This is a genomic window from Streptomyces sp. DSM 42067, assembly GCF_055792885.1.
Genome location: NZ_CM147706.1, coordinates 56,112 through 110,315 on the forward strand (window position 1 = coordinate 56,112; position 54,204 = coordinate 110,315).

Annotated in this window: 54 protein-coding genes and 8 pseudogenes (2 of these 62 running past the window's edge); 33 read left to right on the plus strand and 29 right to left on the minus strand. The window is 69.2% G+C overall.

The annotated features are described in order from the left end of the window. Positions 1-1,036, plus strand: the final stretch of a protein-coding gene (locus tag ACSMXV_RS00315; protein ID WP_473175680.1) for an RHS repeat-associated core domain-containing protein. The gene continues 5,354 nt to the left of window position 1, outside the view; only the last 1,036 of its 6,390 coding nucleotides appear in the window; the start codon falls outside the window, past its left edge; it ends in the stop codon at positions 1,034-1,036. A gap of 176 nt (positions 1,037-1,212) precedes the next feature. Here ACSMXV_RS00315 and ACSMXV_RS00320 read toward each other — a convergent pair whose 3' ends face one another. Continuing rightward, positions 1,213-1,902 (minus strand): hypothetical protein, encoded by a 690-nt coding sequence (locus tag ACSMXV_RS00320; protein WP_473175681.1) that lies wholly within the window; start codon positions 1,900-1,902, stop codon positions 1,213-1,215. A gap of 1,142 nt (positions 1,903-3,044) precedes the next feature. Continuing rightward, entirely contained in the window at positions 3,045-3,170 is a 126-nt protein-coding gene (locus ACSMXV_RS00325; protein WP_473179248.1) for a hypothetical protein, read from the minus strand. Between the two features lie 70 nt (positions 3,171-3,240). Between ACSMXV_RS00325 and ACSMXV_RS00330 the strand changes: the two genes are divergently transcribed. Beyond that, complete coding sequence (locus ACSMXV_RS00330) at positions 3,241-4,155, plus strand: IS982 family transposase (RefSeq protein WP_473175682.1); 915 nt, start codon at positions 3,241-3,243, stop codon at positions 4,153-4,155. Positions 4,156-4,172: 17 nt separating this feature from the next. Here ACSMXV_RS00330 and ACSMXV_RS00335 read toward each other — a convergent pair whose 3' ends face one another. From ACSMXV_RS00335 to ACSMXV_RS00345, 3 genes are all read right to left on the minus strand, one after another. Continuing rightward, positions 4,173-4,568 carry a VOC family protein gene (locus ACSMXV_RS00335; RefSeq protein WP_473175683.1) on the minus strand — a complete coding sequence of 132 codons (396 nt, stop codon included), beginning with the start codon at positions 4,566-4,568 and terminating at the stop codon, positions 4,173-4,175. A 659-nt stretch (positions 4,569-5,227) separates the two neighbouring features. Continuing rightward, complete coding sequence (locus ACSMXV_RS00340) at positions 5,228-5,386, minus strand: hypothetical protein (RefSeq protein WP_473175684.1); 159 nt, start codon at positions 5,384-5,386, stop codon at positions 5,228-5,230. 217 nt (positions 5,387-5,603) lie between these two features. Beyond that, positions 5,604-6,206, minus strand: coding sequence for a TetR/AcrR family transcriptional regulator (locus ACSMXV_RS00345; protein ID WP_473175685.1), 603 nt, complete (start codon positions 6,204-6,206; stop codon positions 5,604-5,606). A 72-nt stretch (positions 6,207-6,278) separates the two neighbouring features. Between ACSMXV_RS00345 and ACSMXV_RS00350 the strand changes: the two genes are divergently transcribed. Both ACSMXV_RS00350 and ACSMXV_RS00355 read left to right on the plus strand, forming a co-directional pair. Continuing rightward, the gene (locus ACSMXV_RS00350) at positions 6,279-7,106 is read left to right on the plus strand and encodes a class I SAM-dependent methyltransferase (RefSeq protein WP_473175686.1); all 828 of its coding nucleotides are present in this window, start codon (positions 6,279-6,281) and stop codon (positions 7,104-7,106) included. A 260-nt stretch (positions 7,107-7,366) separates the two neighbouring features. Next, on the plus strand, positions 7,367-8,194 hold the full coding sequence (locus ACSMXV_RS00355; protein WP_473175687.1) for an HARBI1 family protein: 828 nt from the start codon (positions 7,367-7,369) through the stop codon (positions 8,192-8,194). Between the two features lie 100 nt (positions 8,195-8,294). On the opposite strand, the gene ACSMXV_RS00360 is transcribed toward ACSMXV_RS00355, so the two are convergent. Then, positions 8,295-8,423, minus strand: a complete 129-nt coding sequence (locus tag ACSMXV_RS00360; RefSeq protein ID WP_257548903.1) for a hypothetical protein — start codon at positions 8,421-8,423, stop codon at positions 8,295-8,297. 5 nt (positions 8,424-8,428) lie between these two features. Between ACSMXV_RS00360 and ACSMXV_RS00365 the strand changes: the two genes are divergently transcribed. The 3 genes and pseudogenes from ACSMXV_RS00365 to ACSMXV_RS00375 form a co-directional block, all read left to right on the plus strand. Beyond that, positions 8,429-9,013, plus strand: coding sequence for a DinB family protein (locus ACSMXV_RS00365; RefSeq protein ID WP_473175688.1), 585 nt, complete (start codon positions 8,429-8,431; stop codon positions 9,011-9,013). Between the two features lie 33 nt (positions 9,014-9,046). Next, the gene (locus ACSMXV_RS00370; RefSeq protein ID WP_473175689.1) at positions 9,047-9,418 is read left to right on the plus strand and encodes a transposase; all 372 of its coding nucleotides are present in this window, start codon (positions 9,047-9,049) and stop codon (positions 9,416-9,418) included. A 47-nt stretch (positions 9,419-9,465) separates the two neighbouring features. Next, positions 9,466-9,957 (plus strand): annotated as a pseudogene (locus ACSMXV_RS00375) (transposase); the annotation flags it as partial. Here ACSMXV_RS00375 and ACSMXV_RS00380 read toward each other — a convergent pair. Beyond that, positions 9,844-10,842 (minus strand): transporter substrate-binding domain-containing protein, encoded by a 999-nt coding sequence (locus ACSMXV_RS00380; RefSeq protein ID WP_473175690.1) that lies wholly within the window; start codon positions 10,840-10,842, stop codon positions 9,844-9,846. The pseudogene ACSMXV_RS00375 and the gene ACSMXV_RS00380 sit on opposite strands and share 114 nt — an antisense overlap. A 22-nt stretch (positions 10,843-10,864) precedes the next feature. Here ACSMXV_RS00380 and ACSMXV_RS00385 point away from each other — a divergent pair, with 22 nt between their 5' ends. Together ACSMXV_RS00385 and ACSMXV_RS00390 are read left to right on the plus strand one after the other, a co-directional pair. Then, positions 10,865-11,155, plus strand: a complete 291-nt coding sequence (locus ACSMXV_RS00385; RefSeq protein ID WP_473175691.1) for a hypothetical protein — start codon at positions 10,865-10,867, stop codon at positions 11,153-11,155. A gap of 723 nt (positions 11,156-11,878) precedes the next feature. Then, positions 11,879-12,157: a hypothetical protein gene (locus tag ACSMXV_RS00390; RefSeq protein ID WP_473175692.1), complete on the plus strand. Its 279-nt coding sequence runs from the start codon at positions 11,879-11,881 to the stop codon at positions 12,155-12,157. 235 nt (positions 12,158-12,392) lie between these two features. Here ACSMXV_RS00390 and ACSMXV_RS00395 read toward each other — a convergent pair whose 3' ends face one another. Then, positions 12,393-13,325: a hypothetical protein gene (locus tag ACSMXV_RS00395; RefSeq protein WP_473175693.1), complete on the minus strand. Its 933-nt coding sequence runs from the start codon at positions 13,323-13,325 to the stop codon at positions 12,393-12,395. A 57-nt stretch (positions 13,326-13,382) separates the two neighbouring features. On the opposite strand from ACSMXV_RS00395, the gene ACSMXV_RS00400 reads away from it, so the two are divergent. Further along, positions 13,383-13,634 carry an ATP-dependent DNA ligase gene (locus tag ACSMXV_RS00400; protein ID WP_473175694.1) on the plus strand — a complete coding sequence of 84 codons (252 nt, stop codon included), beginning with the start codon at positions 13,383-13,385 and terminating at the stop codon, positions 13,632-13,634. A 489-nt stretch (positions 13,635-14,123) separates the two neighbouring features. Here the strand turns inward: ACSMXV_RS00400 and ACSMXV_RS00405 are convergent, their stop codons facing one another. From ACSMXV_RS00405 to ACSMXV_RS00420, 4 genes and pseudogenes are all read right to left on the minus strand, one after another. Continuing rightward, on the minus strand, positions 14,124-14,957 hold the full coding sequence (locus tag ACSMXV_RS00405) for a PIG-L family deacetylase (RefSeq protein WP_473175695.1): 834 nt from the start codon (positions 14,955-14,957) through the stop codon (positions 14,124-14,126). Positions 14,958-15,044: 87 nt separating this feature from the next. Then, positions 15,045-15,416, minus strand: a pseudogene (locus ACSMXV_RS00410) (NUDIX hydrolase); the annotation flags it as partial. 67 nt (positions 15,417-15,483) lie between these two features. After that, positions 15,484-15,927, minus strand: a complete 444-nt coding sequence (locus tag ACSMXV_RS00415) for a hypothetical protein (protein WP_473175696.1) — start codon at positions 15,925-15,927, stop codon at positions 15,484-15,486. Then, positions 15,924-16,229, minus strand: coding sequence for a hypothetical protein (locus tag ACSMXV_RS00420; RefSeq protein WP_473175697.1), 306 nt, complete (start codon positions 16,227-16,229; stop codon positions 15,924-15,926). The genes ACSMXV_RS00415 and ACSMXV_RS00420 overlap by 4 nt, the downstream gene beginning before the upstream one ends. Positions 16,230-16,694: 465 nt before the next feature. Here ACSMXV_RS00420 and ACSMXV_RS00425 point away from each other — a divergent pair, with 465 nt between their 5' ends. Beyond that, positions 16,695-17,444, plus strand: a complete 750-nt coding sequence (locus ACSMXV_RS00425) for an SDR family oxidoreductase (RefSeq protein ID WP_473175698.1) — start codon at positions 16,695-16,697, stop codon at positions 17,442-17,444. A gap of 511 nt (positions 17,445-17,955) precedes the next feature. After that, entirely contained in the window at positions 17,956-18,795 is an 840-nt protein-coding gene (locus ACSMXV_RS00430) for a helix-turn-helix transcriptional regulator (RefSeq protein ID WP_473175699.1), read from the plus strand. 154 nt (positions 18,796-18,949) lie between these two features. On the opposite strand, the gene ACSMXV_RS00435 is transcribed toward ACSMXV_RS00430, so the two are convergent. Further along, a complete protein-coding gene (locus ACSMXV_RS00435; protein WP_473175700.1) occupies positions 18,950-19,615 on the minus strand; it encodes a recombinase family protein in 666 nt (221 codons plus the stop codon). On the opposite strand from ACSMXV_RS00435, the gene ACSMXV_RS00440 reads away from it, so the two are divergent. The 5 genes from ACSMXV_RS00440 to ACSMXV_RS00460 all read left to right on the plus strand — a co-directional run bounded on the left by ACSMXV_RS00440 (position 19,614) and on the right by ACSMXV_RS00460 (position 22,339). Further along, positions 19,614-20,207 (plus strand): TetR/AcrR family transcriptional regulator, encoded by a 594-nt coding sequence (locus tag ACSMXV_RS00440; protein ID WP_473175701.1) that lies wholly within the window; start codon positions 19,614-19,616, stop codon positions 20,205-20,207. The two genes, ACSMXV_RS00435 and ACSMXV_RS00440, sit on opposite strands and share 2 nt — an antisense overlap. Positions 20,208-20,313: 106 nt before the next feature. Then, positions 20,314-21,048, plus strand: a complete 735-nt coding sequence (locus ACSMXV_RS00445; protein ID WP_473175702.1) for an NADPH-dependent F420 reductase — start codon at positions 20,314-20,316, stop codon at positions 21,046-21,048. 19 nt (positions 21,049-21,067) lie between these two features. Then, on the plus strand, positions 21,068-21,622 hold the full coding sequence (locus tag ACSMXV_RS00450; protein WP_473175703.1) for a nitroreductase family protein: 555 nt from the start codon (positions 21,068-21,070) through the stop codon (positions 21,620-21,622). 95 nt (positions 21,623-21,717) lie between these two features. Next, a complete protein-coding gene (locus ACSMXV_RS00455) occupies positions 21,718-22,053 on the plus strand; it encodes a hypothetical protein (RefSeq protein WP_473175704.1) in 336 nt (111 codons plus the stop codon). A 124-nt stretch (positions 22,054-22,177) separates the two neighbouring features. Continuing rightward, the gene (locus ACSMXV_RS00460; protein WP_473175705.1) at positions 22,178-22,339 is read left to right on the plus strand and encodes a hypothetical protein; all 162 of its coding nucleotides are present in this window, start codon (positions 22,178-22,180) and stop codon (positions 22,337-22,339) included. Positions 22,340-22,568: 229 nt separating this feature from the next. Here ACSMXV_RS00460 and ACSMXV_RS00465 read toward each other — a convergent pair whose 3' ends face one another. Next, positions 22,569-22,694: a hypothetical protein gene (locus ACSMXV_RS00465; protein ID WP_473175706.1), complete on the minus strand. Its 126-nt coding sequence runs from the start codon at positions 22,692-22,694 to the stop codon at positions 22,569-22,571. Between the two features lie 437 nt (positions 22,695-23,131). On the opposite strand from ACSMXV_RS00465, the gene ACSMXV_RS00470 reads away from it, so the two are divergent. After that, complete coding sequence (locus ACSMXV_RS00470) at positions 23,132-23,728, plus strand: site-specific integrase (RefSeq protein ID WP_473175707.1); 597 nt, start codon at positions 23,132-23,134, stop codon at positions 23,726-23,728. 104 nt (positions 23,729-23,832) lie between these two features. Here the strand turns inward: ACSMXV_RS00470 and ACSMXV_RS00475 are convergent, their stop codons facing one another. The 4 genes from ACSMXV_RS00475 to ACSMXV_RS00490 form a co-directional block, all read right to left on the minus strand. Beyond that, a complete protein-coding gene (locus tag ACSMXV_RS00475; protein ID WP_473175708.1) occupies positions 23,833-24,210 on the minus strand; it encodes a fic family toxin-antitoxin system, toxin component in 378 nt (125 codons plus the stop codon). Further along, positions 24,210-24,449 carry a hypothetical protein gene (locus ACSMXV_RS00480; protein ID WP_473175709.1) on the minus strand — a complete coding sequence of 80 codons (240 nt, stop codon included), beginning with the start codon at positions 24,447-24,449 and terminating at the stop codon, positions 24,210-24,212. The genes ACSMXV_RS00475 and ACSMXV_RS00480 overlap by 1 nt, the downstream gene beginning before the upstream one ends. A 522-nt stretch (positions 24,450-24,971) precedes the next feature. Beyond that, complete coding sequence (locus ACSMXV_RS00485) at positions 24,972-25,328, minus strand: hypothetical protein (protein WP_473175710.1); 357 nt, start codon at positions 25,326-25,328, stop codon at positions 24,972-24,974. Between the two features lie 487 nt (positions 25,329-25,815). After that, positions 25,816-29,085 (minus strand): CHAT domain-containing protein, encoded by a 3,270-nt coding sequence (locus tag ACSMXV_RS00490; protein WP_473175711.1) that lies wholly within the window; start codon positions 29,083-29,085, stop codon positions 25,816-25,818. A gap of 114 nt (positions 29,086-29,199) precedes the next feature. On the opposite strand from ACSMXV_RS00490, the gene ACSMXV_RS00495 reads away from it, so the two are divergent. Beyond that, the gene (locus ACSMXV_RS00495) at positions 29,200-29,601 is read left to right on the plus strand and encodes a hypothetical protein (protein ID WP_473175712.1); all 402 of its coding nucleotides are present in this window, start codon (positions 29,200-29,202) and stop codon (positions 29,599-29,601) included. Then, entirely contained in the window at positions 29,577-30,521 is a 945-nt protein-coding gene (locus ACSMXV_RS00500; protein WP_473175713.1) for a hypothetical protein, read from the plus strand. The genes ACSMXV_RS00495 and ACSMXV_RS00500 overlap by 25 nt, the downstream gene beginning before the upstream one ends. On the opposite strand, the gene ACSMXV_RS00505 is transcribed toward ACSMXV_RS00500, so the two are convergent. Then, positions 30,502-30,945, minus strand: a complete 444-nt coding sequence (locus ACSMXV_RS00505) for a hypothetical protein (RefSeq protein WP_473175714.1) — start codon at positions 30,943-30,945, stop codon at positions 30,502-30,504. The genes ACSMXV_RS00500 and ACSMXV_RS00505 overlap by 20 nt on opposite strands. Positions 30,946-31,386: 441 nt before the next feature. Between ACSMXV_RS00505 and ACSMXV_RS00510 the strand changes: the two are divergent. Further along, positions 31,387-31,611: pseudogene (locus ACSMXV_RS00510) on the plus strand (site-specific integrase); the annotation flags it as partial. Between the two features lie 232 nt (positions 31,612-31,843). Here the strand turns inward: ACSMXV_RS00510 and ACSMXV_RS00515 are convergent. Continuing rightward, positions 31,844-32,437 (minus strand): hypothetical protein, encoded by a 594-nt coding sequence (locus tag ACSMXV_RS00515; RefSeq protein ID WP_473175715.1) that lies wholly within the window; start codon positions 32,435-32,437, stop codon positions 31,844-31,846. A 299-nt stretch (positions 32,438-32,736) separates the two neighbouring features. Between ACSMXV_RS00515 and ACSMXV_RS00520 the strand changes: the two are divergent. From ACSMXV_RS00520 to ACSMXV_RS00535, 4 genes and pseudogenes are all read left to right on the plus strand, one after another. Beyond that, positions 32,737-33,387, plus strand: a pseudogene (locus ACSMXV_RS00520) (ABC transporter ATP-binding protein); the annotation flags it as partial. A gap of 71 nt (positions 33,388-33,458) precedes the next feature. Continuing rightward, positions 33,459-34,259 (plus strand): ABC transporter permease, encoded by an 801-nt coding sequence (locus ACSMXV_RS00525; RefSeq protein WP_473175716.1) that lies wholly within the window; start codon positions 33,459-33,461, stop codon positions 34,257-34,259. Next, entirely contained in the window at positions 34,252-34,626 is a 375-nt protein-coding gene (locus tag ACSMXV_RS00530) for a hypothetical protein (RefSeq protein ID WP_473179249.1), read from the plus strand. Before ACSMXV_RS00525 ends, ACSMXV_RS00530 begins: the two co-directional genes overlap by 8 nt. After that, positions 34,524-35,111, plus strand: a pseudogene (locus tag ACSMXV_RS00535) (sensor domain-containing protein); the annotation flags it as partial. The gene ACSMXV_RS00530 and the pseudogene ACSMXV_RS00535, both read left to right, overlap by 103 nt. Positions 35,112-35,437: 326 nt before the next feature. On the opposite strand, the gene ACSMXV_RS00540 reads toward ACSMXV_RS00535, so the two are convergent. Then, the gene (locus ACSMXV_RS00540; RefSeq protein WP_473175717.1) at positions 35,438-35,641 is read right to left on the minus strand and encodes a cold-shock protein; all 204 of its coding nucleotides are present in this window, start codon (positions 35,639-35,641) and stop codon (positions 35,438-35,440) included. Between the two features lie 412 nt (positions 35,642-36,053). Between ACSMXV_RS00540 and ACSMXV_RS00545 the strand changes: the two genes are divergently transcribed. Further along, the gene (locus tag ACSMXV_RS00545; protein WP_473175718.1) at positions 36,054-36,797 is read left to right on the plus strand and encodes an SOS response-associated peptidase; all 744 of its coding nucleotides are present in this window, start codon (positions 36,054-36,056) and stop codon (positions 36,795-36,797) included. Between the two features lie 42 nt (positions 36,798-36,839). Here the strand turns inward: ACSMXV_RS00545 and ACSMXV_RS00550 are convergent. Together ACSMXV_RS00550 and ACSMXV_RS00555 are read right to left on the minus strand one after the other, a co-directional pair. Next, positions 36,840-36,986 (minus strand): annotated as a pseudogene (locus tag ACSMXV_RS00550) (Hint domain-containing homing endonuclease); the annotation flags it as partial. 245 nt (positions 36,987-37,231) lie between these two features. Beyond that, entirely contained in the window at positions 37,232-38,368 is a 1,137-nt protein-coding gene (locus ACSMXV_RS00555) for an LUD domain-containing protein (RefSeq protein ID WP_473175719.1), read from the minus strand. A gap of 152 nt (positions 38,369-38,520) precedes the next feature. Here ACSMXV_RS00555 and sigJ point away from each other — a divergent pair, with 152 nt between their 5' ends. The 5 genes from sigJ (at position 38,521) to ACSMXV_RS00580 (ending at position 44,929) form a co-directional block, all read left to right on the plus strand. Then, the gene (sigJ, locus tag ACSMXV_RS00560; RefSeq protein WP_473175720.1) at positions 38,521-39,465 is read left to right on the plus strand and encodes an RNA polymerase sigma factor SigJ; all 945 of its coding nucleotides are present in this window, start codon (positions 38,521-38,523) and stop codon (positions 39,463-39,465) included. 544 nt (positions 39,466-40,009) lie between these two features. Continuing rightward, positions 40,010-40,465 (plus strand): SAM-dependent methyltransferase, encoded by a 456-nt coding sequence (locus ACSMXV_RS00565; protein WP_473179199.1) that lies wholly within the window; start codon positions 40,010-40,012, stop codon positions 40,463-40,465. 16 nt (positions 40,466-40,481) lie between these two features. After that, on the plus strand, positions 40,482-41,300 hold the full coding sequence (locus ACSMXV_RS00570; RefSeq protein WP_473175721.1) for an SDR family oxidoreductase: 819 nt from the start codon (positions 40,482-40,484) through the stop codon (positions 41,298-41,300). Positions 41,301-41,315: 15 nt separating this feature from the next. After that, a complete protein-coding gene (locus ACSMXV_RS00575; protein WP_473175722.1) occupies positions 41,316-41,990 on the plus strand; it encodes a carboxymuconolactone decarboxylase family protein in 675 nt (224 codons plus the stop codon). A 209-nt stretch (positions 41,991-42,199) separates the two neighbouring features. Further along, positions 42,200-44,929: a helix-turn-helix transcriptional regulator gene (locus ACSMXV_RS00580; RefSeq protein ID WP_473175723.1), complete on the plus strand. Its 2,730-nt coding sequence runs from the start codon at positions 42,200-42,202 to the stop codon at positions 44,927-44,929. A gap of 233 nt (positions 44,930-45,162) precedes the next feature. Here ACSMXV_RS00580 and ACSMXV_RS00585 read toward each other — a convergent pair. The 5 genes and pseudogenes from ACSMXV_RS00585 to ACSMXV_RS00605 all read right to left on the minus strand — a co-directional run bounded on the left by ACSMXV_RS00585 (position 45,163) and on the right by ACSMXV_RS00605 (position 52,011). Beyond that, positions 45,163-46,795 (minus strand): annotated as a pseudogene (locus ACSMXV_RS00585) (IS200/IS605 family accessory protein TnpB-related protein). 222 nt (positions 46,796-47,017) lie between these two features. Then, positions 47,018-47,131, minus strand: a pseudogene (locus tag ACSMXV_RS00590) (TetR/AcrR family transcriptional regulator); the annotation flags it as partial. Between the two features lie 256 nt (positions 47,132-47,387). Beyond that, positions 47,388-48,686 carry a DUF3533 domain-containing protein gene (locus tag ACSMXV_RS00595; protein WP_473175724.1) on the minus strand — a complete coding sequence of 433 codons (1,299 nt, stop codon included), beginning with the start codon at positions 48,684-48,686 and terminating at the stop codon, positions 47,388-47,390. Positions 48,687-49,696: 1,010 nt separating this feature from the next. Then, complete coding sequence (locus tag ACSMXV_RS00600) at positions 49,697-51,172, minus strand: coniferyl aldehyde dehydrogenase (RefSeq protein ID WP_473179200.1); 1,476 nt, start codon at positions 51,170-51,172, stop codon at positions 49,697-49,699. A gap of 50 nt (positions 51,173-51,222) precedes the next feature. Beyond that, entirely contained in the window at positions 51,223-52,011 is a 789-nt protein-coding gene (locus ACSMXV_RS00605) for an SDR family NAD(P)-dependent oxidoreductase (protein WP_473175725.1), read from the minus strand. 72 nt (positions 52,012-52,083) lie between these two features. On the opposite strand from ACSMXV_RS00605, the gene ACSMXV_RS00610 reads away from it, so the two are divergent. Further along, on the plus strand, positions 52,084-52,674 hold the full coding sequence (locus ACSMXV_RS00610; RefSeq protein WP_473175726.1) for a TetR/AcrR family transcriptional regulator: 591 nt from the start codon (positions 52,084-52,086) through the stop codon (positions 52,672-52,674). A gap of 20 nt (positions 52,675-52,694) precedes the next feature. Then, a complete protein-coding gene (locus tag ACSMXV_RS00615) occupies positions 52,695-53,498 on the plus strand; it encodes a maleylpyruvate isomerase family mycothiol-dependent enzyme (protein ID WP_473175727.1) in 804 nt (267 codons plus the stop codon). A gap of 49 nt (positions 53,499-53,547) precedes the next feature. On the opposite strand, the gene ACSMXV_RS00620 is transcribed toward ACSMXV_RS00615, so the two are convergent. After that, positions 53,548-54,204: the 3' portion of a Tn3 family transposase gene (locus tag ACSMXV_RS00620; protein ID WP_473175728.1), read on the minus strand. Its footprint extends 228 nt past the window's final position; 657 of the gene's 885 nt are visible here — the last part of the coding sequence; its start codon lies beyond the right edge, outside the window; the stop codon is at positions 53,548-53,550.

The following is a 54,204-nucleotide window of genomic DNA, read 5'->3' on the forward strand; positions in this document are numbered from 1 at the left end:
CACCCTCACCTGGCTGCTGTTCGACCAGAAGGGAAGCATGCAGCTGGCGGTGTCCAGCACCGGTACGCCGACCCGCCTCCGCTATCTCCCGTTCGGCGCCTCCCGGGGCACGGCGACGGACATCAGCGGAACCGACCGCGGCTTCCTCGGCAAGGCCACCGACAAGGACGCGGGCCTGTCCGTCCTCGGCGCCCGCATGTACGACGCGAAGCTCGGCCGGTTCCTGTCGCCCGACCCGGTGAAGACGCCGTACCAGCCGCAGAACCTCAGCCTCTACAGCTACGCCAACAACAACCCCGTCTACTTCAGCGACCCGAGCGGGCTCGGCGTCCCCGAGTGCATGGAAGGAATCATCACCGGCTGCAGCAACGGCGTACCGGACGAGGACTCGGTGTACCACCCGGAACGCGAGCCGGGTTACTCGTCCGGCTCGTCCGGGGGCGACGAGTTCCCGACCGACCTTCCGGTGGTCGACCTGCCGGAGGGCGGCCCCCTGCCTCCCGCCGCGGGCAGCGACGTGGAGCTGATGATCACGTTCCTGGTGGGCTCGGCCGGCTGGGTCGACTACAACACGGCGGCCGCGTACGAGGCGGCCGGCAACAAGGAGTACACCCGGACGTACAAGTACACGGTGAGTGATGCCGTGGCGATGACGGAACAGTTCGCCGACAGCCACTCCTTCAGCGCCTCGCTGAAGGTGGGCGCCAAGGGCAAGACGGGAATCCCGCTGGTCGCGGAGGGCGAGCTGAGCACCGAGGTCACGGTCGGCTACAACGGCACCTTCGCCTGGACCAACATCGACACGGACACCAAGACGAAGACGGCCGAGACCAGCGTCAGCTTCACCGTCAAGAAAGGCGAAGCCTCCGGCCTGTCACCCTCCGGCGTCATCACCAAGTACAAGACGGCCTATATGCACAAGGACGGAAGCTTCTCCTATAAGACGTGGAGCACCTTCGACGTCACGGTGTGGAAGCCCGTCACCTACACCAAGATGCCGCAGACCACCGTCCCGTTCACGGGGAACATCCTGTAACCGGGGAGACCGCCTGACATACGGGGCCGGTGCCTGACACACAGAGGCCGGAGCGAGCCACGAAATCGGCTTGCTCCGGCCCCTGTGCGGTGTGCGGTGTGTGCCGTGCGCGGTGTGCCGTATGGCGTGCGCGTCGCTAGGCCGCTAGGCCGCTAGGCCGCTAGGCCGCTAGGCCGCTAGGCGCAGACTCGCCAATCGGAGGGCCCTGCCGGGACCTCGTCGGCCTTGGTGCCGAGCCGCAGGGTCTCCGTGCGTCGGCCGTCGGCGCGCACGACCTGGGCCCGCAGGATGCCCGCGGTGCGTGCGTCGAGCTCCACCCCGTAGATCGTGCGGGTCGCGTCACCGGCCTCGATGACGCGCGCCCGTCTCACCACAAGGGGCTTGTCACCACAGGAGAGGGACCGGACGGTCTCCCTGTCGGCCACGAGGATGAGGCCGTAGTCACTCCGGGCGCTGTACACATCCCCTTCGTAGAGCCGGTCCAGCGTCGGCGTGGCGCTGATGGCCCGGATGGGCTCGGTCGTACACGAGGACATCGTGGTCCCCCCGCCATAAGAGAAGACGCAGTGGCGCTTGTCGGGCGTCGTCCAGAAGAACACGGTGCCCTTGGCGCCCGCGCTCACCAGGCTCAAGCCCTCACGGTCGGGAGCGTCGTCACCGGTGGCGATTTCGCCCAGGACACGCTGACGGTGCTCCTCCACCTGGGCCTGCAGCGACTCCCGCGACGCCTGCGCCGGCGAGTTGGTGCTGCCGTGCGGCGCGGAGGCGGCCTTGCTGTCGCGTGGCTCGGCGGAGGGCGGGCTGTCGGCTGACCCGGCGGCGGGCGCGCCTCCGGCGCACGAAGCGAGCGCGACCGAAGCGATCACGGCCACAGCCGCCACAGAGATCCCCGACCAAGGACGTCGTCCTGTCACACCAACCCCCCGCCATGCCCCGTAAGTCCAGGTCAGCATACGGTCGCGGCCCCAGGTCGGGGAGGGGTACGCAGCGGGGCGGCACCCGGCAAGCGATGCACGGGTGCCGCCGTTGTCGTGACTGCCGCGAAGACCGAGAAGCCCTACCGGTAGATGACAAACGGCCCGCTTGACCCTCTGACCTGTTTCGCAGCGTTATGCAGGGCCTTGTGCCCTGAGTTGCCCTCGGGTCCCCGTGGCCCGCCAGGCTCCCACCGGTCTCCGCTCTGGAGACGCGGCGGCCCCGAACCGGTGACTCCAACACCGGCCGGGGCCTTGATCCGAAACTCACCCAGCGATCAAGGGAGCACGGACCCAAGGCAACTTCTCCCTCTCCATCGGATCACCCCGCGTCGGAGGGCGAGCGGCGTGGATCGGCGCCCCTGGCCAGTCAGCCTGACAGGGGCCGGCCGTGCCGCAAGCCGAGAACATCGTCTTGTCCCGCGTCCCTCTGCCCGTTGCCGCGTAGCCCGGCACCGGCGCAGATGAGCCCCCCGCTCCGTACGGACCGGGGGCCTCTGTCCTGAAGGTCTACTGCTGCGGGAAGCCGGCCTGGCGCAAGCGCGTCCCCCAGATCCCCGACTTGCCGGGCGCGATGATGCCGTTGGGGTCGAGCGTGTCCAATTCTGCGCGAGCAGGTCGAGGGCAGCACAGGGCGCTGACGCTCGCCGCCGGGGGCGACAATTGATGTTGCGCGGGAAGCGTGGCGCTTGCATCATCCCTGGATGGACGACACACCAAACACATTCCCAACTGCTCTGCCCGCGTTGCGCGTTGCGGCGCGCGAGACAGGCTTCACCATGTCCTGTGAGGAGCGAACCGGCAGCTTGCTGGCCGTACTCGCGGCTGCCCGGCCGGGTGGCCGCATTCTCGAACTCGGCACCGGCGCACGGATGGGGGCAATCAGCCTCAAGCCGCCCCCTCCTCTGCTTGCTGGAGGGGCCATGTGGCCCGGGCGAGGGTAATTGTCAAGCCATTTCGGCTTTTTCCGCGCTGGGCGCTTCACCCGCGTCGGCTGCCGCCTCCGATGGCTACGTCAGTGGTGCGGGCGACTTCTACGACGACTTCATCTCGGTCATGAAGCGGGTGGAGCCGCAGATCACGACGATACGCGGGAGGCTCAACAGCTTCTTCGCGTCGGCGAGCTTCTCCTCGGGGGTGAGTAGTTGCGGGTATGACACTGATTCCTCCTGGTGGTGTGGTCCAAGGGGTGCCTGCGGAGACGAGAACGAGGGTGTCCAAGATCGTTTTGTGACGAACGACGTGGACACCCTCGCGACAGCACTCTATGCGACGACCGACGACATCCTGAAGGAGCATCCCGAGCTGGCGCCGTGGCGCCCGCCGGTCGGCATTACGCCCCGCCTGAGCGATGCCGAACTGGTCACCCTCCCCACGATGCAGGCCATACTCGGCTTCACCTCCGAGGCCAAATGGCTCCGCCATGCCCGTGCCCACCTGCGCCACCTCTTCCCCTACCTGCCCCAGCAGCCCGGCTACAACAAGCGGCTGCGCAAGGCCGCCGGTCTGATGCGAAGCGTCAACCGGATCCTGGCCGCCACCACCTCGGTGTGGAGCGACGACGTATGGGTCCTGGACTCCACCCCGGTGGAATGCGGCCGCTCCCGCGAGACCGTCAAACGCTCCGAGTTGGCCGGATGGTCCGAGTACGGCTACTGCGCCAGCCACAGCCGCTTCTTTTGGGGCCTGCGCCTGCACCTGGTCTGCACCCTTCAGGGCCTGCCCATCACCTTCGCCCTGACCGGAGCGAAAGCCGACGAGCGCGAGACGCTGCTGGACCTGCTCGACGCCGAACCGGAACTCCTCGCCACCCGGCCGGGACAGACCTTGATCGGCGACAAGAACTACTTCGGCCGCGACTTCGAGCACCAGCTGGCCGAGCACGGCATCCGGCTGCTGCGGCCAACCCGCAAGGGCGAACCGGAGCGGCCCGGAGCCGAGGTGTTCAAACCACTGAGGCAAGTCATCGAGTCGGTCAACGAGACCTTCAAGGGCCAGCTCAACCTCGAACAGCACCACGGCCGCACACCCGCCGGCGTCGTCGCCCGCATCATGCAGCGCATCCTCACGCTGACCACCGCCATCTGGCACAACGACCAGAGCGGACAGCCCGTCCTGCGCTCACTGACCGCCTACGACCACTAACCCTTGGGAGTGATCATCTAGTTGGACGGTGCCAGGGTACGCAGGACGTCGAACTCGTTGCCCTCGGGGTCGGCCATGACCACCCAGCTCCGGCCAGGGCCCTGACCCACGTCCACCTTGGTGGCGCCAAGGGCAAGCAGCCTGGCCACCTCGTCGTCGGTACTGCCGTCGATCGGGCTGACGTCCAGGTGGAGCCGGTTCTTCACGGTCTTGCCCTCGGGCACCCGGATAAAGACCAGGGTGGGCGGCATCTGGCGGGCCCGGACCTCCTCGACGATCGGCTCCCAGGAGCCGATCTCGACCTTGCCCTCGCTCCGGTCGATCACCTTGAAGCCCAGGACCGCGCACCAGAAGGCCGCGAGCCGCTCCGGATCGTGGCAGTCGACAACCAACTCGGTGAACCTACTGGTCATTACTCCCCCAGACAGTGCGGACGGGGGCTCAGCCTATGGGGCCGCGCCACCCCTCCGGTCCGGAATCGCTACGACCACCAACCCTTGGAATCGATCATCTAGCGAAAAAGTTCAGCTCACCCCGGCCAACCTGGTGTTGTCTTCCCATAAGACGGTGCCTGGGGGCCAGGCCGAGGTAGCGCCGGACGAGGCTCGCTCGGCACGAGGGAGTCCCGGCCCGCCGCCAGTTCCGGCATGTACTTGTATACGCGTCCTTTCTCATGAACAATCACCGGCTCGCCGACCACCGTCTGCAGCTCAAACCCATAGACAAATGCTGCTGACGAAAGTGAACGAAGCCATCTTGGTGGTGCTCGTTCGGATCGAGGCGATCGTCAACGCGCGCAACGAGGCACGCCGCGGGCGCCAGGAGGAGCCACTGAGCCGCATTTGGGTCGTCCGCAGGTGGGATACCACCCACCTGCCTGAAGCACTCGTCGGGCGGCTGCCAGTTCGGGTCATTCGCTGGCGGCACACACGGACCAGGCGGCGGATTCCCGCTGCCGGTGTCCTTGCCGATCTGGTGACGGCGGCTGGCGCGATGCGCTCGCCGCGCAGCCGCGACAGGGCACCCTGCCGCATTCTGCTCGCTACCGCGTCTCACAGTTCGGGGCGGCCGGTCAGCACCGTGTCCGCTGTGTCCGCTGCGGGGGGCTGGCGTATTCATCTCCGAGTTCTCCGAGGTTGTTCTCGAGCAGCTCGTCCCAGTGGCCGGAGGAGATTGCCTTGTCGATGGCTTCGCACACCTGCTGATGCAGCTCGGAGTCGTTCTTAGCCATACCGATTCCGTAGGACTCAGTGAGCCTTTCCCAGTAGATGGTGGGCGGGTTGTGGTCTGACCTTCAGGCGGACCGGTCGTGCTCGGTGTGCAGGGGGGCGGTCGAGCCCGCAACCAGGGCCGTCGAACCGGAGCGCGTCTGTCCGTGCGCGTGGCGCAGACTTGAAAGACGACGCCTTGGTGCGCCCGGAGGTGTGGCGGCCCTGCGTGCTCGACCGTCAGCGTGGCCGCCGTTGCACAACATCGGCGAGCACCGTTGTCACGAGCTTGTTGACGGTTGCCGTGGTCGGCGGGCCGGGATCGCGGTCTGCGAACAGGAGATGCCCGCCACCGACCAGGGAGAGGGTGAGTGAGTCGATGTCGGCGTCGGCCGCGATGCGGCCCAGTTCACGCTCGTCGGCCAGATAAGCGGAGATCGCGGTCGTGGCCTGGGCGAGGATCGCGATGCCGCCTCCGGGCCTGGCTTGCCGCATCCGTGCGCGCAGCTCGTCCCGGAAGGTGATGAGCGGGATGATCGCCACCGGAACCGGTCCGAACAGGGTGGTCAGCGCGGTGGCGAGGTTGTCGGCCACCGTGCCGGTGCCGGCGGACTCGCGCAGCGCACTCGCCTCCGTCTCGAGCTGCGCGGCCCGGTCGAGCACGAGGTCGGTGAGGAAGGCGTCGAAGTCGCTGAAGTGCCGGTGCAGGACGCCTTTGGCGCAGCCCGCCTCGTCCGTGACGGCCCGGCTGGTCAGCCCGTTCGGCCCGTCCCGCAGCAGCACGCGTTCGGCAGCGTCGAACAGCTGCTGCCGCGCGTCGCGAAGGTGCACCCCAGTCGGCACTCAAAGATCCTCTCGTGCGTCAGCCTGCTGGCATCCGTTGCCAGGTGGGCATGCGCCCACTAAGGTGGGCACATGCCCACCTTACCGCGAGAGCAACCAGAATCGTCCCCAGCGGAGCTGCACAAGGCCCGGCGGATGGCCGAGTCGTTCGGTACGGACGCGCAACGCTACGACCAGGCCCGACCCGGCTACCCCGACGCATTGGTGACGGGGATCGTCGCCGGGAGCCATGGGCCAGAGGTGCTCGACGTGGGCTGCGGTACCGGCATCGCAGCCCGCCAGTTCCAGGCCGCCGGCTGCGCCGTGCTCGGCGTCGAGCCGGATGAGCGGATGGCCAAGTTCGCGCGAGCCCACGGCCTACAGGTCGAGGTGGCGACGTTCGAAGCCTGGCAGCCGGCCGGCCGGACGTTCGACGCGGTGATCGCGGCCCAGTCCTGGCACTGGGTGGATCCGGTCGCCGGCGCAGTCAAGGCCGCCCGGGTGCTGCGTCCGGACGGGCGTCTGGCGATCTTCGGGCACGTGTACGAGCCGCCCGCCGAGGTGGCCGAACCGTTCGCCGCCGCCTACCGGCGGGTGGTGCCAGACTCGCCGTTCAGCAATCAGCCGGCCCGACGTCCGCTGGACATGTACCAAGCGGGGTACGCCAAGTTCGCTGACGCGATCCGTCAGACCGAACGCTTCAACGACCCCGAACAGTGGCGATTCGACTGGGAACGGCCCTACACGCGCGACCAATGGCTGGAGCTGCTCCCCACCACCGGCGGCCTCACCCAACTACCCCCCGACAAGACAGCCGACATCCTTGACGCGGTCGGGGCCGCCATCGACTCGATAGGCGGTCGCTTCACGATGCTCTACACCACCCTGGCGACGACCGCCGTGCGCGCCGGTACCTCCTGACTCATCTGAAATGGACGTAGCTCGGCGAGGATCTCGACTCGACCGCACGGGCTCAGAACGTGTCTGTGAGCTCGGTGTCGGTGCTGGTCAGGGGCCTGTGATTTAAGTGATCGACGTACTGAGCTGTTCCAGGTGAACGTCGGCCACTGTCCGTGAGTGCGAGGTGGGTCGCGCGGTCCGTGGTATCCCCAAGTCCGGTCAGTGTAAGGCCCCTGGTAGGAACGATCTTGCGACAGAAAGATCCGACCGAGGGGCCTCACGTGCCGACCAGTGTCACGTACACCGCCGTGCTCGATGTGAAGCGGTCCACCGCCGAGCACCTGGCCCGGCTGCTGGGCGAACACCGGATTGAGGCCGGGACCCGCAAGGGGCGACGTGCGCTGGGCTGCTTCAAACAGGCGGTGCTCATTCTGCGCTGGTTCCTCGACGGCACCCGTCTGGCCCAACTCGCCCGCCACAACGGGGTGTCGGTCTCCACCGCCTACCGCTACCTGCACGAGGGACTCACCGTGCTGGCGGCCGGGGCGCCGGACCTCGCCACCGCGCTAGAGCGCGCGAAGGCAGCCGGGCTGACGTACCTGAACCTCGACGGCACCGTCATCCGCACCGACCGCGTCGCCGCCCCCGGCCCCAACGGCGCCGACCTCTGGTGGTCCGGAAAACACCGGCACCACGGCGGGAACGTACAGGTCATCGCCACCCCGGACGGCTGGCCGATCTGGGTCTCACCGGTCCGCCCGGGCCGCGAGCACGACACCACCTGCGCCCGCCGCCACGGCCTGATCGACGCGCTCAACCGCATAGCCGCCGAGCTGGATATGCCAACCCTGGTCGACCTCGGCTACGAGAACGCCGGTGACGGTTTTCGCCACCCGCACAAGAAGCCGGCCGGAGGCACGCTGGCCGACGCCCAGCAGACCTACAACAAGGTCATCCGCGGCATCCACGGCGCGTGCGAGCGTGCCAACTCCCCACTCAAGACCACCTTCAAGGCCCTGCGCCGGGTCAGCCTCGATCCCAGCCGCATCACACAGATCGCCGCCGCAGCCCTCGTCCTGCTTCAGCTCGAGTACGACCGCACCATCTGAACGATCACACACCGTCATGAACCATTACCGGGACAGTTCATTGCTCATGACGTCGTCGATGATCACCAGTTCGTTCGGGTACTTGGCCTTAGAGGTTGTCTCACGTGGCAAGTTTCGCGAGCTTCTTGTAGCAGGTCAGGGCGGCGGCCATGGCCAGGCCTCGGCTCTGCCAGTCGTTGCGGACCACGTACGGGATCTTGAGACCACGAGCAGCCCATGGCAGGCTCATGCCGCATGATCGATGAATTCGCGAAAGACAACCTGCACGAGAGACTGCGGCGGGACCGCAAGGCGCTGCTCTGGAAACTCGACGGCTTGTCCGAATACGACGCCCGCCGACCTTTGACAGCGACCGGGACCAACCTCCTCGGCCTGGTCAAACACGTGGCCACCGTCGAGGCCAGGTACTTCGGCGAGGTCTTCGACCGCCCTTCCCCGGAACCGCTGCCCCGGTGGCAGGACTACGACGGCAACGATCTGTGGGCGACCGAGGACGAGACCCGCGATCAGATCATCGGGTTCTACCGGCGCACGTGGGAACACTCGGACGCGACGATCAACGAGCTTCCCCTCGACGCCCCCGGCCACGTGCCGTGGTGGCCGGAGCCTTATCCCAACACGAACCTGTTCGCCATCATGGTCCATGTCCTCGGCGAGTCCATCCGGCATACCGGGCACGCCGATATCCTGCGCGAGGGCCTCGACGGCCGGACCGGGGTGCGCGCCGAAAACGAGAAGCAGATCGACGAGGAAGCCCGTGCAGCCTACTGCGCGAAGATCGAGCAGGCCGCCAGGTCGGCCGCACCAATCAAGGCTTAGAGGTTGTCTCACGTGACTTGATGTTCGTGCGGCATGCTGCCGGTCGTGGGTGCTGATCTATCGAAGCGTCTGGTTCCTGATGAACTCTGGGAGCTGGCCGCCCCGTTGCTGCCGTCGTTCGCGGCTCGTCCGCAACGTGGTGGGACCGCTCCGTGTGACGAGCGGGCCGTGTTCACGGCAGTGGTGTACGCGCTGACCAGCGGCTGTGCCTGGCGGCATCTGCCGCCGACGTTCGGCACGTCGCCCGCCACCGCGCATCGCCGCTTCACGGTATGGACCGAGGCTGGCCTGTGGCGTCGGCTGCACCGGGCGGTGCTGGACGAACTCGGGGGCCGGGGCGAGGTGGACTGGACCTCGGCGATCGTCGACGCGGCCTCCGTTCGCGCCAAAAGGGGGGATCGCTGACCGGGCCGAACCCGGTCGATCGCGGCAAGAAGGGCAGCAAGCTGCACGTGCTGTCCGATGCCCAGGGCATCCCGCTCGCCGTCGCCGTGTCCGGCGCGAACATGCACGACAGCCTCGCCCTCAAGCCGCTCATCCGCGGCATACCCGCCGTCCGGTCCCGCCGGGGACCACGGCGGCGCCGACCCGTCAAACTCCGCGCGGACAAGGCGTACTTCTCCGCCGAACACCTGGCCTGGCTGCGCGAGCGCGGGCTCGTCGCGCATCGCGCGGCCCGGCATCGGGTCCGGCGAACGCCTCGGTCGGCACCGCTGGAAGATCGAACGGTCGATCGCCTGGCTCTTCGGCTACCGCCGCCTCACCGTCCGATACGAACGAAAGGGCTCGCACTTCCTCGCCTTCCTCGGCCTGGCCGCCGCCCTGACCTGCTACAAGAAGCTCGCGAAACTTGCCACGTGAGACGCCCTCTTAAACCCGGCACGGATCACCCCATCGGTACTCACCACTTCGTAGAGCGGGTTCGTCTTCTTCCGCAGCCCCGGGATGCAGTCGTCGTAGTCCGTTACCGGCGTGACGTCGAACTGCTTCTCGCCCGACTCGGTTTTCAGTCTCTTCAGCTTCGTGTGGGATGTCGAGCCCGCGGCGGTGCAGGCGTCCGTGTGCGGGGGCAGGTCCACGTACGAAGACACCTTCGCGGTGTCGAGGTGTCCCGCCTCCTGGTCGTGGACCCATACCTCCTCCTCGGTGTCGGCCTTGCGCATGAGCAGGCGCTGCCCGGTAAGGAGATACGGGCCCGCGAAGGCGACATTCTTCTCCCGCTCCGCGTCGATGCTGTAAGACCCCACGAACAGGTCCACTTCTGCGTTATTGATCGCGTCTTCGCGGGAATTGGTCCCCACCCGCTCGAACTTGATCTTGTCCTCCGGGAAACCAAGGTGGCCGGCGATCTCTTTGGCCAGATCCACATCGAACCCGGACCATTTCCCGTCCTTTTCCTCGCTCAGTCCGGGCTGGCCCGCCTTGGTCCCGATGATGAGCGTTTCCCCCTCGTCCGCCTTCTGCAACACGGGCGAATCGGATCGTGACGGCTGCTGCTGGTCCCAGGCGAACCATCCCCCGGCGGCCAGCAGGCTCAGGCACAGCGTCCCCACCAGCACCGTCCGTCGGCCTGGGCGGCGGCGTCGGCCGTGCGGCACGCCGGCTGCGCCTGGTGCCGCCGAGCCGGCGCTCCGGGTGTTCGCGCGGTCGCCCTCCGGGGAGGCGAGGGCGGGGCCGTCGGGCGCGTTGTCCGCGGACCCGGCGCGGACGGATCCGCTGCTGGTGGGGGCGTTGTCCGTGCTGTCCGCGGACGGGTCGGGGACAACGTGGCCGGGGATGGTCCGCGGCCGCTGGGCTTCGGGCGGGGCGGGGATGCCGAGCCGGTTCACGGATGGCGCTCAGGCGGGCGCTGTGGGCGTCGAGTTGGGCGTCAGCGGTTTCCAGGACGTGGTCGTACTCCCACAGCTGTGGCAGCGTCACCGCACCGGTCTCCTCGTCCACAGGATCGGCGGGAGTGTCTCCGGTCCGCTGTTCGTAGGCGTGGCGGTCTTCTTCGGCGCGCTGGAAGGCCTGGATGCCTACGTCGTCGGCTTCCTGCTGTTCCCGGCGGGCGCGGGCCAGCAGGTCTTCGAAATCGGCGATCCGCTGCCGGGCCTCGGGCAGTTGCTGGTCACGCTCGGCCAGGTGCTGTTGGAGCGCTAGGCGTTGCTGGGTGGCCGTCGAGTCCGATTCCTCCAGGCATATGCGGGCCTGGTCGCGTCCGGTCTCCAGGGTCCTGCAGCGCTGCCGTAGATCGGCCACCATGCCCACGAAGCTGTAGATGAGCTGGGTGAGGCCCTGCAGCGTCTGCTGTGCCTGGACCTGGCCCTGACGGGCGTCGTCCAGACGGATCTGGAGTTCGTGCGCGGTGCCGTCGGACAGCTGCCGGGCCTGGGCCGCCCGGCGCGCTGCATCGGCCTGTTCGGCGGCCTTTTTCGCGGCCTGCCATAGTTCGCGTCCACGCACCCGCTGCAACTGCTGGTTCTGCGGGCCGGGGACCAGAGCGGTGACGACTCCTCCAGCAGCCGCAGGGGAATCAGTTTGCGGCCTTTCAGAAACTCGCTCCACTGGTTGCGGCCGAAGGGGAAGCGGTCCGCCAGCTGCCGCACCGTCAGCCCGGCGGTGCGATGCCGCAGCCACTGCGCCAGTGCACCGGCCTCGGGAGTAGTCCCTTCCACCGGGCCGGGCCGGCACCCTGCCGCTGCGAGGGCCGCTCTTCCTCGTCGTACACCAATACCGCCTTCTTCCCCCTGCTTGAAGTCTGTCCGGGGTTTGTCCCGAGATTCACCGCCGTGACGTGCGCCAACGCCGACGGACAGGACGGACATCAGATCACCAACTCACTCTGGTCTTCCACCCGTTTGATGTGTCTGGAAGGCAATTGCGATGCGAAAGTCCTCCCACGACCGCAACAGGCCCCTCGCCCGCCGCAGGCTCGCCGTATCCGTGGGCGCCCTGACCGGCGTCGCGGTGCTCATCCCTCTGGGACTGCCCTCCGTCTGGATCGACCTGGCCGCACTCGCCCTGGCCGCCGCGACCTTGCTGCAGGCCGACCACCACCGCACCCCCACAGCCCGTCGCAGGCTCCGTAGGAAGAACCGCACCGGAAACCAGCGCCTGCGCCAGCGTCGCCGCAACGGCCGCGACCGGCGTGGCACGGAGTGACCGCGCACAGCAGGGCGTACATCCGACCGCACTGCTGTGCTTCGCGGACGCTGGCCGGATACGTGATGTCGTCACCCGCGAGAGCCATGACGCACTGGCACGTCCCTGCCATGTGCTGTCGCAGTCTCGAGCTGCTCAGGCTTGTGCGGACAACAGTTTCCCGCCGTGGTGGGACGGTTCGAGGGCCTGGGCCAGCCGGCGTGCCGCGGCCGCGCGTTCGGTGGCCTCCAGCAGGTCACACCCGCCGACCCGCAGTCTCCAAGCGCTCGAGGCGGGCCTGCGCCCTCTGGGCGGCGCGGCGCGCATGCCGTGCGGCCGGGGCGGTCTGCGTGGCCCGATGTCGTGCGTTGTCGAGCTCGGTTCTCACCTGGCGTCGCAGTTCCACCGTGGCGTGGAGTTGGTGGGCCAGTTTGGTCGCGCGCTCTTCGAGTTCATGAAGTGCTGCTTCGGCCCGCTCGACGTCGGCTTGCGCCTTGTGGTGTTCCGCCTCGCGCGACCGGGCTCGCTCTTCTGCCGCCTCCGCCTCGTACTGGACCTGGGCAATCTTTCTATGCCGGTCGTCCTCCAGGCGCGTCTCGCGGGCGGTCTTGGGGCTGGGGACGTGTGGATGGTCCGGTCCCGGTCGTGTCTTGGATCGTCGTGCCCTGTGTGCTGTGGGGGCTGGGCGGGCGGGTGCGTCATCGGCGACGGCGGCCGCGGTGAATCCGACAGGAGGGACGAGAGCTGTGACGAGCCGACCAGAGGCCCATTTCTGTGCCGCCGCCGGATCTGCGAGTACCGCGTGCAGGGTCTGCTCGACCTTGCGCTGCGCGGCCTCGCCGATGGGATGTCCGGCCTCAGCAGCCAGCCGGCGGGCCTGCCGTGAGAGTGTGCCCACGAGGCTGTGCTGCTGCCGGCTCAGGCGCTTCAGCCGCTCGCGGGCAAGATCCTTGTGGGCCTGGCGCAGAGCCTCGCCGAGGCGGAGCAGCCGCGCGACCAGGACAGGCTCGGAGCGCACCACAAGGTTGCTGGCCCAAGCCGACAGCGTCGGCCGGCGCAGCGCAGCGATCTCGGCGGCGAGCCGCGCCTTCCCCGCCATGCGGGCCTCGGACACCCGCACCGCACGGGCCTTAACGAACTGTGTCGGATGCAGCCCGTACAGTTCGTCGGCGATGCTCTCCAGATCCACAGCTCACCGCCGCCTTTCCTTCCAAGTCTTCAGCTTTTGCCCAGGTACGTTACTTATATGATTCTCGTTCCCCCGGTGACGCCGATGCTGGCCCGGGCGGTGCAGGAGCTACCGGGGCCCGGCGCGCCGCCGGTCGGGACGGTGTCGGAGCCGAAGTGGGATGGCTTCCGGCTTCTGGTGTTCGCCGGCACCGACGGCCAGATGTTTCTCCGGTCGCGCAACGGCCGCGACCTCACCACGGCAGTCCCAGAGATCACGCAGGCCGCCGCGGCGGCTGGGCGAGGACGCCGTCATCGTGGTGTCATGTGACCTGCACGGGTGTCTCAGGTGCTCGGTGTCTCAGGTGACTTGTCCTCGACTGGGACATGGCCCGCGTTGTCCCGTCCGCCTCCACCTCAAGCATCGCGGTCCGCTCGGCTCCGCATGCGCTTGGCCAGCCGGCGGAGACCCCGCCCCATGCCTGGCAGGGTGCCGCACCCGGGACGAGGTCACCCGGGCCCGCATCCGCTTCGACGACCTGCACGCGGAGCGGTCGTACGACCGGGTGGCCGCCTACGGCATTGCCCAGGTACGGCAGGGGGTTCGCGGCCATGGGGATCTGCGCGGCGGCCGCGGATGAGGAACTGCTCACGTGGCTTGCTCCTGGAGGGTCTCGCGGTTGGTGTCGGAGACCGCCCTGGTGACCTGCTGTTTCTTCCGTTGTCTCACGGCGTGTCGGACATCGGAGCCTCCGGGTGTGTGACCCGCTCGATCGCGCCGTGCGGTCGATGCGCTTTCCCGGCCGGTCGGACGGGCGGATCAGCGCAGTCCGGCGAAGAGATCGTTCTCGGGTATGGCCGCGCCGGTGGCGTCCTGGACACGTAGGAAGGTCTCCATGCCCATCAACTCGCCGAACCTCTCCTTGCCCATCTTGAGGAAGAAGATGTTCTCGCCCTGACTGGCGTGCGCGGCCAACGCGTCGAACTTCTGACCGCTGAACGCGGTGGTGTCCACCCACGTGGTGATCTCATCGTCGGGGAGGCCGATCTCCGCCATCGCGGCGGCCTCGGCAGGATCCGGCTCCGGCATGTCCTCATGAAACTCGCGCATGATCTCGCCGAACCGCTGCATCATCGAGCGGGGCATCGTGGTCCAGTACACCTTCGGTGCCAGCGCGGTCATCTCCAGCGCCGCCATCGTGATGCGGTGGGCCTGGATGTGGTCGGGGTGGCCGTAGAAGCCGTTCTCGTCGTAGGTGACGACCACATCAGGTCGGTAGTGACGCATGAGTTCCGCGAGTCGGGCCGCGCCTTCCTGCACGGGGGTCTGCCAGAAGGATCCGGGGGCGTCGTTGCTCGGCCAGCCCGTCATCCCGGAGTCGGCATAGTCCAGCATCTCGAGATCGCTGACCTTCAGGACGTCACAGCTCGCCTCAAGTTCTTGACGGCGCATCAAGGCGACCGCCGCCGGATCGTGCCTGGGATCGCCCGGCTTGACACCCCCCGGTCCGTCACCGCAACCGCCGTCGGTACACGTCACCAGAACCGTGCGAATGCCCTCCGCCGCGTACCGCGCGAGGACCCCTCCGGTTCCGGTGGCCTCGTCGTCGGGGTGGGCGTGTACTGCCATGAGCGTCAAGGGCCGGTCAGTCATGAAACAGTCCTCCTGCAGAATTACGTCGTGGTCCGAGTGCGCGCCGCTGCTGACGATCTCCCGGCGGTCCATCATCCCTCGGATCTACGAGAGCGGGATCCACTCGATGCGGTCCGACTCGTTCGCTCCCGTCGGCGGCCCCGTATAGGTGGCACCGTCGGCGCGGAAGACGTGGTGCTCGGCGTCGGTGATGCCGTTCGCCGGCTGAGCGTAGACCAGGGGCTTGATGGCCTCCACACGCCAGCCGGTCTCCTCCTCCACCTCGCGGGCGGCCGCCTGCTCCGGCGTTTCGTCCTCTTCGATGAGACCCATGGGCAGTTCCCAGCCCCATGTGTCGGTGATGAAGCGGTGGCGCCACATCATCAGCACCCGCTTCTGATCGTCGACCACGGCGGCCACCGCCAGGTGTCGCATGCGTACGACATGGTGTTCCCAGCGGCGCCTGTCGGGCTGCTGGACGCGTCGAGGCACTCCTGACGGACAGCCAGGATAAGAAGGAAAGCCAAAATCGACGGGCCGCCGGCCCCTACGGCGACGTCGGGCGGCATGCCCAGAGGTCCCAGGTGAGCACCCCGGACGAGCCTGTGCCCGCCACGCCCACGTGGCCGAGCGCGGCGGCGGGGACACTGAAACTCCACTCCCCTATACCGGTGCGGCTGCTGACGGACTGGGAGATCAAAGAACGCGCGTACGGCTGGTCCGCGCCGAGGAGGCCGCCCGCCGTGTCGTGGAAGCCGAGGCCCGGCGACAGCGCCCTCCGGGTACGGGACAAGATGACGCTGGAGGGCAGGTGGCGGCCGTCGGGGATGGCCTCGCGGACGGCATCCCACTCCTGCGGGGTGCGCTTGGCTGGGTCGGCGGGCCACGTCGCCACGATCCCGGCGGTCAGGTCGGCGCGCCACTTCACCGACCGCAGGGTGCGCCCGGCCTGTTCCTGGACCATGCGCACGATCCGGTCATTGACCGTCACCCCGCGAGTGGCGCGACACTCCAGCCCAGACGCCGCAGCGCCATCCACGCGTTCGACGGCAGTGCCCGGCCCTGGGCGTCCACGCCGGAGGTCAGCATCGCCACATCGGTGGTGTTCCAGTGCGCGGCCATCGCCGAGTTGGCCATGCCGGACACCAGACCGGCCGCCCAACCCACCTGCTCCGCCAGCACCGCGGCCGACAGCACCTCGCCCGTCTTCTCCACCACACCCGTACGCAGCAGACCACGGGCACAGGCAGTACGGGCCGTCTCACCCTCACCGAGCGGCAGCCTCCGGCTCACCAAAACACCCCCTTGCCCGCCCCCCCCCCCCCCGCGGTGCTGTCACCCGATCAACGACACGCCCCGCGAAAAGGTCACGCATTCGATCTGTGCACTCACATACGACACCGACACCGGCGCACGGCATGACGCCGACGGGAATGACACATCACTACGGATCCCAAAGGAAACACGTGAGCCTGGCGGATGTGCGCCTGTGCGGATTGTCTGAAGGGCTTAACCCAGGGCGGTTGGTCCGTTCTTTTCCCTGTATCAGATGGGGGATCCAATGTGGGCGCGTCCAGGGCTGTCCTCGGATGCCGCGACGCCGAGCGAACCGACACCGGATCCGCTGGGTGGGACCACTCCACCAGGCAGAGACCGCCGATCCATGGATAAACCTTCCTCTCCCGCCCCTGCGCGGGCGCCCCTACGGTCGAGGCTGCGGACGCTCACCGGCCCGCCGTAACGAAGGAGCGAGACCCCATGAAGATGACCGGCAACACGATCCTGATCAGCGGCGGAACCTCGGGCATCGGGCTTGGCCTGGCCCTGCGCCTGCACGAGGCCGGCAACAAAGTGGTCGTCGCCGGCCGGCGCAAGGAACTCCTCGACGACATCACGGCTGAGCACCCGGGCATCGACGCGCTCGTCCTCGATATCGCGGACGCCGACTCGATTGCACGGGCCCGTGAGACCGTGGCAGCGAGCCACCCGGGGCTGAACGTCCTGGTCAACAACGTCGGCATCATGCTGCGGGAGAACCTCCTCGACCCGGCCGGACTCCCGGTCGCCGAGGATCACGTCATGGTCAACCTGCTCGGCACGATCCGGATGACGTACGCCTTCCTGCCGCTGCTGGTGGACAAGGACGACGCGGCCGTCATGAACGTCACCTCGTCGCTGGCGTTCGTCCCGTTCCCGAGCACCCCGACCTACAGCGCGGCCAAGGCCGCGCTGCACTCCTTCTCCGAGAGCCTGCGCATCCAACTCGCCGGTGCTGACGCCGGCGTCCAGGTGATCGAGGTGGTCCCGCCGGGCGTGCGCACGACCCTGCTGGGCCAGCAGGACGACGACCACGCCATGCCGTTGGACGACTTCCTCACCGAGACCCTCGACCTGCTGCGCGAGAAGCCCGACGCGAAGGAGCTTGTCGTCGAGCGCGCCAGGTTCATCCGCGACGCGGAGGCCAACGGCTCCTACGACAACGTCCTCGCCATGATCAGCGGCAGCTGACCGGCCTGTAATGACCGACGCGGAACAACAGCACGCGGGCGGGCCCCGTGCGGTCACATCATGGACGCACGCGAACTGGACCGCCTCGGGGAGGTCCTCACCGAAGACGCGGAACGGTAAGGAAGCGCCTTCGGCTTCGCCCCGGTCGTCGGACTGGCGGCGACCGGCTCCGTCCCGAGTGCCAACGGGCACGCGGGCGCCCGTCGGCACGACGAACATCGTCGTATCGGCCAGGACGGGAGACGAGGCCCGGGGCCCGTCCAAAGCGTCGGGCGTCCTCGACGGGGGACCGTCGCCGCAGGCCGTCTTCCATGCCGATGGCCTGCGGCGCACCGCCGACAGTCGGCGAGGTTCCCAGCGGGTCAGGCAGGTCAAGGGACCATCGACTCGTCTCGCTGGGAGCGCCCTCGGCGTCGGCCGTATGAGCGGCTTCGCGCGGGTGGGAGAGGAGGGCTCAGCCATGGATCGGCGGTCTCTGGATAGCCGGGCGGAATGCGGCGAGGATGGGGACATGGACAAGAAGGAACTGGCGGAATTCCTGCGCCGTCGGCGTGAGATGTTGCGCCCCCGCGACGTCGGGCTGGTCGAAGGGCCACGCCGGCGTACGCAGGGGCTGCGCCGCGAGGAGGTCGCGCAGCTCGCCGGCATGTCCACCGACTACTACGCCCGGCTGGAACAGCAGCGTGCTCCGCAGCCCTCCGTCCAGATCACCAAGGCTCTCGCCCGGGCACTGCGGCTGTCCCTGGACGAACGCGACCACCTCTTCGTCCTCATCGGCCACAACGCCCCGGCCCGCTTCCACCGCTCCGAACATGTAAGCCCGACGCTGATGCGGGTCCTGGACCGCCTGGACGACTCCCCGACCCTGGTGCAGACCGACCTGGTCGACACCCTCGCGATGAACCCCTTGGCCGTCGCGCTGCTCGGCGACCAGACCCGCCACACCGGTCTGGCCCGCAGCGGCTACTACCGCTGGTTCATGGACCCGGCCGAACGTCCGATGGTTCCCGAGGAGACCCACGAACGCCACGGCCGCGCCCAGGCAGCACGCCTGCGGGCCGCGCTGACAGCCGGCAGCGACACCCCCCGAGCCGCCCGGATCCTCGCCGAACTCCAGGAACACAGCCCCGAGTTCGTCCGCATGTGGGAACTTCAGGAGGTCGCCCAACGCTACGACGACTGCAAGACCATCCTCCATCCCGAACTCGGCCGCATCGACGTCGACGCCCAGGTCCTGTTCACCGAGAACCGCGCCCAGACCCTGGTGGTGCTGACCACTCGCCCCGGCACGGAGAGCCACAGCAAGCTCGAACTGCTCTCCGTCATAGGGCACCAGCAGCTCACCCCCTGACGTCCTGGGCCGAGGCACGGGTCAACCCTGCTGCACAATCCTGCCTGGCTGGCATCTATGCCTACGGGCGTCGCCGGGCGACCCGCGCCGCCAGGACTCAGCCCGTCCCGGCACTGGACGGGTCGTCCGCTCCCGGGACGTGGAGGGAAGGAAGTCACCCGCGAGAACCTGCGGTTCTATGGGGTGCCGTGAGGCGAACGGCGAACCAGGTGATAAGCAACCCGCCAGTAGCTTTCGGATCGAAGGTCGTCCCGCGAAGAGGTCGGGGCGACCTTCTTGCGTCCGGGCTCAGGCTGTGTCGTTGGCTTCGGTGAGGATCCGGTAGACGGTGGCGACCGAGGGGTGTTCGCCCTTGTTCTTGCCCGAGGTGATGACAAGCTTCTGGGCGATCTGCGGTACGGGGCACGCCGTTGGCTGGCAGGGATCGCGCGTACGCGGCCATGTCATCGTCGACGCCCTTGGTCGGCCCGCCGTGGTGGCCGCGCTCGCGGGCGGCGGCTTGGCCTTCGAGGGACCTCTCGCGGATGTACTCGCGTTCGGACTCAGCCATGCCGGCGAAGAATGCGAGGAGGACGGTGCCGTGACCGGACGCGTCGTATACGCCTTGGACGGGGTCGGTGAGGAGTTCGAGCTGGATGTCGTGGTGGCGCAGGTTCTCTGGGACGGCCAAGGACTCGGCGGCGCCGCGGCCCAGGCACTTCAGCTCCGTGGTCGGGCCGCCGGTTTGACCGGATGCCCCCTCCGTTTTACTCTCGAATACGTACGGAGGCAGCATCCGTTTTGATGCGGCCGCAGGATCACGGCAGGCAGGAGGGCGCATGAGCGTCGGTGAACAGCGGGGACGCAAGCCCCGCGCGGACGTTCAGCGCAACCGCGCGGCCCTCCTGGAGACCGCGCAGCGTCACTTCCTGCAGCACGGGGTCGGCACCTCCCTTGAGGCGGTGGCCAAGGAGGCGGGCGTGGGGCCCGGCACCCTGTACCGGCACTTCCCCACCCGGGAGGCGCTGCTGGCGGCAGTGCTGCAGACGCGCTCCGAGGAGCTGGTGGCCCGCCAGGCGGACATCGATCAGCTCGGCGACCCGGCCGAGGCGCTGGAACAGTGGCTGCGGGCGATGGAGGAGTACTTCAGCGCCTTCAGCGGGCTGCCGGACCCGCTCATGGCCGCGGCCAGGGCGCAGGAGCCGGACAACCCGCTCACAATCCCCTGCGACATCCTCATCTCTGCCACCGATCAGTACGTGCGAGCCGCGCAGCTCGCGGGGCGCGTGCGCGCGTCGGTGCGGGGGCACGACCTGTTCCTCGCGGCCTGTTCCGTTGCCTGGATCAAGGGCACCGGTACCGAGGAGGAGTCACTCGACCGGCTCCGCACGCTCATCGCGAGCGGCTACCGCCAGCGGGACACCCAGGCGTAAACCGCCAGGCACCCCGCCCCGACCCCCGCAACGCCAGGTGGCACCACCACCCAGCCATCACATCGTGCTGCCCCCAGGGGCGGCACAACCCCCTAAGGAACAAATCATGAAAATTGCTGTAATAGGTGCCGGCGCCATCGGCGGGAACCTTGCTGCCAAGCTCAGCACGGCGGGTCACGACGTCCAGGTGGCCGACGCCCGCGGCCCCGAGGCCGTCCGGGCGGAGGTGCTGGAGTCAGGGGCCCGCGCGGCGGACCTCGCCGACGCCGTCCAGGGCCGGGACGTCATCGTCCTGGCCATCCCCTTCGGGGTGGCAGGGAAGCTGGTCGGCCTGCTCGCCTCGGTCCCCGCCGAGACGGTGATCATCGACACCTCGAACTACTATCCGCACCTCAACGGGCAGATCGAGGCCGTGGACAACGGCGAGGTCGAGAGCGTGTGGAACGCCGAGCAGCTGGGGCGCCCCGTGGTCAAGGCGTGGAACGCCGCCCTGGCCGAGACCCAGCGGACCCGGGGCGTCCCGGCCGGAACGCCCGGCCGCATCGCCATCCCCGTCGCCGGCGACTCCGAGGAGGCGCGGCGTGTGGCCATGCGGCTCGTGGATGACACCGGCTTCGATCCCTACGACGCCGGCACGCTGGCCGACTCCTGGCGCCAGCAGCCGAACAGCCCCGCCTACTGCACCGAACTGACCCTCGACGAGCTGCCGGCGGCCCTGGCCGCGGCCGACCGCGTCAAGGACGCCCGCATCCGCGACAGCGTGCCGGAACGCTTCGCCGCCCTCCCGGCCACGGCCACCCTGGAGGACGTCGTCGAGATGAACCGCGCCGCCCACCGCTGAGTCACCCGACGCGGCTTTCGTGCACGCAACGGCACGAGGGCGGCGGCGTCGGCACGCCACGAACACACAAGACGAACACGAAGAGCGCGCAGTCCCCCGCGCTGCGACCTATTTCACCGATGGCTACGGCGAGGGCATCTACCTCGAGCGGGCGCAGGCCCTGGGCGCGAGCCACTACCGGGCCCGGGGCGTCGAGCGCTCGGACCGGGACGGCAGGAGGGCGGCGGTCCGCGAGAACCTGGAGTTCTACGGCGCTCCCCATGCCGCCTTCCTGTTCATGCCGACACTCGGCGACGGGGTACGGACGGCCGGCGACATCGGCATGTACGCGCAGAACTTCCTGCTCTCGCTGGCGGCCTGGGGACTGGCCGGCATCCCGCGGACCGTACTCGGCGTCTACGCCGACACCGTCCGCGAGTTCCTGGGTGTCCCCGCGGAGCTCAAGCTGCTGTTCGGCATCTCGTTCGGCATGGCTGACCCGGCGGCACCGGTGAACACGCTCCGCACGGAGCGGATTCCGCTGCAGCGGAGCGTGGTCCTGCATGACACCCCGGGAGTCCTCGACAGGCCGTAGTTCGTCCGCCCGCAGGAACCATCCGGCGCTTGGGCCCGGGGCGCCACTCGGCCGGCCAAGGCCCGGCGCCCGCACGGCTTTTAACAATTCGGAGGATGCCTCCGCATTCTCGAGTGGCCGGGGAAGGCTGGACCCTGCGCGACGTGCTCGCCCACGGCGTCATCGACTACCACCCGGTGGTCGCCGGCACCGCCGCCGACGCGGCTGACCACATGCAGCAGTGGTTCGAGGCAGGGGCCTGCGACGGCTTCTCGATCGCCATTGACAGCTACCACGACGGCTTCGATGCCTTCGTCGACCAGGTCGTCCCGATGCTGCAGGAACGGGGCCTGTTCCACGATGACTACGAAGGCCCCACCCTGCGCGAGAACCTCGGCGCCCACGAGCAGTACGGACTCGACCCGCGCCTCACGCAGCCGGCCCGGTCATGACCACCACCACGCAGCCCACCACCGTCCAGACGTCCGACACCGCGACCCCGCAGGCGTTCCGCGACGCCATGCTGTACGACACTCCGGGTGTCCTCAACGCAACCTGAACGGGGATGGCTTCCGCATGTTCGGCCAGGACGGCACCGGCGGCTACACCGCGTTCTGCCTGGAGGGTCTCCATGACAGTCTGCTGGGCGACAGTGAACCGCTGACCCTCAGAGATGGGGACATGCAGGGCCAGGTGAGCGGTGTCGCCACCCTCTTGCGCCGCCATCGTCAGCCTTGACCGGGTCTTCACGATCCTCACTGGCAGCAACTGACTCACACCCGGGCACGCCTGTCACCCACCCAGGTGATGGTGCAACACCTGTGGCACCAATTACCCTTCCGGTAGAGCTGTTGAGCTGCACGTTCGCGCCCTCAGCCCGTCGCACCACTCGCCGACCCCAAGAGAATCGGCAGATAGAGCAGAGGCATCGGAGGGCTCCAGAACGGGCCCCGACCTGCACAAACGATCAAACTAGTTCGGTCAACACACCGTACGCGCCGAACGCCTCGATCGTCTCCCACACCCGCTCCAGCACGTCGGGCGGGTAGTCGCGGGCGTCAGCCTGCTGCGTGAACCAGGCAGTTGGACACACAAACCGCTTGGATCATCCAAACCCCAGCGTCCGGCAACCGATCGGTTGATGGACAGTCCAGTCCGCGGTCGGAGGCCAGAGCCCCCACCCCGCTCTGTCTACCGCGTCAGTAAAAGGCAGGCGCGCCCGAAGTCCGGTCGTCAGTTTCCGATCCAGCAGGAGCGTCAGCGCCGCCCAGTGCCACGCGGGCACCGGTGTGGACGACGTTTCAGTCAGCCGGCGGGACCGGGCTGGCAGACCGGGCAGAGTTTGTACCGGCCATCGGTGTTGACCACCGTTCCCCAGCCCGCGCACCCGACGCAGTCGCGGGCTGCGGCCAGCCGGGGGTGAAGTGACGGTTGAGGGGTCGCTCTGCCGCGTGTGCCAATGGCCATGGCCGGACTCCTGGACTGTCTGGCTTGCATTGCTTCGTCCACCGTAGGGGTGTTTGTCACGTATTGACGTGTATCGCCTGTGACGGTCTCGTTAATCTGCTGGACGGCCCGACCTCCGACGCCGTCCGTGAGAGGGCAGCGCGCCTGGCTGCATGGCTGCGCGTCCGCGACATCACCGACGACCCCGAGGACCGCGGCCTGCTCGTGGACGTGCGGGTGCCCAAGGTGATGCCCCGTGTGGTCGCCGTCCGCGGCTCGCGCCCCTCACCCTGCCCGGTCCGTGCCTGGCGCCGCTGGAAGCAGGAGGCCCATCTGGCGGATGACCCGGACGGGTCCGCCTTCCGCCCGCTGCACTCCCGTCACCACACGCTGCTGCACGGAGGCCTGGAGCCGGAGTCCGTGGGCGCCGTCCTGACCCGCCTCGGCGAGCGGGCCGAACTGGAGGCCCGCCCCACCGGGCACTCCCCCGCCGCGGACTGGTCACCGAGCCCCAGCGCGCCGGCCACGACGACCGCCAGGCCGAAAAGCAAGGCGGATGGGCCAGCGGCTCCGCCTGAGCTCCGGGCGGTACAGAGGGCGGTCGCCTCGCTCTGGGGCAGGTTCCGCGATGATCCGACGGTCGCCTCAGGCAAGCCCCGGAAGAGTCCGATGCGCCGATGAGGCCCCGGCTGTCCGCTGGGGCCTCACGCGAGGACGGGACTTGGCACCCGGCCGTGGAGGAACGCGCGCTCACCGAGGGCCTGACGCGGGATTGGTGCGGGCCGTCAGGTTGCCGAGGGCCAGGAGCGCAGCAGTGTAGCGATCTTGGCAGCGGTGCAAGCGGGGTCGCCGAGCAGGTCACGCAAGGCGACGGCGTCGTCGTGGCCTGGCTTGACGGGGATACCGGAGGCCTCCAGGTACATGACGCCGGTCGCGGCGGCCACGGCCATGTTGGAGCGCTCCAGCCAGCGGCAGCGCCCAAGGATGTGCACCAGGGCAGCGGCCCGTGCGTAGGGGCCGTCGTAGACAGGCTGCTGCAGGAGTTCGGCTTTGTGGCAGGCGACGGCGGCCATCGGGATGCCGTAGTCGTCAGGGGCAGGGTCCCTCGCTCCTGCAATCTCGGCGACCTGCAGGATCCAGGGGACATCGATGTGCACGTCCATTACGCGGCGCGCGCTCCCGGGGCGGGCAGCTGGCCGTCTTCGGCCTCGTCGAAGACGGCCTGGTGTTCGTCGAGGAAGCGCCGGGCGGCGTCAAGGCCGCGCGCGCGCAGGCCGCTGACGTCGTCCAGGACCAGCCGGGCGAGGTAGTCACCGATCGGCAGGTTGAGTTCCTGTGCGCGTGCCCTGGCGAGCTCAACGATCTCGTCGTCGACCCGGGCGCCGAGTTGTGTCTTTGCCATGACCGCATGGTAACAGCTGTTACCAAGGGATGGCAGGGCGTCGCCCTCGCTTGTGCAGGAACCGAGGAAGGGCCGCTTCGAGGCGCGCCGGATGAGGCATGGCCTGCGGCCCCTGGCACGCCGATCCGGACAGCTACCTGCACGCCGGCGGAGCACGAGGGTGCGGTGCTCCCCCGGCGGAGCGGCCCGGTCGGCGCCAGCTACGCGGTCCGGCTCATGATCGTGTCGAAGACCCGTTGTAGGTTCGCGCCGCCATTGTCATTCCAGACCGCGGTGACCTGCTGCTTGTGCTGCTGTCTCATCGAATGTCCCGCGGGTTCCGTCTCAGTTCGGTGGCATTTCTTCATGCCGTATCGCCTTGCTGGTCCTAATCCGGCTTCCAGGTCTCGTCGAACCAGGTGATGAAGTCCATCACGGTGCCGAGGCGGGCGATGCGCTCGTGAATGGCCCGCTGGTCGTGGCCGGGGAGGAAGTCACCCCGGCTGATGGGCTTGCCCCATCCGCAGTTGCATTCGCGGTTGCCTAGAGGGGAGTCGAAGTAGGTGATGGGGTTCTGCTGGGCGCCATTCGGGGCCGGCTTGCCGACGTAGCAATCGTGGACCGGGTGCCTGGGCCGAGGATGCGACCTTCGAAGGCCCGCCGCCCACCAGGAACGTCGACAATCCGGTCGATCTCCATGGCTTGGCGGATGATCCCGCCTCCGTTGACAACCGCGAACCGCTCTCGCTCGACGCGTGATCCGGGCATCACCCAGACCCCGCGGGCGATCTCGTAGAGCTGCCGGTCGGACAGCCCGTCGCTCCAGCCGATCTGTGAGCGCTGGAGCGGATCGCTGTTCGGGTCGACGTCCTTCTTCTTGCCGAGGGTGATCTGAATCATCGCGCTCCCTGCCAGGCCGCCTCGCGAGTGGTCGGAGAGGGCGAGACGACCTGTTCAGGACAGACCATGTACGCCCGCTATAACGGGGTATCGTGAACCTGCATCCTGGGAGGGAGATCGGCCACTTCCGGAGCGTCGACCGGGCAGGTCATTCCAGCCGTTGGCTGCTCTCGATAGCCCGACCTCGGGTGGGCGGAGCGCTGGCATGTGAAGGGCGTCCAGGTTCACCATTGCCAGCGGCATTGTTCAGCCAGCAAACAGTGTCAGCTCGACCGGTGAGGTCACCGGCCGGTTTCTCGCAGAGAATCGCGCATGATCATGCGAGCGCCGTCTGCCTTCCCTGCGGATTGCCCAACGAGTGAGCCCGTACGACACGACGTTCGAGGTCAGAGGTCGAATACCAAGCTCATCAGGTGGGTCGTCTACTCCCTGACTCGGTAAGTTCACTTGACAGCCGCGCCGTTGGCAGGTCATGGCACCGCCGGGCTCAGATTCCGTAGTGGATGTATGCGGCCCACCGGGTGGGCAGCGCCGGTGTCCGGTCACGCTGGCGACGGACCGCGTGGTGCAGGGCATGGGCGGTGCGCGCGGTGGCGGCCGGGCCGGTGCCTTGGTCCGTGAGCGTTCCGTAGACGTCATGGGCGAGGGAGGCCGCCGCCTGATCCGTGATAGGCCACAGTGTCCCGATGACGTTGCGGAAGCCGGCCAGTTGGAAGGCCGCGGTGAGTTGGGTGGCCTCTTCGGTCTGCAGCGGGTTGGTGTCGGTGGTGCTGCAGGCCGATAGGTAGGCCAGCTCCGCCTGGTCTAGGTCGAGCCGGGTGATGTCGCGCAGGGTCAGCGGGTGCACCAGGTGGTCGTGGAGGACGAGTCGGCTGTTGGCGGGGTCGGCCCAGTTGGTGACCCCGTGGCAGGCGAGGTGGACGATGCTGTGCTGCTGGAGCGCCTCGACGACTTCGGCGTGACTGGTCACGGCACCGTCGGCGGGCAGGAGGGTGGCGTCCGGGAGACAGTCGTGCACAGCGCGGGCTTCGGGCTCCGCCGAGGCGAGGGGCGGGCAGTACGGTGCGTCGGGCACGGCGACGACGACTGCCGACGGTGGTGCCGGGGGCCGGGCACGCACGTGTGCCAGCGCGCGGACGGTGGGAGTGTATGAGCTGATCACCCGGTCCATCACGGTGTCGCTGCGGGGCGCAGCCCCGTGGTGGCCCGCGGCGTGCAGGGGCAGCATGGCGACCGGTCCGATCGGGCACCACCAGATGCGCGGCCAGGGTGTGTCGGCGGGCGGGGTGGATGTGTGGCCGAGGTGGCGCAGGACCGGTTGGGTGAGGGTGTCCCAGACCCAGCCGAGCATATCCAGGATGTCCTGTTGTGCCTGGCGGCGTTGCCGGGCCGGCTGCTGCCGGTCGGCGGCGGTGTGCCGCGCCTGACGGAGCGTGCTCGCCGCCTCGATGACGGCCGCTTCCGTTGCTCCGGGCGGGAGTTCGAGTGCGGTGACGGGGGTGTTGGGGTCATTGCGGACGATGAGCGCATGGCTGCCCGTCGCGTGTGCCGCGATGAAGACGATCGGCCCGTTGGCGGCCTGCTTGCGCAGTTCGTGGATGGATGCGGGGCGGAGGAAGTCCTGCAGGCCGGGACGTCTGCGGATCCGGGTGAGCATTTCCTCCCATCGCCGGTTGAGTTCGGTGCGGCGATGTGCGAGATCACGCTGCTGTGCTCCCAGGTCCGCGGCGGAGGACGGCGACATTGCGCGCGGTGCCGGCTCGTGGTCGAGGGCGTCGACGTCCTGGCGCAACGCATCGAAGGAGGCGGCGAGTTCGGGGGAGTGCGCGCGCAGCGCAGTGAGATCGCTGCGTGTGTCGAGCGTGTCAGCAAGGACCAGTCCACGTGTCTGCTCCAGGAGCTCGACCGCCCGAGCGGGATCGCCGTTCGCGATGGCTGTCGCGGCGACCGTGGCGCCCAGGGCGTATACGACCCGCAGCCTGCGTTCCCGGCTGGCACGCTCCACATCGCGAAAGGCCAGTTGCGGGACGATGTCGACAGCGGCCTCGGCCAGCTCCATCGCCTGGCGGGCGTCGCCTGTCGCCAGAGCTGTTATGGCTGCCCGTTGCGCGGCGCGGATGCGGAGCGCGGCCGGCGCTTCCGTGGTGCGCGCGACAGCGGCGTAGGCGGTCAGGGCCTCGCGCACCGCGCTCGTTTCGCCGGTCTGCTCGCCCAGCAGTTCAAGGGCGTCGCCGAGGTTCGACAGCGCCGCGGCACGCGTGTTGAAGCCGAGCTCCGTGGCCGTGACGGCCTCGCGGGCGAGGCGCACTGCCTCGGCGAGTTCCGACCCCTGCGCCCGGCCTTGCCGCGCGGCCCTCATCACGACGCTGCTGAGGTTGATCAGGCACAGGGCGCGCTCGGGGTGGTCAGAGGACGTGGAGGCGAGCGCGTCCTGGGCCACCTGCAGGGCGCGGTCCAAGAACGACCGGGTGCCGGTGTGGTGATAGGCGGCTGCAAGCGCGTTGATGAGACTGGTCAGGTGCCACGCGTAGTTGGCGTGATCGCGTGAAGTGGCGTCGAGGGCCTCTACTGCGAGCTGCACGGCCTCGGTCACCGCCGGCTTGTCGTCGCAGAGTTCGGCCAGCAGCACCAGGGCGATGCTGAGGGCTGATTGGCTCTTGGCGCGCTCGGGGTCGTAGTGCGGGAAGTTGACGAGGGCCTCTCGGCCGAGGGCGACGGCCTCCCGGGCGAGTGCCACGTCGCCCGTCGCCTCCGCGAGCGTCCGCAGCGGTCCTACAAGGTTCATCTGGTACGTCGCCGCGTGCGGGTGCGTCGGGCCCGCGGCGTCGACCGTCTCCCGCGCGGCCTGAACCGCTCTGCGCAGGTCGGCGAGTTCTCCGGAGCGCCAGTAGACCCGTTCGAGAATCATCGCCAGCACGTTGTGCGCGATGCCGTGGTTGGGATGTCCCGGCGACGACGCTTCGACCATGCGCTGCGCGATCTGCTTCGCCTCGGTCAGCACGGCCGAATCAGCGCTGTGTTCGGACAGATGGCGCAGCGCATTACACAAGGCCGCCAGGCTCGGCTCGTAGTACGCGGAGCCGGGTTGTGTGTCGGCCACTGCCGCCCGGCCGAAGCGCACCGCCTCCTGCAACGCGGGGACGTCCCCGGTGCGCTCGTAGAGACTGCGCAGGGCCATGCTCAGGTCGACCAGACAGGCGGCGCGCCGTGGCTGACCGGGCGGGAGCGAGCCGAGAGCCTCTCGGAAGCAGCGGACCGCTGCCCGGATCGCCGACAGGTCACCGGTCCACTCGTGGAAGCTCCGTAACGTCTCGCCGAGATGGATAAGTTGCTCGGTCCGTCCGGGATGGCCGTCGGGAAGGGCACCGAGTGCTGCCTGGGCGGCTTTGACCGCGTCACGTAGCAGGCTCACATCTGTCACGTGCTCGAACAGGCCGACCAGCATCAGGCTAAGGTTGTTGTGGCGATCGACAAACTCCGGCGTCGTGTCCGCCGTCAGCTCGGCCGCCTCACGCGCGGCCTCCACGGCCTCCCACAGGAGACCGGCCTCACCAGTGTCCCGGGAGAGCCAGTGCAGCGCGATGGCCATGTCGGCCATGCAGCCGGCCCGCTCGGCGGCGTGGCGGGGCACCAACTCGGCCACGCGCCGATAGAGCGCGGCGGCCCGACTCAACGTGGGCGTGTCACGCGTTTCCTGGTAGGCGACGAGTAACTGCCAGGCGCGGTTCTCGATCTGCCCCACGTCCTCACGCATCATGCCTCCCCCAGGACACCGATGACGGCGGCCTGCTCACCCACCGCAGAGCCTGCGAACGCACCTGAACCACTGAACTACTGGACCACGGTGCGCGGTCTGCGCCAGGATCGCACAGTGGACGATCTCTCACCCGCGCAACAGCGAATTGCCCATCTGTGCACGTCACTTGAGTCGGACAGGACCTTGCGGGCCGAGCTGGAACAAGCCGGTTTCTCGGCCGATGACTGGGCGGCGCTCGCCGCCACGGTCCGCATCGGTACCGCGGAGGACGTGACCTCCCTGCTCGACGCGCTCGAAGACACTGCCGCCGCCGCAGGGCTCGACGGCGTCACCTCCCCGACGCGCGACTTCCGGCTGTTGCCTGCCTCCGATCCGGGGATGCACACCGTCAGCGGCTGGCGCTGCCCGCACGCGCGGTCCTGCGGACGCGTCGAGGTCGGCGCTGCTCCGCAGCCCGAGCGCCGGTGCGAGCTCACCGGCGATCCCCTGGCGTGGGTGAGCGTGACCAGCGGGTGAACGGGCTGCTCGTCGAGCTAGGTCGGCAGATCGCCGATCGGTGGCTGACCACACTGCTGATCCCCGGGCTGCTGTGGGTGTGCGTCGCCGTGCCGGCCTGGCAGCTGGGCTGGGCCCATGCGCTGGACCCGCACGCGGCCGAACCACTCCTACGGTGGTTCGAGAGCCGTCGTCCTGCTGGGCAGAACATCGCCCTTGCTGTCTCCGTGCTGATGGGCGCCCTGGGCGTGGGCATGGCCGCGACGGGAGTGGCAGCCATCCTCCGCCTGGTCCGGCCGGCGGCCGCGCGCAGCGCGTCGGCGCGCCGGCTTCGCGCCGCGCGGCTGGCCCGCTGGGAGCGTGCCCGACACGCCGCCGAGCACATCGAAGCGGAGGCGCTCAGAGCCGCCGTCGGCTCGACGATCGTCGGCCCGCAGATCGCCGAGGCGCGGGCACGCCAGTACGCCATCAGCCTCGAGGAGCCCGCTCACGCCACCTGGGTCGGCGACCGTCTGCGGGCCAACATGCTGCGGATCTATCGCTGTTACGGCCTGGACATCACTCTCGTATGGCCGCGGCTGTGGGTGATCCTTCCCGACTCTCTTCGTGCCGACATCTCCGCGGCCCAGAGCTCGTACGCGGCAGCGGGCGTCACCGTCGGATGGGCCGTTCTCTACGCCCTGCTCGGCCTGGTGTGGGGGCCCGCTCTCCTCATCGCCGTGGCCGTGCTGGCCGTGGCCTCGGTACGGGCCCGCTCCGCCGTCGACGTCCTGTGCCAGCTCGTGGAGTCCGCCACCGACCTCTACGCATCCGCACTCGCGGATCAGTTGCACATTCCGTGCCCGGGCGCGCTCACTCCCGACATCGGCCACGCGGTCAACGAGGTTCTGCGCAAGGAACCACCACGAAACCCGTCGCGGTTCACACCCGGACCTCCATGACCACGATCCGCTCGTCGAGCAGCCGCCACACATAGCTAATCCGGTCGTCACGGACGGACGCGGCGTCGGCACCGATACGGGTGAGCACCTCGGCCCCCGTCCGGTCGGCCCGCGGATTGACCAAGTGGGCTCGGACACCAGGAAGTTCGATCCCGCGGTCCAGGATGTCCGTCAGGTGCTTCAGGGCCGTGCCCGGGGGTTCGGTGCGCACCGACACGACCCCCTTGGTGCGGCTGTGGAGGTCCCGCACCGTTTCCTCGTCTACCGGCCCGAGCTCCTGTACCAGCGACGCCGTCGCGCCCACGGCGTACATGGAGATCGCCGCGCTGAAGCCCAGCTCGCCGAGGTTCATGACGGTGATCTGCTCGGGGTCGCGGTCCACCCTCAGTTCCATGTAGTCGAGCCGGCCAGCCGCGAATGTCACCGCGAAAAGGTGCCTCACCGGGCTGTCGGCATACAGCCACATCTCGCGCCCTGGAGCGATCGGTCTGATCTGGTGCGGCTTGCCCAGCATCTGCCGCACCCGATCCCTGTCCAGCCCCACGCGCATGTCATAGATGGGATGCAGACCGTAATCCACGAAGGCCCCCTCGTCGAAGCTACCAAGCAGGAGTGTTATGCCGGAACTTCCGCAACCCTGATGCACTGTCCGTCTGCCTGTCCAGGCCCTCTGGGAGACCGGCTTCGCAGAAGGCGCTGGTCGTCTCGCAGACCGGCCGGGTGCACGCGGCGCGCGGCGACGAGCGAACGGCCGACCGGCACCTTGGCGACGCCGACGAACTCCTGACAGACGGGCTCGGTACGGGCGTCCCCGAGTGGGTGGCGTACTTCGACGCTGGGGACCATCCCCGCGGGTGCGGGGCCGACCGCCACCCTGCTCCTGGAACAGGGCATCGAACTCGTCGTGATCAAGGAACTCCTCGGCCACGCCCACATCGGCGTCACCGCCACCGTCTACGCCCACGTCCGACTCCGCCTCCAGCGCCAGGCCATCGACACCCCCAGCACCGCCCTCGACGGCCCGACGATCGACACGACGGTCAGTGCCGACGGCGGCGAACCACCGCCCTGCGTCGCAACCCTCCGCTGACGTTGCCGTCAACTACTGCCGTCACTCCGCGCAGAAGCCCGCCAGGTATCACCTGACGGGGCTTCACATTTGCGCAAGCGCTTGCTGCGCGGGGCTCAGCACCTGGGCCGGAGCGTAGAACTCGACAAGGAGCTTTGGCCCCCATGATGCCGACGAAGCATCCCGCCGAAACTCCGGCGGGATCCTCCGTGACGTTACGGCCGCCTACCGCTCGGAGGTCCATAGTTGGCGGTCAGGGTTGCGGCATACTCGTCCGGAACGGTCCGACCGCGAAGGTCAGCGGGAGATACGACTCCAGTGCACCTGACACCTCCAGGAAGGGCCCGAACTGTGCGCGCCATTCATTCCGTGCGGCCACGTTCGGAAACCCCCGGAAAACTGCAACCTCGGGACCCCTTTCACCCCAACACCCCCATCGTCCGGGAGCTCCGGTCACAGCGATGACGTTCGCAGAGATCGCGATCGACCCCATGATGTCGCCGTCCGGCTCGTGACCGATCGCCGCCCAGTAGTCGTCCACGTCGGCCTCGACGGAAAACGACAACGCCGGGTACATCCGATACTCCGGAAGGTAGAACGCATCGCAATCCGGCTCAAGAACCAATAGTTCGACGCGCCTGTCGCCATGCCACCGGGCCATCGTGCAGAGCGCCGGCCAGAATTCCGGGGTGAGGACCGCATCGAACTCACAGAACAGCGAGTCCTCCACACCCTCTTTGAAGACCTGGTCAGGCAGCCTGGCATCAAGATCAAAGGTGGCTGCGCCACGGGAGCGAACATCCAGAAAGCCGTTGCGATCGATCACTATCGAACCCGCATCCGCCATCAGTCCTCACCCAGCCTGATCTTGATGTCGGCCTTCTTGGACCCCGGATTGCAGTAGTCAGCCGTCACCGGCCCGCGTCCGTCTGCGCAACGGGGAAAGCGTCGGGAGCATCGTCGCGTCCCTGCGGCAGATGGAGAACATCGCCTGATGCAGGCCCGCGGCCAGCTCGTGGCCTGGGGGATTTCCCCCAGAGGTCTCGGAGGACAGCCTCGTTCCGGCGTCCGTCTCCCGTTCCTAGCGTGTATCACGTCAATCCGACGCGTCGAAGTTCCGGCGCACGAACAGGACGGGTAGTCGTGATGATCGAGGCCAGGGGTCTCACCAAACGGTACGGCGGGACGGTCGCCGTCGAGGACCTGAGCTTCGGGGTGCGTCCCGGAAGCGTGACGGGATTCCTCGGCCCGAACGGTTCCGGCAAGTCCACCACCATGCGCATGATCATGGGGCTCGACCGGCCGGACGCCGGTCACGTCACCATCGGCGGCCGCCCCTACAGCGGGCTGAGCTGGCCGCTGCGCGAGGTCGGCGCCCTCCTCGAGGCCCGCACCTTCCACCCCGGCCGCAGCGCCCGCAGCCACCTCGCGGCGCTCGCCGCGGGCGGCGGCATCGACCTGGCGCGGGTCGATGCGGTCCTGGAGAGCGTCGGCCTGGCCTCGGTCGCGGGCAAGCGGGCGGGCACGTTCTCGCTGGGCATGGCGCAGCGGCTCGGCATCGCGGCGGCGCTGCTCGGCGATCCGCCGGTGCTGCTGTTCGACGAGCCGGTCAACGGCCTCGACCCGGAAGGCGTGCGCTGGATCCGGGAGCTGATGCGGTCACTGGCCGCCGAGGGCCGCACCGTCCTGCTGTCGAGCCACCTCATCAGCGAGATGGCGCTCACTGCCGACCACCTCGTCGTGATCGGCTCGGGCCGGCTCCTCGCCGACACGTCGGTCGCCGAACTCACCGCCTCGGGCCGGTCGTTGGAGGAGGCGTTCTTCGCGCTGACCGAGGCCAGCGCCACGTACACCGCCGAGAGGAACCGATGATGACCGCGACGACGTACGCCCCCGCGCGCAGCGGGCACTACGGTCTGCGGCAGGCCGCCCGCATGGAGTGGATCAAGCTGCGCAGCCTGCGCTCCACGACGTACGCGCTGCTGCTCACGGTCGTCGGCATGATCGCCATGGGTGTCGTGACGATGGCCAACACCAAGGCGCCGCGCGGCGCGGAGAAGATCGCGTCCTTCGACCCGACCAACAACGTCCTGGCCGGGGTGGCGCTCGGCCAGCTGATCATCGGAGCGCTCGGCGTGCTGGTGGTCACCGGCGAGTACTCGTCGGGCACCATCCGCTCGACGCTCGCCGCGGTACCCAACCGGCGTCTCGCACTCACCGCGAAGGCGGCGGTGTTCGGGGGGCTCGCGCTGGTCATCGGCGAGGTGGTCACGTTCGTGACGTTCCTCGCGGGCCGCGCCGCGCTTGCGGCCGACGTCCCGCACCCCTCGCTCGGCGACCCGGACGTGCTGCGCGCGGTGCTGCTGTCCGGCGCGTACCTTGCTCTTGTGGGTCTCATGGGCATCGGCATCGGCGCGATCACCCGGCACACGGCGAGCGCGATCGGCGCGCTGGTCGGCTTCCTGTTCGTGCTGCCCTTGCTGCTGGCCGGGTTCACCGGTACGACGATCGCCAAGTTCTTCCCCACGATTATCGCGGGCAACTCGCTCTCGGTGAGCGTGCCCGTCAGCGACGTGCTGTCACCGTGGGCGGGGTTCGCGGTCCTGTGCCTGTACACGGCGGCGCTGCTGGCGGTGGGCGGAAGGCTGTTGGTGCGGCGCGATGCGTGAACTGCGCGCCGTCCGCACGGTGCTGACGGCGCCCCTGACGCGGCGGGCGTGGGAGGAGGCGGCGTACTGCCTGCTGTCCTTCGTCCCGGCGCTGGTGGGTTTCGTCCTCATCGTCGTGGTCGCCCTGGCGCTTGGCTCCGCGTTCACGCTGACGGTGCTCGGTGCGGTGCCCGGCATCCTGTTCCTGGTGGCGGGGCTCGCCCTCGCCCGGGGCCTGGGCGCGCTGCAGCGGCGGCTCGCCCGGGGGCTGATCGGCGAGCGGTCCTGGAGCCGCCCCGGCCAGACGCCCAACGCGGGCTCGTCGCGGGCGTGGAGGCGCGGCTGCGGGACGCGACCGCGTGGCGGGCGGTGGCGTACGTCCTGGTGAAGCTGCCGCTGGCGACGCTCGGCCTGTACGCGGTGCTGTGGTGGGTGATCGGCGCGATCAACGTCACCGCGCCGCTGCGGTGGGCGGCCGGGCAGCGCGACATGGCGCTGCTGCACCCGCTGCCGGGCGGCGGGCAGCCTCCCGTGCACTCGCTCGGGGGCGCGTTCGCCGCCGCCGCCGTCGGGTGCGCGATCCTTCTCGTCTCGCCGTGGCTGACCCGCGGTGTCGTCGCCGTGGACCGCCGCCTGGTGCGCGCGCTGCTCGGGCCCGGCGCCCTTGCCGAGCGACTGCGGGATCTGGAGGAGACCCGCGCCCTCGCCGTCGACGACGCGGCGAAGCAGCTGCGCCGTCTGGAGCGGAACCTGCACGACGGCGCCCAGGTCCGGCTCGCGGCGCTGGCGATGAGCCTCGACATGGTGCGCGAGCAGCTCGACGACCGCGACCGGCCCGAGCTGCACCGCCTGGTGGAGACGGCCCGCGACAACGCCGCGGAGACCCTCACCGAGCTGCGCGATCTCTCCCGCGGCCTGCATCCGCCGGCCCTCGACGGCGGCCTGGCCGACGCGCTGACCACGCTCGCCGCGAAGACCGCGCTGCCGGTCGCTCCTGCCCGCATCGCCGCCCTCGGCCGCCTCGTCGCCGTCCTAAGGGGACAAGATCATGAGACGCGCTCCCTTCTGCCGCAACAGGGCGCGGCTCTGCCGGCATCCCCTGCGGCAAGCGACTGCTGCCGCAGCCGGGCGAACGGACCTGAGCCCGGACGCATGACGCCCGCCCCGGTTGTCCGGGGCGGGCGTCATGCGGATGCGGTTCAGGCGGGGGTGATGTTCTCCGCCTGGGGGCCCTTCTGGCCCTGGGTGATGTCGAAGTGCACCTTCTGGCCTTCCTGGAGCTCGCGGAAGCCCGAGGCGGCGATGTTGGAGTAGTGGGCGAAGACGTCCGGGCCGCCGCCGTCCTGCTGAATGAAGCCGAAGCCCTTTTCCGAGTTGAACCACTTGACGGTTCCGCTGGCCATTTGTCCTCCAAGGGGACTCGAAGTCGGCTCCCGCACCGTGCGGGGACCGGAGGTGATCGCCCTGGTCCTCAGAGACTCTGAACAGCAAGACGCCCGCGAACTCGCGCTCACGGGCGACAGGTACTTCGGAACCATGACAGCTGCTCTGACGCTACACGGACAGTTCGACTGTCACCACGAGGATCCGCATGTGGCGTGAGTCAGGCGTGCAGGTCCTCGTTTCGATTGGGCTCCGTACGCAAACGATCGTGTCATCCAGCCGCGGGCCGAAAACAAGCGGACCGCCGCGTTCGCGTCCTTCACCTTCGGGCAGACCGGAAGCTGTGCTCTCCTCAACGTGCGTCGGCGGCCAGGGCAGTCGCTTGACGCTCGGCTCCGCCGTCCCAGCCGGCTGCCGTGGCACAGTGGCGCTATGTGCGGCCGTTACGTTTCCACCCGCAGTCCGCAGGACCTGACCCGGCTCTTCGACGTCGACGCTTGGCGCCCTGACGAGGTACTGGCGCCGAACTGGAACGTTGCCCCCACCGACGACGTCTACGCCGTGCTCGAGCGCGCGCCACGCGAGGACGGCGACGGAGCGCCGGCGCGCAGGGAACTCCGGCCGCTGCGGTGGGGCCTGGTGCCGTCCTGGGCCAAGGACCCGAAGATCGGCTCTCGGATGATCAACGCGAGGGTGGAGACGGTGCACGAGAAGCCCGCCTACCGTCGCGCCTTCGCCCGGCGTCGCTGCCTGCTCCCGGCCGACGGCTTCTACGAATGGGAGCAGCTCAAGGACCAGGCCACCGGCAAGGCACGCAAGCAGCCGTACTTCATCCACCCTGCCGACGGGCAGATCATGGCGCTCGCCGGCCTCTACGAGTACTGGCGCAACCCGGAGATCAAGCATGACGACGACCCGGCCGCCTGGCTGATGACCTGCACCATCATCACCACCGAGGCCACCGACGCGGCCGGCCGTGTCCACCCCCGCATGCCGCTCTCCCTCACCCCGGACCACTACGAGGCCTGGCTCGACCCCCACCAGCAGGACCCGGACGACCTGCGCGCCCTGCTCACCCAGCCCGCCGACGGCCACCTGAACGCCCGCCCCGTCTCAACGGCCGTGAACAACACCCGCAACAATGGCCCCCACCTCCTGGACCAAGCGACCTCATAGCCGTCCTCCGCCCACCAGCCGCCCCGCGGGTGCTTCTCATTCGATGAGGCGGGTAACCTCGCGCGGACCGTTGTCGCCGGTTTCGGGATCGGTGGCCTGGACCTTCTCCCCGAGGTCGATGTCCTCAATGTCCTTGGTCGTGCCGTCGGCCATGAGGACGTCGGTGTCGCCCAGGAAGCACGTGCAACCTGTCCTCTTGGCGCCCTTCACTGCGTCAGCGACGTGATCCGGCGCACTGCCCGGTGAGCGATGACGGCCGTAGTGCGACGACCGGTGTCCTGCCATCCGATGTCGGAGTACGCGGCGAGCTGCCATGGGGTGCGGATCGCGGTGGGCTAAGCGCGGCAGCATCCGTATACGGCAGGGCTCGGGGGCGGACGGCGAGCCGGGTACGGCGAGCCGTCCGCCCATCGGCGTTCTCACTGCGCGGGATCTCAGAACCCGATGGCCTCGCGCAGCAGCAGGACGGTGCTGCGCCCGGGCTGCGGCTCTGCGTTGAGGACGAGCAGACGGTTGACCGCGCTCGGCTGCCCGTAGACTGCCTGGGCGCGTTCGTTCTCCAGCGGGAGGGCGTGCTCCTCCACCCGACGTAGCGCGGTGCTCAGGTCGGGCACCACCTTCTGTGCCCCTACGACCCAGATCGCGCTCGCGGCGCCGCCGGCGCAGGCGGGAAGTTGGCTGCCGCTGCCGGAGGCGATGACGAGCGAGCCGGTCTCTGTGACGGCCGCGATGCTGGCGACGAAGGCGTCGGGTGCGGCCACCAGCCGGCGGATCTCGTCGAATTCGGTGGCGCGGTCCATCTTCAGCACGCGCGGCCGGATGGCCTGGTAGCGGTCGCCGGCGTTGATGTCCTCCTCGATACCGGACAGCCGCAACGTCTCACTGGCCCCGGTGAACACGCCCGCGCCCGGCGGGATCAGCTCCTTGATGCGTGCCCTGGCCGCCGCCGCGTCGTCGTGCAGTTCGGCGGTGAAGCCGTTCGTCCGCAGCGCCTCGATCGTCCGGTCCAGCCGCTCGGCGGACGCCGGTTCGGCGAAGTCGTCGGCCGCCCCCGTGGCCGACGCGTCCGCCCGCCCGGTGCCGGGCGCATGGCCGCTCTCGCCGACGTGACCGGCGCCGTGTATGTGACCGTTCGCGCCGGGCGCCGAACCACCCAGCGGGGTGGTGTCGACGTACCTGACCTCGTAGACCCGCTCGGCGAACTTCCAGCCCTCCGGGGTGCGCCGGTAGGTGTCGTGGTAGATGGCGAAGTTCACGCCCTCGAGCCCGTCGAGCGTGCGCGCGAGCTCGTGCATGTACGTGCGGCCGGTGGCGGTGTCGCCGTCGAGCTGGATCGTGCCGAGGTGGCTGTTCTGCACGAAGAAGTCCCACCGGCTCTGCAGGCGTTCGGCCCCGGTCCGGATCTCCTCCCGGCCGACCAGCTCGACCGGGACGTTGGGCATGCGCAGAGCCCCGTCGGTGGTGAACAGCGCGGCGAGGCGGGCGCGGTCGCGCATCATCACCGCGTCGGTGAACTCGCCGAGCAGCGCCTCGATCTCGACGCGGTCGGCGATCTCCTGGAAGTCGTTCATGCTGAGCTTCCTGTCCTGTGGATGGTGCACTCGTCTTCACCAGTCCGACAACGCAGCCCCGCCGAATGTGAGGCGAGACGCCGACCTCACATTCCGCCGCTCTGTTGTGTCGTACTGGAGAGAGCACGTCAACGAGGAAGCCGGGAGAGCGTATGACCACCCCGTCCGAGCAGGCGGCAGACGAGCAGCGGGACCCGGGCCTGAGCGCGATCATGAGCGAGCGGCGGCAGCTACTCAATCTCGCCTACCGACTGCTCGGGTCCCTGGCCGACGCGGAGGACGTCGTCCAGGAGACCTACACCCGCTGGTACGCGATGTCCCGGGCGGAGCAGGAGGCCATCGAGTCCCCAGGCGCCTGGCTGACGAAGGTGGCCAGCCGCATCTGCCTGAACCTGCTCGGCTCGGCGCGCGTCCGGCGGGAGACGTACGTCGGCGAATGGATCCCGGAGCCGCTGCCCGACCCGGCCGAATGGATCGCCGGGGCGGCCGGCGGCGCCGGCGTGGACCCGGCCGACCGGATCACCCTCGACGAGTCGGTGACCATGGCCTTCCTGGTCGTGTTCGAGTCGATGACCCCGGCCGAACGCGTCGCGTTCGTGCTGCACGACGTCTTCCGCTACCCGTTCGCTGAGGTGGCCGAGATCGTCGGCCGCAGCCCGGCGGCGTGCCGCCAGCTGGCGTCCTCGGCCCGCCGCCGCATCGCCGCCGCGCGGGCCGAGGCGAGCCCGAACGCGGCCCGGCAGGCGAGCGTCGTCCGGCGGTTCAAGGCGGCCTGGGAGGCGCAAGACATCGAGGCCCTGGTCGGCCTGCTTGACCCGGACGCCACCGCGATCGCCGACGGCGGAGGCCGCGCCATCGCCCACCTGCTGCCGATCGAGGGCGCCGAGCAGATCGCGCGCTTCTACCTGACGATCGCCGGGCTCGCGCCGCCGCGGACCATCCTCGAGTGCTCGGTCAACGGACTGCCGGGCCTGGTGGTCGAGTCCGGGGGCCGGATCGAGACGGTGTTCGCGTTCGAGCTCGCCGACGACGACCGCATCAAGCACATCTGGGCGGTGCGCAACCCGGACAAGCTGCGCCCGTGGCGGCTGTCCTGACCGTCCTGACGGGTGGGCGACCGACACCAGCTGAGCCGATCCCAGCTCACCGCGCGAGTGCTCGACCGGCTGCCGCGAGGCCGCTGGGGCCGACCGCAGGACGCCGGCCCACCTGGTCACATGGCTGCTCACAGATGAAGCGCAATGGATCGTGGGCTAGACGCAATACCGGCGATTTAGGGTGTTTTCCGGTGGGTCGGCCTGGTCTTGGTCAGCCCGACCAGGGTCACGCAGGCAGTGTCCGGCCTGGGTGGATTGTGGTGCTTGGCGCGTTTGCGCTTCCAGTTGGACATCTTGCGGGGCCACGGCAGCCCAGGCGGCCCCGGCCACGTCATGACGACGGGGCATCCGTTCCTCACCCGCTCGTGCTCTCCATCGCAGGAGGGGGTCTGCGTACGCCCGTCTGCTCATGGTGCTTATCCCCCTGCCTAGTCGACCGGCAGGAAACTTCATCGGACGCCGGTCGTCCGACTGATCCGGCGTGGGCCGTCGGGCCGTACGGTCGTGAACCGCCGTATGAATCAGGGGGGATGCCGTGTCGGCCATCACCGTGGAGCCCGTGGGGACCGTCGTCGGCGGGCGCGTCGAGGCGTTCGACGACGACTGGAAGGACGAGCAGGCGCTGATCCGCCTCGACCGCACGCGCTTCGGCCCGGACGCGCTCGCCGGGCTGGATGCGTTCTCCCACCTGGAGGTGGTGTTCCGGTTCCACCGCGTGGACCCGTCCTCGATCACCACCACCGCCCGCCGCCCCCGCGGGAACCCGGACTGGCCCGAGGTCGGCATCTTCGCCCAACGGGGCAAGAACCGCCCCAACCTGCTGGGCGTCTCCCGCTGCCGCCTTCTCGGCGTCGACGGGCTCGACGTCCATGTGCGCGGCCTCGACGCCATCGACGGCAGCCCGGTCCTGGACATCAAGCCCTACATGGCCGAGTTCGGCCCGCGGGGTGAGATGACGCAGCCGCCGTGGGCGACCGAACTGATGCGGGCCTACTACTGATCCGGAGGGATCCCTCATGTCGAAGACAGTCCTGGTGACCGGTGCCTCCACGGGCATCGGGAGGGCCACCGCGCTGCTGCTGGCGCGCGAGGGTTTCACCGTCCACGCCGGGGTACGCAAGGAGGCCGACGGTGAAGCCCTGGGCCCCAGCGTCGTCCCGGTGAAGCTGGACATCACCGACCCCGGCCATATCGCCGACGCCGCGGCGCGCATCGGCCGGCTCGACGCCCTGGTCAACGTCGCCGGTATCGGTGTCACCGGCCCCCTGGAGTTCCTGCCGCTGGACGCGCTGCGCCTGCAGTACGAGGTCAATGTGTTCGGGCAGATCGCGCTGACCCAGGCCATGCTGCCGAAGCTGCGCGCCTCGCAGGGCCGCGTGGTCACCGTCGGCTCGGTGGGCAGCTGGATCACCCTGCCCTTCGGCGGCCCGCTGTGCTCCTCCAAGCACGCCATCCGCTCGCTCAACGACGCGCTGCGGATGGAGCTCAGGCCCTGGGGCATACAGGCGGTCCTCATCGAACCCGGTTCCATCCACACCGACGCCGTCGACAAGCTCGAGGGCGAGGTCGAGCCCCGTCTCGACTCCCTGGGCGAACAGGGCAGGCAGCTGTACGGCCAGGCCTACCGGACGATGGTCGCCGCCGGATTGAAGGAGGAGCGCTCCGGCTCCAGCCCGGACGTGGTCGCCCGCGCCGTCCACCATGCCCTGACCTCGCGCAAGCCGCGCGCCCGTTACCCCGTCGGCAAGAAGTCCCGGCTGATGAGCACGCTCGGCCGCGTCCTTCCGCAGTACACCCTCGACCGCCTGCGCCTGCGCGCGCTCGGCCTGTCCTGAAAGGACCCACCGCCCATGACCGAGCTCGCCGGAGCCGAGGCCCTGACCGCGCTCGACCCTGTCTTCGCTCAACTCGCCGTCGGGGTCGGCCAGCACCTGTGGGGACTGCAGCATCTGACCATGCGGGAGAAGGCGTTCGTCTGCCTGACCGCCGATCTGTGTCATCCGCATCTGGGCGCCCCCTTGGCCATGCACGTGCAGATGGCCCTGGCGGGCGGCGTGGAACCCGAGGCGATCAGGGAGCTCTACCGGCACCTGGCGCCCTATGTGGGCTACCCCGTGCTGGTCACCGCCTTCCAGCGGCTGGCCGAACTCGGTCTGCCCGAGGCGCAGGACAGCCGGCCGGTCGAACCGGCCCCCCTGAGCGGGGAACTGGCTCGCGCTGTACACGACCTCGAGAAAGTGGATACCGGCCTGGCCACCTTCACCGAAGACCAGCTCGCCCAGCGCTGGGCCCGCCCGCATCTCACCGTCCGCGAGCGGGCCATCGCCTGTCTGGTGGTGGACGTGTTCTACCAGACGCTGGGCGACTCGATGCGCCTGCACGCCGGGCTCGCCCGGTCGGCCGGGGCCACCGCCGAGACCCTTCGTGACCTGCTCCGGGGCCTGGCCGAATTCGGTCTGCCGCGGGCCTGGGCCGCCGCCCGCGCCCTCGGCCTGGCGGGAGGGAGCCCGGCCGGCTCCGCCTGAGGCGACCGCGTGCGATGCCACGGCGGGGCGCCGCCCCGTCGAAGGCCTTCGCCGTCGCGAGTGACCGGATCACGCCCATCCGGGATACACAATCCCGGCAAACTCCGGCCCAGGACAGCAAGCTGACGCACAATGACCGACATCTCGCGATGCCGCTGGGACAGCGGACGGTTCGGTCGGCGTACCTTCAGACACGTCCTGGGAGTGACATGCTGTACGGCCGCGCAGCGGAGCAGGCTGTGATCGACCGGCTGCTCGCCGATGTGCTCGACAACCGCCCCGGCACTCTGGTGCTGCGCGGCGAGGCGGGCATCGGAAAGTCGGCCCTGCTGGACTACGCCGCCAGCACGCGCGCCCGGGTCCTTCGGGTGACGGGCGTGGAGTCGGAGGCCGAGCTGCCGTTCGCCGCCCTGCATCTGCTGCTGCGCCCGGTCCTGGACCGGACGGACGCACTCCCCCGACAGCAGGCCGAAGCGCTGCTCGGCGCGCTCGGTCTCGGCGGCACGAACCGCGGCGACCGTTTCCTCGTCGGCCTGGCCACGCTCAGCCTTCTGGTGGAACTGTCCACCCAAGGGCCGCTGGTCTGCCTGGTGGACGACGCGCAGTGGCTGGACAACGAGTCGGCGGACGCATTGTCGTTCGCGGCGCGCCGCCTGCACAGCGAGCCTGTCGCCATGCTGTTCGCCGCCCGGACGGGCCCGCACTTCCCCGGCACGGGGCTGCCCGAACTCCGGCTGGGCAAGCTGGACGACACGGCCGCCAGGCAGCTCATGGCCGAGCGCGCGGGGGCACTGCCGCCTGCCGTACGGGAACAGCTGGTGTCCGAGGCGCAGGGCAACCCGCTTGCCCTCGTGGAACTGCCCGCCATGCTCACCGCCGAGCAGAGGATCGGCGTGCCCGCACCGCTGTCCTTCTGCCTGGGGACAGCCGAGCCGGTGACCAACCGGGTGCTGGCCGGTTTCCGCGACCGGATCGCCGCGCTGCCGGAGAGCACCCGATCATGCCTGCTGGTGGCGGCGCTCGACGACCGCGGCGAGCTGGGTGTGCTCACCCATGCCCTGGGCTCGCTCGGCATCTCGCTCGCGGACGCCGCGCAGGCCGAGCGGGCGGGCCTGGTCCGGATCACTCCGGACGGCGTCACCTTCCGCCACCCTCTGGTACGGGCCGCGGTACTGCTGGCCTGCGACATCGTCGCGCGCATGGCCGCGCACCGGGCCCTGGCCGAGGCGGTCGACGACGATCGGCGGGCCTGGCACCTGGCCGCCGTCACGCTGCAGGCGGACGAGCAGGTGGCCATGGAGCTGGAACATCTGGCGCTGCGCGCGCGGCAGCGCGGCGGCCAGGCCGCGGTGTCGGCGGCCTACGCGCGTGCCGCCGACCTTTCACCGGACCGCGCCGACGCCGCCCGCCGGTACACGGCCGCGGCACGCAGCGCGGCGGAGGCCGGACTGCGGGAACGCGCCGCGGAGTTGGTCGCCCGTGCGCGGCGCGAGGCGGAGTCGGCGGTGCTGGACGGGGCCGTCCAGGCCGAGCTCGCCGAGGTGCGGGCGAAGCTGGCGTTCGAGGCGGGCCGGCCACTGGAGGCCGCGCGCCTTCTCCTGGACGGCGCCCAGGCCGGCGCTGACCATCTCACCACGCTGTCGCTGCTCGGCCTCGCCGCCTACTACACCTGGTCCAGCACCGCCCATACCGACCAGGTCGGGCTGGCCCGGCGTGCCGAGGAGCTGACTCCGAGGGCGGCGGGAGCGGCCACCGCCGTGGGGGCGATCAACCACGACTTCCGGACAGTCCTGGAGGGCGGCACCGGCTTCACCGCCACGTTCCCGCCCGGCCCCGAGCACCTGCCGTTCGATCTGCGCATGGTCGTCTGCTTCCAGGCCAGTCTCCGTGCCGACCGCGACGGCATGCTTGACGGGGCCGTCGAGCTGGTCCAGGAGTGCCGGGCGGAGGGCCGCCTGGGCCGGATGCCCCAGGCGCTGACCATCCTTGCCATCGCCCAGCTGCTGGACGGCCGGCACCCCGGTGCGCGCACCACGGTGACCGAGGGGATGACCCTGGCCGCTGACGTGAACCAGGCAACGTGGGGCGGTTACCTGGCCGGCGTGCACGCCTGGCTGTCGGCGGTCGCCGGCGCGGAGGAGACGTGCAGAGCCATGGCCGCCGAGGCCCTGCGCCACGCCGACACGCTGGCCTGGATGCCGGGCCGCTGGTGGGCCGAGTACGCCGGGGTGCTTCTGGACCTGGGCACGGGCGGCTACGAGAGGGTGCTCGACCGTATCGACAGGGCGGCGGCGGGCCCGACGCGGCACGCGTTCCTGTGGGCGTACGTCTGGCCGGACTACATCGAGGCCGCCGTCAGAACGGGCGCGCCGCAGCGAGCACAGGAGGTACTGCGCCGGTACGAGGCCTGGGCCGAGACCACCGGGCGGCCCGGGCCTCATGCCGTCCGGCACCGGGTACAGGCGCTCACGGCCGCCGACGACCAGGCAGGACAGTTGTACGAGCGTGCCCTGGCGCTCCACCTCCGGCACGAGCAGCCCTTCGACCACGCGCGCACCCGTCTCGTGTACGGCGAATGGCTGCGTCGCCAGCAGCGGCGCGGCGAGGCCCGCCTCCATCTCGAGGCCGCCAAGGAGGCCTTCGAACGGCTCGGCGCCGCGCCTTGGTCGGCCCGCGCGGCCGGCGAACTGCGTGCCATCGGCGTCTCCGTGCCAGGCCACGGCGCCGACGACCCGCTTGCCGCCCTCACACCGCAGGAGCTGCGAGTCGTACAGCTGGCCGTCTCGGGAGCGACCAACCGCGAGATCGCCGCCCAGCTGTTCCTGAGCCCTCGCACAGTCGCGCACCACCTCTACAAAGCCTTCCCCAAGCTCGGGGTCACCTCCCGGGCCGAACTCGGCCGACTGGCCCCTATCGCCCAGGGGCTGTCCCGCAGCTGACCGGACGTTCACAGAGCTCCGGCGAGCTCCACCCCAGGGCATTGCCGTAATTTGCCGCATCAGAGCCGTTCGATGTCTGTCATGGCCGCTGAGGTCAACGGCTTCGCCGACAGCACTGTGGGCCAGCTGATGGGAATGCCGCTCACCGCCCACTTCCTGGGCGGCTGTCCCATCGGCGACACTCCCGAGACCGGCGTGATCGACCCGTACCACCGCCTGTACGGTCACCGTTCCTAGACACTGAGCGGGAGCGAGTCCTGGTGCCAGGACTGCTGCTCAGTGGCGCTGCCCCGAACGGTGCTGGGCAGGCTGGTCTCCCGCTTTCGCTCCACGGCCGGTGACGCGCATCTGGTGCGCGGTCCGGGTGGGTGGGGCGGGTTCCCTCACGCCGCCGGGCCTCTGGCCGGGCCTGGACGGTCCGATGCCCACCACGATCACTCTGGTCGGTGTGGGGCGGTGCCGTCCGTCGCCTGATCGGATGCCCGAGGGCGCGTCGCCCGACCGCGATGCTCGCCGCATCATGTCGGGAAATCTTGCGAGTCGATGTGGTCAGCGGTTTCTGCCAGTGCTGGGCACCCCACCGGCTGGTGTAGGCCGGGTCGACCGCGACGATGGCGATGCCCTGTTCGGCGGCCATCGAGACCAGCCGGGCCTTGAGCCTGGCGGTGGGGAAACGGGAAAGCAGACGGCGGAAGCGCTTGTTGCGGCCGTGCTTCTCCCGGCTTGTGCCGTCGGTGAAGTCGAGGTCTTCGATGGCGATCGCGGCGGCCCCGCAGCGTTTGGTGTAGTGCAGCAGCCGGCTCAGCGCGTGCCGCAGTTGTGCGTCCCGGTGTTCCGTGCTGCCCGAGAGGTCGTAGAAGAACCGCTGCGGCTCGCCGACCGGATTGCCGTGCACATCCAGCCGCCAGGCCGCGAGGTGGTCGTCGTTCATGTCCACCCCGACCACCCCGCGCGCCAGTGCCGCTTCAAGCGGCAGGACGGGGGTGGCGGCGCGTTGCCAGGAGGCGGTCACATACCAGCGGCCGCGCGCCGTGTCGTGGTGGATGCGGTAGGCCATCGCCCGGTTCGCGGTGATCCGATCAAGCCACTCCTGCTCGCGGTGCCGGAAGCGCACGGTCGCATCCAGCACATACCGGCCATGCGGCGCGTTGGCCAGGCGGGCCAGCGGGGCCGGGAGTTTGATGGAGAGCTGTCCGGTGTCGGTGACGCGGATGGTTTCGTTGCCGAAGCGTTTGCCGGACTCCCCGTCCGCGGTCAGGAACATCCGCTCCGCCTGCCACCGCTCCCGCCAGGCCTCATCGCTGAGCCCGGCCGCCGCCAAGTGGTGGCGGGCGCGGGCGAGCTGCTTGCCGCCGCGCACCACCCGCACCCGGTCCGCCGCCCTGTCCGCCTCCACCCCCGCCAGCCGATCCTTCAGGGTGTGCGGGCGGCGGGACTTGGCATGCCACTCGCCACGCGAGGCGTACCCGCGGGCGAGTCCGTCGCGCTTGTTGGCCTTGGCGCCCAGCGGCCGGGCCAGCCGGGCCTCGATCGACGCGATCTGCCCCCGCAGCCAGGCCAGATGTGCGGTCTGTCCGCGCCGGGCCAGCGCCCACTGGTCGTGGGTGGCCTTGGTGATGCTGCCCGCCAGCGCGCCGACGACTCACCGGTCAGCTCCCGCTTGCGCACCGCCCACGAGGCGGCATCGTGCGCCGGCCCCTGCCGGGAGCGCTCCGCGAGATCCGCTGCGGCCAGCGAGCCCAGGAACGTCCCAACCTCGGCCAGCACCGCCGCATCCGACTCACTCACCCGCAGCCGGTCCCGGATGGCCACCCCGGCCGGGCCGGGCACCACGAAGGATTCCGCCAACTCGCGCAACTTGCCCACCCGTTCACCCCCGCCCGGCCGAACATCCCGTCACGGCACTCAACGAGCACCGCCCGCAAAGGTCACCCATTCGACCCAAGAACTTGCGTTCCCTTCTTCTGACGGGGCCCAGAGCACGCACTACACAGAAGAAGACCGGCCCGTACGACCAGACCCAAACCCGACCCAGCACTCACTCACGCTCACCAGAACTCACTACCGCTCACCACTTCGACAGCAGTCCGCAACCCCCGCCGCCTTGCACAGCGCCTCGACGCCGATGCCGACACCGTCTAGGTAGGTGAGCGTGCCCGCTGCCTCCAGCAGCCGCTCCCGGGGGGTTGCCTTCGCCTGCATTGCCAAACTGCGAGGTTAACTCGATTCCAACGGAAAAAAACCGATCGGTTTCCGAGCGGGTTGTCCTGATGTCCGACGGGCACCGGGGTGCGCGGCGAACCGACACCCGCGCCAGAGCGGAGGGCTCGGCGACGACTTCCGAAGAGCCGTCGCCGAGCGCTCGCGGTGTGCGTGCCTCCCACCCCCACGGGGCGCCGCGCACTGAGGACCACTCCGCACAATGGCCCCGTCCGAGATGATCCATGAGCGCGTTCCGTTACGCCGGGACAGCAGTCTTCCCGTGCTTCGTCTCGGCGGGGATGCGGTGCAGCCCCTTGCGGTCGTACCAGCTCGTCACGCCGAAGCCGAAGAGTGCGGCCAGCGCGAGGCCGGCGGCCATCATCACCCAGCCCCGGGTCAGACCGGCGTCGCCCTGGGCGTCGTAGTAGAGGATCGAGCGAATGCCACCGGTGATCTGCCGCAGCGGCTCGAACTCCGCGAGGAAGCGGTAGAAGCCGGGCAGCGCCTCGATGGGGGTGGTGGCGCCGGCCGTCGGCACCGCCATCCCGATGAAGACCAGCGTGACCACCAGCATGCCGGGCGTGCCGAAGACGGCAAGGAGGGTGAGCGCACCGATCCCGGAGACCGCGATGGCGCACACCGAGAACAGCCACAGCAACGGCAGATGGGCGGCGTCCATGCCCATGACGCCGACCGCTCCCACCATGACCAAGGTGCCCATCAGCAGAGACAGGCCGATCATCAGAGTGCTGCTGATAGCGAGGGTCTGCACCCGTGTCGCCCGGATCAGCGGGCGGTGCAGGCGCAGCGGGCCCATGTCGTTGTGGGTGTAGCCGAGAGCGTGGTCCACCTGGCCGCTGATGACATTGGCGGAGAGCATGCCGGCCACCACCAGGACGAGCGCGTAGTAGAACGCCGTCAGACCCAGACCGCTGTGCGAGTCGAGCGGATGGCCGTCCTCGACCGTGACGGCGGCCGGGTCGGCCAGCAGGACGCGCGCCGCGGCCGGCAGCTTGGCCTGCTCGGCTTCCGTCTGGTCGGTCAGCCCCTTGCCCACCTGGAGCGAGGCGTTCTCGGCCGCCGTGGTTGTCGCCTGCCGAGCCAAGCTGGAACCCAGGCTTCCTGCGGACTGGTTGGTCAACACCGTCAGCTGCGGACGAACCGGATTCGTGGTTGTCGCCGTTCCGGTCAGCGCGGTGACGGAGGAGGTGAAATCGTCGGGCACGACGAGCGCGCCGTACAGCTTGCCCTTGCCGAGCTCCACCTTCAGCTGCTTCTCATCCATCGCCTTCCAGTCGATCTTGCCTCCGCTCGCGTCGGACTTCTTGATCGAATCAGTGATCTGCGCCCCGAGGTTGACCTGCTTGCCTCTGAGGTCGGCCCCCTTGTCGGAGTTGACCAGACCGACGGGCAGGTTCTTCGCATGGCCGACCGGGTCGATGTTGGCGCCGACGTAGAGGACAGCGAACAGCAGGGCAAGGACACCTGCGATGACGCCGCTGGCTATCCACAGCGGCCTGGCACGCAGCACGCGGAAGGGGTGAATTCCATTCATTACTTACTCCGGTCTGGACAACACGGCTGCACGAGGAGGAGACCGGGCGGCGTCATTGCAGGCCGGGAGCCCTCTGGGCGTTCACCCCTCGGCCCGCACGGCCGCAGAAGAACGGAGTGACCGCTCGAAAATCCCAATGGATCACGGTCATGACCGGCCCCCATGGGAAACCGGTCGGTTTCAGCTCATGGTAAACCGAACGGTTTCCAGAATCTAACCGAGGCGGCGCTGCTCAGCGGGGCGACCGGCCTGCACCCATGCGCCAGGCCGAGGGAGTGTCGTGCGCCTCGCCTTCTGCATGCCGGGGCTGGCCTGGCTCTCGCACCAGTGACCTGTAGGTGATGGCCATGCAGAGTCAGAGTCCGCTACCTGAGAACGGAACAAGACGCCACCAGGCCCTCCCTGACGAGAGTCCTGCAACGTGGCGGTACCAGCAGCCGGGGCCTACGGCCATCTCCACTTCTCCGGTCTTGTTCGCGGCTCCACGAGTTGCCAGGAGCCGTGCGTCCATGTGTCCACGCCGAGTTGGCCGATGTCGTCGACGGCCTCCTCGTCTGCACGCACACCGCTCGGAAGAGCGCCACCAGGCGTTCGGCTGCAGATGGCCCGTAGTCCTAGCTCGGACACCAGGGAGCAAGTAACCCGCTGGTAGGCGGCATCCCTGGAGAAAAGGTGGATGCACCCTTCGGGTCACACCGGTCACACCCAGTCGCTCCTGCGGATTACGCGCGGACCCGTGCTTCGACGCGGGTCAGGCTTACCAGTCGAATTAGCGATCCGTAGCGATCCCGTGGCAGGCTGTCACGCGCACGCCCGGCGCCCCAGGCGACGTTGGGCACCCTCCTCGGTCGGGTCTGCGGCCTGACCGACCAGCGTCCGGAGGGACGTGCCACGAGGGCTGACAGCACCTGCCGCTCAGCACCAGGGCACGAAGGCGATTGGCTCACACCCTGCGCAACACTCAGGGTCACTAAGCCAATCAGAGACGCTTTGGCGGCGGAAGCCGCCGGTCATCGAAGGAAGAAGTTGAGAAGAGCGTCGGTGCGCTTACCGAAGGGGGCATACAGGAGGCGAGCGGCGTTCCAGCGGCCTTGCACGAAGATGCCCTTGGGGTGGCTGAGCGTCCGGAAGCCCTCGTTCCCGTGGTATTGGCCCATTCCGCTCGCGCCGACGCCGCCGAACGGAAGGTCGTCCTGCCCGACGTGCATGATGGTGCCGTTGACGGTGACGTTGCCGGAGGTCGTACGGTCGAGGACCTTGCGCCGGTCCGTGTCGTTACTGCCGAAGTAGTAGAGCGCGAGCGGTCGTGGCCGGGCATTGACGTAGTCGATGGCCTCGTCGATGTCGCGGTAGGGGAAGATCGGCAGGATGGGGCCGAAGATCTCCTCGTGGGCGATCCGCATCTCGTCGGTCACGCCGAGCACGACGGTCGGTGCGAGGGTGTGCGGGCGGTGGCTGGCCTCGCCCGGCCGGTGGCCGACCTCGATGATCCGTGCCCCGCGGCTACGGGCGTCTTCGATCAGGTCGGTGAGGATCGCGTACTGCTTGTCGTTGATGATCGAGGTGTAGTCCTTGCTGTTCGGACCGTCGGGGTAGGCGGCCTTCACCAGTTGGTCGTAGCTGTCGACGAAGGTGTCGATCTCGGATTCGTGCACCAGGGCGTAGTCGGGGGCTATGCAGGTCTGCCCGCCGCTGAGGAGTTTGCCGAAGACGATGTCGGACACGGTCCGGTCCCGTACGTGTCCCTTGGCGACGATGGTCGGAGACTTGCCGCCCAGTTCCAGGGTGACGGGGACGAGGTTCTCGCTCGCCGCCTTCATCACGGCTCGTCCGACCTCGGTGCTGCCGGTGAAGACGAGATGATCGAAGGGCAGGGAGGAGAACGCGCTGCCGTCGCCGCTGACGATCGTGACCTGCTCCTGAGGGAAGGCCTCGCTCAGCATCGACGCGAGCACGGTGTTCGTCGCCGGGGTGAACTTCGACGGTTTGAGCATGACGCGGTTGCCGGCGGCGATCGCGGTGACGACCGGCATCAGCGACAGGTTGACGGGATAGTTCCACGGTGAGATGACCCCGACGACACCGCGCGGCTGGTATTCGATGCGGTTGGTGCCGAAACGCATGTGCCAGGCGGTGTGGCGGCTGGCCGGGCTCATGAATCGACGGAGATTGCGCTCCAGGTAGTCGATGCCCTGAACGACGCCCCCGAGCTCCATCATCGCGGTCTCGTGTCGCGAGCGATTTCCGAAGTCGGTGTTGATCGCCTCCTCGATGGCGCCGCGCCGGGCGATCAGTGCCGCCTTGAGCCTGCTCAGATCGCTGCGCCGCGCCGCCAGTGAGGGCGCTCCGTCGCGGAGGTAGGCAGCGCGCTGGACAGCGAGGATGTGCCCGAAGCGCTCCGCGTCCGTGGGCTGTGAGGTGGCTTCTGCGATGGTCATGATGGTGTTCCTTTGCTGCGGGTGGGAGTGGCGGTGGAGCAGTGCCAGCTGACGGCGGGCCTTTGCTGCTGGTGGGGTGACGGTGGAGCAGGTGCCGGCTAGCGGCGGGCCATCCGGCCCATGAACCGGACGGTCAGTCGGCGCGGCAGCAACTTGCTGACGAGGGCGAGCCGGCGGCCGTTGGTGATCACCGACGGGGGCGCGGAGCGGCGGTCGAGCGTGTCGAGGGCCATCTTGACGACGTCGGCGGGGGTGGCTCGCTTCGTGCCGTAGTCGGCTGACTGACTGCCGGCGACGTCGTAGAACTCGGTCTTCGTGGCGCCGGGGCACACGGCGAGGACGCGCAGGCCGGTGTCGTGGGTCTCCTCCCACAGCGATTCGGTGAAGCTGAGGACGAAGGCTTTGGTGGCGCCGTAGACGCTCATGTACGGGGTCGGCTGGAAGCCCAGCAGGCTCGCGACGTTGATCAGGATGCCGGTGTCGGCGGAGGTCAGCGGGTCGATGTAGGCGCGGCTGAGGTCGACCAGCGCGCTGACGTTCAGCGCGATCATGCTCTGCAGGCGGTCCGGGTCCTCGTTTGTGAGGGCGTTGTGGGTGGCGAAGCCGGCGTTGTTGACGAGTCCGGTGGCGTGGATGCCGCGGGATTCGAGTTCGGCGCGCAGCGTGCGGCCGGCGTCGGGCAGGCCGAGGTCGCGGGCGATGACGGTCACCGTGACGCCGTGGGCTTGGGTGAGTTCGTCGGCCAGGTCCTTGAGCCGGTCCGCGCGGCGGGCGACGAGTACGAGATCCGCGCCGCGACGGGCCAACTGGCGCGCGAATTCCGCGCCGAGCCCGGAACTGGCCCCGGTGACGATGACGGTCTGGCGGCGATAGTCGATTTTGCTCATTGCTTCACTCTACGCATTCTCTTGCACTGAGTGCAAATCATTGCTTCGCATGAAGAGATGTACCATCGGTGCATGGCTCAGAAACCGGCACCTCTTCGGGAGCAGACCCGCTCGGTGGTTCGCGCGCTACTCGCCCGGACCGCCCTCGAACTGTTCGCCGCCAAGGGGTACGACGACACGACACTTGAGGAGATCGCCGCCGCAGCGGGGGTCTCCAAACGGACCCTGTTCAACTACTTCCGCAGCAAGGAGGACCTCGCGCTCAACGGCCTGTCCGAGCAGGGGGAATTGATCGCCGCGCGGCTCGCCGAGCGCCCGGCCGACGAGGACCCGTGGACGTCGCTGCGTGCGGCGTTCCAGGTGCTTGAGGAGATCGACGTCACGGCCGAACGCCGGCTTGAGATGATCACGCTGTTGTTCGGCAATGAATCCCTGCGCGCCGGCCACGCCGAGAAGCAGGCCCGCTGGCAGGACCTGTTCGCACCGCTGATCGAGCCGCGCCTGCCCGACTCCGACCGCCGCGCCCTGCAGGCGCGCGCGATCGCGGCCGCGGCGATCACCTGCCTCCAGGCGGCGACAGAAGAGTGGATGCGCCTGGGCGGACAGGCCGACCAGTTCGACCTCTACGACGCAGCGGTGCAGGCGATCCGCCGCCCCGCCTGACAATCAGAGAAGAAGATGACATGACCGATCGCCTGCCCGCGGCGGACCTGCCGAATATGGCCGCCGCCCTCCGCGCCGAACGCGCCGAAATGCTGAACTTCACCAGCAGCCTCACCGACGACGAATGGACCGCGCCCAGCGCCGCAGCCGGATGGCGCATCGCCGACGTCGTCGCCCACATCGGTGCGACGGCACGGAGCTTCTACACACCCGCCGGAATGCGCACCATCGTCGCCGCCAGCCTCGAACAGGTCAACGAAGACCCCGTCGACCGACGGTGGAACTGGAGCCGTGCCAAGGTGATGGCCGAGTACCAGCGCGCCAGCCGGCGAGCCACCACACTCCTCGACGTCGTCAGACGCACGCCCGCCGCCCGAGTACGGGTACCGCTGGCCGAACTCGGCCGCCACCCCCTGGCCCTGATGATCGCCGGCGCACTCGTCTTCGACCATCACACGCACCTGCGCCACGACATGGCCCCAGCGCTCGGCCGGCCCGTGCCGTCCACCGATGCGGACAGAATGCGCGCGGTCCTGACCTGGATGATCGCCGTACTGAGCAACCAGGTCGCCAAGGCGCCGGTCGCCGGACTCGACGCCCGCGTCGCCCTGACGCTCACCGGCCCCGGCGGCGGGACCTGGTGGTTCGACGAGGCCGGCGGCCTGGCTCCGTCCGACGGCGCGGTCGCCGCGCACGTCACCGCCCCCGCGCTGACTTTCCCCGACTGGGGCACGCAGCGCTCGTCCTGGCGCGACAGCGACGTGACGGTCACCGGCGACACCGAGCTCGCCGCACGCTTCCTCGACGCCGTCAACGTCATCTGATCGGGGCACGGGAAGCCCGCCTCCCAGGCAGCCCCGGACCGCTTGTTCGCTACTTCTGGTGACGGCGAGTTCTGGCCGAGGTGCCTCGGCTTCGAGCACACTCCGGTCGCTCCGGACGTGCTGGTGGAGCGGGCAGTTGACACCGCGTGGGAGCACGGGCGGTTTCGTCACGGCGCGCGGTATCTCCGACTGAGGCCGGATCTACCGCCCGCGACCTCTGGACCTGGGCGCTGACCTGGTCGTACTCGGCCTGTAGCCCGGTCAGACGGGCCCGCGCCGCACGTGCCTGGTGGCGAGCGTCGCGCAGAGCGGCGAGCGCCTGGCGGTCTTCGGCGCCGGGCGCCGTGCAGCGGCTTTCGCATGCGACGTGGAGTCCGCCGTGGGCCATCACGCCGGATGACGGCGGCCGCTCGCCGGGCCGGAGGTCGATGACCTGAGCCGGGCCGCTCGTCCACTCGCTCGTCGAACGGGGCCGGTTCGATGAGGACCTGCCCCCGTTCGTCGACGTTGACCAGGTCCCACAGGTCGAGCCCGTGGGCCAGTCCCACTCGTCCGTCGGCGTACCCGTAGTGGCGTGGCCGGTGTCGTACAGGTCAAGGACCTCGTGACCGATGCCTCGTCGTCGACGTAGGCGCGCTCGGCGCGGTCCAGGCACCTGCCCACGGGGTTCACCGTGGCTCCGCCAGGGCCTGCCGGCGGCGTCCGC

Coding starts and splice junctions, on each gene's coding strand:
- ACSMXV_RS00485 (WP_473175710.1), bottom strand. CDS start 25,328: ATGATTCAGATCACCCTCGGCAAGAAGAAGGACGTCGACCCGAACAGC.
- ACSMXV_RS00595 (WP_473175724.1), bottom strand. CDS start 48,686: ATGAATGGAATTCACCCCTTCCGCGTGCTGCGTGCCAGGCCGCTGTGG.
- ACSMXV_RS00540 (WP_473175717.1), bottom strand. CDS start 35,641: ATGGCCAGCGGAACCGTCAAGTGGTTCAACTCGGAAAAGGGCTTCGGC.
- ACSMXV_RS00490 (WP_473175711.1), bottom strand. CDS start 29,085: ATGATGCGTGAGGACGTGGGGCAGATCGAGAACCGCGCCTGGCAGTTA.
- ACSMXV_RS00455 (WP_473175704.1), top strand. CDS start 21,718: ATGCCTCCGCATTCTCGAGTGGCCGGGGAAGGCTGGACCCTGCGCGAC.
- ACSMXV_RS00605 (WP_473175725.1), bottom strand. CDS start 52,011: ATGAGCAAAATCGACTATCGCCGCCAGACCGTCATCGTCACCGGGGCC.
- ACSMXV_RS00445 (WP_473175702.1), top strand. CDS start 20,314: ATGAAAATTGCTGTAATAGGTGCCGGCGCCATCGGCGGGAACCTTGCT.
- ACSMXV_RS00515 (WP_473175715.1), bottom strand. CDS start 32,437: ATGGCGGATGCGGGTTCGATAGTGATCGATCGCAACGGCTTTCTGGAT.
- sigJ (WP_473175720.1), top strand. CDS start 38,521: ATGACCACCCCGTCCGAGCAGGCGGCAGACGAGCAGCGGGACCCGGGC.
- ACSMXV_RS00400 (WP_473175694.1), top strand. CDS start 13,383: ATGATTCTCGTTCCCCCGGTGACGCCGATGCTGGCCCGGGCGGTGCAG.
- ACSMXV_RS00425 (WP_473175698.1), top strand. CDS start 16,695: ATGAAGATGACCGGCAACACGATCCTGATCAGCGGCGGAACCTCGGGC.
- ACSMXV_RS00610 (WP_473175726.1), top strand. CDS start 52,084: ATGGCTCAGAAACCGGCACCTCTTCGGGAGCAGACCCGCTCGGTGGTT.
- ACSMXV_RS00580 (WP_473175723.1), top strand. CDS start 42,200: ATGCTGTACGGCCGCGCAGCGGAGCAGGCTGTGATCGACCGGCTGCTC.
- ACSMXV_RS00405 (WP_473175695.1), bottom strand. CDS start 14,957: ATGACTGACCGGCCCTTGACGCTCATGGCAGTACACGCCCACCCCGAC.
- ACSMXV_RS00340 (WP_473175684.1), bottom strand. CDS start 5,386: ATGGCTAAGAACGACTCCGAGCTGCATCAGCAGGTGTGCGAAGCCATC.
- ACSMXV_RS00435 (WP_473175700.1), bottom strand. CDS start 19,615: ATGCGCCCTCCTGCCTGCCGTGATCCTGCGGCCGCATCAAAACGGATG.
- ACSMXV_RS00530 (WP_473179249.1), top strand. CDS start 34,252: ATGCGTGAACTGCGCGCCGTCCGCACGGTGCTGACGGCGCCCCTGACG.
- ACSMXV_RS00525 (WP_473175716.1), top strand. CDS start 33,459: ATGATGACCGCGACGACGTACGCCCCCGCGCGCAGCGGGCACTACGGT.
- ACSMXV_RS00335 (WP_473175683.1), bottom strand. CDS start 4,568: ATGACCAGTAGGTTCACCGAGTTGGTTGTCGACTGCCACGATCCGGAG.
- ACSMXV_RS00365 (WP_473175688.1), top strand. CDS start 8,429: ATGATCGATGAATTCGCGAAAGACAACCTGCACGAGAGACTGCGGCGG.
- ACSMXV_RS00545 (WP_473175718.1), top strand. CDS start 36,054: ATGTGCGGCCGTTACGTTTCCACCCGCAGTCCGCAGGACCTGACCCGG.
- ACSMXV_RS00615 (WP_473175727.1), top strand. CDS start 52,695: ATGACCGATCGCCTGCCCGCGGCGGACCTGCCGAATATGGCCGCCGCC.
- ACSMXV_RS00575 (WP_473175722.1), top strand. CDS start 41,316: ATGACCGAGCTCGCCGGAGCCGAGGCCCTGACCGCGCTCGACCCTGTC.
- ACSMXV_RS00480 (WP_473175709.1), bottom strand. CDS start 24,449: ATGGCAAAGACACAACTCGGCGCCCGGGTCGACGACGAGATCGTTGAG.
- ACSMXV_RS00370 (WP_473175689.1), top strand. CDS start 9,047: ATGCTGCCGGTCGTGGGTGCTGATCTATCGAAGCGTCTGGTTCCTGAT.
- ACSMXV_RS00475 (WP_473175708.1), bottom strand. CDS start 24,210: ATGGACGTGCACATCGATGTCCCCTGGATCCTGCAGGTCGCCGAGATT.
- ACSMXV_RS00360 (WP_257548903.1), bottom strand. CDS start 8,423: ATGAGCCTGCCATGGGCTGCTCGTGGTCTCAAGATCCCGTACGTGGTC.
- ACSMXV_RS00460 (WP_473175705.1), top strand. CDS start 22,178: ATGTTCGGCCAGGACGGCACCGGCGGCTACACCGCGTTCTGCCTGGAG.
- ACSMXV_RS00350 (WP_473175686.1), top strand. CDS start 6,279: ATGCCCACCTTACCGCGAGAGCAACCAGAATCGTCCCCAGCGGAGCTG.
- ACSMXV_RS00555 (WP_473175719.1), bottom strand. CDS start 38,368: ATGAACGACTTCCAGGAGATCGCCGACCGCGTCGAGATCGAGGCGCTG.
- ACSMXV_RS00570 (WP_473175721.1), top strand. CDS start 40,482: ATGTCGAAGACAGTCCTGGTGACCGGTGCCTCCACGGGCATCGGGAGG.
- ACSMXV_RS00390 (WP_473175692.1), top strand. CDS start 11,879: ATGCGAAAGTCCTCCCACGACCGCAACAGGCCCCTCGCCCGCCGCAGG.
- ACSMXV_RS00430 (WP_473175699.1), top strand. CDS start 17,956: ATGGACAAGAAGGAACTGGCGGAATTCCTGCGCCGTCGGCGTGAGATG.
- ACSMXV_RS00440 (WP_473175701.1), top strand. CDS start 19,614: ATGAGCGTCGGTGAACAGCGGGGACGCAAGCCCCGCGCGGACGTTCAG.